Below are 56,334 nucleotides of genomic sequence, written 5' to 3'. Positions count from 1 at the left end.
CCTTCACGAACTGCTCGGGCGTGTTGCTCCTGGCGTAGTGCGCGGCAATGGCGTCGTGCAGGTCGCCGGCCTTCGGCTTGCCGGGCAGCAGGTCGAGGTGCAGCGGCAGCTGCACGAGCATGCCCTGTTTGAAGTTGCCCACCGAAGGAATGAAGACGGGCCGGCGGGTGAGGCCGGTGTATTTCATGATTTCAGGAATGTGCTTGTGCTTGAGGCCGAGCGCATAGGTTTCGAAAAGCGGCGCCTTGTCGCCCTCGTATTCTTCGATCATGGCCCGTCCGCCACCCGAATAGCCGCTGACCGAGGGCAGCGAAACCGGGAAGTCGGCCGGCAGCAGGCCCGCATCGACCAGCGGGCGCACGATGGCGATGGCGCCCGTGGCATAGCAGCCCGGGTTGCCGACGCGGTCGGCCGCGGCCACGGCCTGCCAGTGGCCTTCCACCAGTTCAGGAAAACCGAACACCCAGCCCGGCGCCACGCGGTGCGCGGTGGAGGCGTCGATGATCTTGGGCTTCTTGCCCGGCAGCTGGTCGATCAGCGCGACCGATTCGCGAGCCGCGTCGTCGTGCAGGCATAGCACCACCAGGTCGACGCCGGCCATCAGCTCGCGCTTGGCGTTCACGTCTTTTCGCAGCTCGGGCGCAATGCTCACGAGTTCGATTTGCGGCATCGTCTGGAGCCGCTCGCGAATTTGCAAGCCGGTGGTACCGGCTTCGCCGTCGATGAAAACCTTGGCCATATCGGAGTATCCGTGGGGTCGCTAGAAGAAAGTACGTATTGACCGCAAGGTCACGTCGAGTATTGGTGCGCCGCACCATGATACAGTCCGCGGTTGTTCGCCGCCCCCAGCCGTCAGGTTGCCGTCGCCCGCGAACAACAGAGCCAAAGACGCCTCAGACCCCAGATCTCCCGTTCTCAACTTCCTCCTTCCGAGAGACAACCCTCATGAAGATTCACGAGTACCAAGGCAAGGAAATTCTTGCCAAGTTCGGCGTGCCGGTGCCGCGCGGCATTCCGGCCTACACGGTTCAGGAGGCGGTCGAGGCCGCCCAGAAACTTGGAGGCCCGGTCTGGGTCGTCAAGGCCCAGATTCACGCGGGTGGCCGCGGCAAGGGCGGCGGCGTCAAGGTCGCCAAGTCCATCGAAGACGTCAAGAAGCTCGCCGGCGAAATCCTCGGCATGCAGCTCAAGACCCACCAGACCGGCCCCGAAGGCCAGAAGGTGCGCCGCCTCTACATCGAAGATGGCGCCGACATCAACAAGGAATACTACGTTTCGGCCGTGACCGACCGCGCCACGCAGAAGATCGCGTTCATCGCGTCGAGCGAAGGCGGCATGGACATCGAGGAAGTGGCCCACTCCACGCCCGAGAAGATCATCACGGTCTACGCCGACCCCAAGGAAGGCCTGACCGACGCGCAAGCCAAGGAAATTGCCGACGGCATCGGCATGCCGGCCGACTCGACCGCGCAAACGGTCGACATCCTGAAGAAGCTCTACACCTGCTACATGGAAACGGACGCCTCGCTGGTCGAGATCAACCCGCTCAACCGTGACAGCAAGGGCAACGTCATGGCGCTGGACGCCAAGTTCAACTTCGACAGCAACGCGCTGTTCCGCCACCCCGAAATCGTGGCCCTGCGCGACCTCGACGAAGAAGACGCGGCCGAAGTCGAAGCCTCCAAGTTCGACCTGGCTTACATCTCGCTGGACGGCAACATCGGCTGCCTGGTGAACGGTGCCGGCCTGGCCATGGCCACCATGGACACCATCAAGCTGTTCGGCGGCGAGCCGGCCAACTTCCTGGACGTGGGCGGCGGCGCCACCCCCGAGAAGGTCACCGAAGCCTTCAAGATCATGCTGAAGAACAAGAATGTCGAGGCCATCCTCGTCAACATCTTCGGCGGCATCATGAAGTGCGACACCATCGCCACCGGCGTGATCGCAGCCTGCAAGGCCGTGAACCTGCAAGTGCCGCTGGTCGTGCGCATGAAGGGCACCAACGAAGTCGAAGGCAAGAAGCTGCTGGCCGAATCGGGCCTGCCGATCATCAGCGCCGACACCATGGCGGAAGCGGCCCAGAAGGTCGTGGCAGCAGTAGCGAAGTGACTTTGCGGGACAGACCGCAGGCCGCGCAGCGGACCAGCTCTGTCCCCAACTGATTAGGAAACACCATGTCGATCTACATCAACAAAGACACCAGAGTCATCACGCAAGGCATTACCGGCAAGACCGGTCAGTTCCACACCGAGAAGTGCCAGGAATACGCGAACGGCAAGAACGCCTTCGTGGCGGGCGTGAACCCCAAGAAGGCCGGCGAGTCGATCTTCAACATCCCGATCTTCGGTTCGGTGAAGGAAGCCGCTTCGCAAACCGGCGCCACCGTGTCGGTGATCTACGTGCCGCCGGCAGGCGCGGCCGCCGCCATCTGGGAAGCCGTCGAGGCCGATCTGGACCTGGCGATCTGCATCACCGAAGGCATCCCGGTTCGCGACATGCTCGAAGTGCGCAACAAGATGAAGGCCAAGGAAGCGGCCGGCGGCAAGAAGACCTTGCTGCTGGGCCCGAACTGCCCCGGCTTGATCACGCCCGACGAAATCAAGATCGGCATCATGCCCGGCCACATTCACCGCAAGGGCCGCATCGGCGTGGTCTCGCGCTCGGGCACGCTCACGTATGAAGCCGTGGCGCAACTGACCGAAATCGGCCTCGGCCAGTCATCGGCAGTGGGCATCGGCGGCGACCCGATCAACGGCCTGAAGCACATCGACGTAATGAAGGCTTTCAACGACGATCCGGACACCGACGCGGTCATCATGATCGGCGAAATCGGCGGCCCCGACGAAGCCGACGCGGCCCGCTGGTGCAAGGAGCACATGAAGAAGCCGGTGGTCGGCTTCATCGCCGGTGTTACCGCTCCTCCCGGCAAGCGCATGGGCCACGCCGGCGCGCTGATCTCGGGCGGTGCCGACACGGCCGATGCCAAGCTCGCCATCATGGAAGAGTGCGGCTTCACCGTGACGCGCAACTTCTCGGAGCTGGCAAAGCTGCTCAAGGCACAGCTCTAAACCGCAGCAGACCTTCTCTCTGCGCACCACGCAAAAAGAAAAAAGCGCCCGCAAACCCTGCGGGCGCTTTTTTCACTACAACACAGTGGAAAAGAGACATGGAACTCCTTCAAAGCACCGATTTCTGGATCGGCCTGGTCAAGATTGTCTGGATCAACATCATTCTTTCGGGTGACAACGCCGTGGTGATTGCCATGGCTGCCCGTTCTCTGCCGCCCGCGCAGCAGCAAAAGGCCGTGCTGTTCGGCTCGGGCGCGGCCGTGGTGCTGCGCATCGTGCTGACCATCGTCGCGGCCAGGCTGCTGGCGCTGCCGTACCTGCAGATCGTCGGCGGCCTGCTGCTGCTGTGGATCGGCCTGCAGCTCCTGGGCGAAGAAGAAGAGGATGACGGCGAGGCCAAGGAATACGGCAGCATGCTGGCGGCCGTACGCACCATCCTGCTGGCCGACCTGGTCATGAGCCTGGACAACGTCATTGCCGTGGCGGCTGCCGCGCAAGGCAGCATGGTGCTGCTGGTGCTCGGCCTCGCAATCAGCATTCCGCTGGTGATTTTTGGCAGTACGCTCATGATCAAGCTCATGGAACGTTTTCCGATCATCGTCATGCTGGGTGCCGCCCTGATCGGCTGGGTCGGCGGTGAAACCATTGCAAGCGACGTTTCGCTGCATGGCGTGCTCGCGGCCAACCCCTGGCAGCACTATGCGGCAGCGGCCGCCGGTGCGTTCTTTGTCGTGGCCGCCGGCCGCTTTCTGCAGCAGCGCGCCCGCGCCGAGGCCGGGCACTGAATGCCGCGCGCCCACGCTTGTACACAATGGTGAGCGTCGGCGCGTCCTTCTTTTCCAATCGGCCCCCCCTGTCCTGGGAGTTTGCCGTGCTCACCGACGTGGGGCGCGCGCGTGCCCACAACGAAGACGACCTCCATGTCGATCCGGCGCTCGGCCTTGCCGTGCTGGCCGACGGCATGGGCGGCTACAAGGGCGGCGAAGTGGCCAGCGCCATGGCGGTATCTCTGGTGCACGCCAGCTTTGCCCGCTGGTCCGCGCAAGCCGGGCCCCAGGCGCCCGCGCGGGTGATCCGGCGCGCCTTGCAGGCCGCCACCGACGAAGCCAATTCGGCCATTCTCGAAGCCGGCATTGCCAACGAGGAGCTGCAGGGCATGGGAACGACCCTGGTGCTGGCGGCTTTCCGGCCCCAGCGCGTGCTGGTGGGCCACATCGGCGATTCGCGCTGCTACAGGCTGCGCAACAACAAGCTCGAACAGCTCACGCGCGACCATTCGCTGCGCCAGCAGCAGCTCGACGCGGGCGCGATCACCGCCGAGGAGGCGCTGCATTCGCCTCACCGAAACCTGGTGACGCGAGCGGTCGGCGTCGAGGCACAAGTCGTGCTTGAAATGCACGAACACACCGCAAGGCCCGACGACCTGTATATGCTGTGCTCCGACGGACTCAGTGAAATGATCTCGGATGCGCAGCTTTTCACGCTTTTGAACCACGATGTCGAGCTCCAGCAGAAAGCAGCACTTTTGGTTGCAGTTGCAAACGACAATGGCGGACGGGATAACATTTCCGTTGTCCTGGCAAAAGCGCGCGTCGGCGATGCGCCTGCTGCCGCCTAGTCCCAGGCCCGAGCGATCGCCCGTCGTTGCGCCTGCCACCAACCAATTCTGTAGATCGGGGAGTCGGCAATGCCGAAAATGATCATTTCGATCGATGGCGTTGTCATCGAACAAGTGGCGCTCGCCAAGGACCGCACCACGCTGGGACGGCGCGCCTACAACGACATCGTCATCGACAACCTGGCGGTCAGCGGCGAGCATGCTGTGCTGCACATGCGCGGCGGCGAGGTCGAAATTGAAGATCTCAACAGCACCAACGGCACCTACGTCAATGCGCTCGTCGTCCAGAAGCAGGTGCTCAAGGACAGCGACGTCATCGAGCTCGGCGGCTGCCGCATTCACTTTCGCGCCCGCAACAACCTGGAGTCCGGCGCGGGCGCGGCGCACAACGCTTCGGACGATTTTTCGTCCCCCATTCCCCTTTCGTCCGCACCGACCGAAGCCGGTGCGCTGGTCGAACTGGGTGTTCCGGTGCTGCGCGAACTCTCGGACACCGGCGGCGGCCAGGATCTGCCGCTGCAGAAGGTTGTCACCACCATCGGCAAGCCCGGCGTTGCCGTGGCGGTTGTCACTCGTCGGCGCCAAGGCTATGTGGCGGCCAGCGTCATGGGCGAGGTCAAGCTCAACGGCAATCCCCTCGGTACCGACGCCGTCGGATTGCAGGAACGCGACGTGCTGGAACTCGGCGGCGCCACGCGCATGCAGTTCGTGCGGGTCTGAGCTCAAAGCCCGCGTAGCGCCGACGCCATGAATGCGCTCCGGCGGCATTGGCCACGCATCGTCATTACCCTGCTGCCGGTTCTGCTGGCCCTGGCGCATGCCACCGGCGCCTGGCGCCTGAGCGTGCTCGACCACCTCGACCACCTGATATACGACACCCGCCTGCGCGTCACCATGCCGGGCACGCTCGACCCCCGTATCGTGATCGTGGACGTGGACGACGCCAGCCTGGCGCGGCAGGGGCAATGGCCCTGGGCGCGCGACAAGCTGGCCCGGCTGACAAGGGAACTCACAGGGCGCCAGCAAGTGGCGGTACTGGGCTTCGACGTGATGTTCGTCGAGCCGGACCGAAGCTCCGGCCTCGACAAGCTGCGGCAGTTGGCACGCGGGCCCTTGCGCGAGATGCCGGGCCTTGCCGGCGAAATCGAACGCCTGGCGCCATCGCTCGACAATGACGCCATCTTTGCCAAGGCCATGGAAGGCCAGCCCATAGCGCTCGGCTACTACTTCACGAGAACCGAAAAGCCCGGCGCCAAGGGCCAGTTGCCGGCGGCTGCGCTGTTGCCGCCCGAGGCCTTTCCGGCGGGCCATGGCTACACCACGGAGTGGAACGGCTTCGGCGCCAACCTGCCTGTGCTGGCAGCTGCCGCGCCCGCATCGGGTTTTCTCAACACGCTGGTCACGTCGAGCGACGATGGCGTGATTCGCACCGTGCCGCTCATCGCCCGCTATGAAGGCGACAAGGGCCAGCCCGGGTATTACGAATCGCTCGGGCTCGCCGTCTACAGGCTCGCCAACGGCTCGCCGCCGGTTCTGCCGGCCTTTGCGCCAGGTGGCGCCATGCCGCGCCTTCAATCGCTGATCGTGGGCGGCCTGCGCCTGCCGGTCGATCCAACCGCCAGCATGCAGGTTCCGTTTCGCGGCCCGGGCGGCGCGGACGGTGGCTCGTTCCGCTACGTGCGAGCCGGCGACGTGCTCGAGGGCCGGCTCGCGCCCGGCGAGCTAAAGGACCGCATCGTGCTCGTGGGCGCCACCGCGCCCGGCCTGCAAGACCTGCGCGCCACCCCCGTGGGCGCTGCGTTTCCCGGTGTCGAGGTGCATGCCAACGTGGTGTCGGCCATGCTCGACCGCCGCCTGCTTGCGGTGCCCGACTACGCGCCCGGCTACGAAGTGCTGAACGTGCTGGCCGTGGGCCTCGTGCTGGCGCTGGGCCTCACGCTCCTGCCGGCGCCGCGCGCCGTCGTGCTGGGCATCGTCACCGTTGCCGTGCTGATCGCCGTGAACGCGTGGCTCTACCAGAACCACAGCCTCGTGCTTCCGCTGGCGTCTGCGCTGGCCATGGCGGCGCTGGCCTTCGTCTTCAACATGGGCTGGGGCTACTTCATCGAGGCCCGCGCGCGCCGCGGCCTGGCGCGGCTTTTCGGCACCTACGTGCCGCCCGAACTCGTCGATGAAATGCTCGTGACCCCCGACCGCTACAGCATGCGCGCCGAGAGCAAGAACATGACCGTCATGTTCTGCGACATGCGCGAGTTCACCCGCCTTTCGGAGCAGATGACTCCGGCCGAGCTGCAGGCCTTTCTCAACACCCTGTTCAACCGGCTCACCAGCGTGATCAGCGCGCACCGCGGCACCGTCGACAAATACATGGGCGACTGCGTCATGGCCTTCTGGGGCGCGCCCATCGACACCCCTGACCACGCCACCCTTGCCGTGCGCGCCGCGCTCGAAATGGCCGAAGCCGTGTGCGACATCAACAAGCTTCACGTTGCCGAGGGGCGCCCCCAGATCAGCGTGGGCATCGGCATCAACAGCGGCGTGATGAGCGTCGGCGACATGGGTTCGGCGGCGCGACGCAGCTACACCGTCGTGGGCGATGCGGTCAACCTCGCTGCCCGGCTCGAAGGGCTGAGCGCGCACTACGGCGTGGAGATCGTCGCCAGCGGCGCCACCCGCGAGCTCGCGCCCGGCTTTCTCTGGCAAGAGCTCGACAGCGTGCTCGTCAAAGGCAAGGCCCAGGCCATTACCGTGTTCACTCCGCTCGCACCCGACGCAGCGCCCCAAACCGCCGCCGCGCAACAGCAAGCCGAGCAACTGCACCGCTGGGCCGGCGTTCTGGACGCCTACCGCCGCCAGGACTGGGCCGCCGGCCGAAACTTGCTGGACCCACTGCTCGCCGCGGATGCCAAAAAAGTCCTTTACCAGCTCTACGCCCAGCGATTAGCCTCCATGGCATTGCGGCCTTACGACCCTGAATGGGACGGCGCAACCCGGTTCGAAACCAAATGACGACAGGCACAAGCAGGGGGTCTTTCACAATGCAGGTTCGCGTGCTGGGTTGCTCGGGCGGCATTGCCAGGGACTGCCGCACCACGTCGTTCCTGGTCGATACCGACCTGCTCGTCGATGCGGGCACCGGCGTGGGCGACCTCACGCTCGACGAAATGGCCGCCATCGACGACGTAGTGCTTACGCACTGCCACCTCGATCACGTTGCCGCGCTCCCCCTCATGCTCGACGCCGTCGGTGCCCGCCGCAGCCGCCCCGTGCGCGTGCACGCCTTGCGCTCCACCATCGAGGCGCTGCGCGCCCATGTGTTCAACAACGTCATCTGGCCCGACTTCGAGACCATTCCGAGCCCGCAGGCGCCGTTTGTGAGCTTCCATGACATCACGGTCGGCCAAGTCCTGCATCTTGGCAGCGCAAGCCCCAAGCGCATCGAGGTTCTCCCCGCCGTTCACACCGTGCCCGCCTGCGGCTTTGCCATTTGCCGCGCCGAGGGCGGTGCCAACTGGGTTTTTACCGGCGACACCGAACGCAACGCTCCCTTCTGGGACCGCGTCAACGCGTTGGACGTGGCCATGCTCGTCATCGAAACCGCCTTCAGCAACCGCGAGCAGGCACTGGCCGAACGCAGCCTGCACTTGTCGCCGCATGTGCTGGCCGACGAGCTGGCGCACATCGATCCGGGCAAGCAGTACCCGATCTACATCACCCACACCAAGCCGGCGGAAACTGAAGAAATCATGAGCCAGATTCAGCTGCTGGCCGGGCAGGTGGCAGGGTTGGCGCAGCGGGATATCCGGTGGTTGAAGGCGAATGGGGTGCTGACTTTTTGAGCCGCCGGAGGGGTTGGCATGACAAATTTGTCACGCTTCTCAGCCTTTACAAACGATTTGTGTCACTCGATGTAACTTGTGTACGGCTGAAGTGACGGGTTTCGTCGGCGGAAGGCCCGAAACGGGGTGGCACGGATGCTGCGGTAGGTACTCCGCTCCGGGCTTGGTTCCCGGGCTGTACAAACCAACCTGGAGTTTTTTAAATGAACCGTCGTTCTATCGCACGCAACGTGCAAAAGGGTTTCACCCTTATCGAACTGATGATCGTTGTGGCGATCATTGGTATCTTGGCTGCTATCGCAATTCCCCAGTACCAGACGTACGTGGCGAAGTCGCAAGTGTCTCGTATCGTTTCGGAAACAGGCTCGCAGAAAACCGCCGTCGAAGACTGCCTCAACAACGGCCAAACGACGCCTGGCGCCGCCACTGACGCCACGCATTGCGGTGGCACTGCAACGGCTTCCAACTTGCTGAGCAACACCGGCAACACCATGAACGGCACGAAGCCCGCGACGGCTACCGACGGCGGCGTGCCCCTCCTGACCATCGACACCACCAGCGCCACTGCGGTTGCAGTTCTGCAGTCGACGATCGGCACCTCGGCATCGGCCGCGATCCAAACCAAGACGGTTACCTGGACCCGCGACAACGCTGGTAGCTGGAAGTGCGTCACGACCGCTGATGCCAAGTACGCCCCTGCCGGCTGCCCTGGCGCCTAATCAGACGGTTCACAAACAGAAGCCGCCTTCGGGCGGCTTTTTTACGTCTATTGGCAAGGCCCAACGGAGAGTTAGGTTTGCTGCCTAGCTTCTGAGGAGCCGGCTGATGGGCGGCAGCCCATGTCATATGGGCAATGCAACTCACGTTCTCCACTATCCAAGTGGGAAGTTAGATTTCGCAGTTAGACGGAACTGCCATAGATCCAGGTTGGATAATTCAGTATGTTGATGCAACTACGCGATCCTGCGCGAAGATTTCCACGAAAGTTTGCATGCGGTGTTTGGTGGCACGCGAACTGCAATTGATTCTCCTAACCAAGGAGAAAGCATGAAGAAGGCTCAAGAAAAAGATCAAGGCTTCACGTTGATCGAATTGATGATCGTGGTAGCCGTGATCGGTGTGCTGGCAAGTATCGCGTTGCCCCAATATCAGACCTATATCTCCCGCGCTCAAGTAACTCGTGTCATGTCGGAGGTTGGCGCATTGAGAACAGCTGTCGAGACTTGCGTCGTGGAAGGGCGTACAAGCGTGGGAGCAGGCAATTTGCAATGCGACCCAGGGGCCACTGGCTCCTCGCTCATGACCATGCCTGCAGCTAACGGCGCCGCTCCTACATTAGGAGAACTTCCGGCGGGTACTGGCGTGCCAGCTGTGACTTTTCCCGCCGTCGGCGATCAGACCGCCGTCATGACGGCCACCTTTGGCAATGCGGCTGCAGCCGTGCTTGCAGGCCAGACACTAACTTGGCAGCGCAGCGCAACGGGAAATTGGACGTGTTCCAGCAGCGTGCCTGCGACGTTCAAATCGTCGCAGTGCTCATAGCATCGAAACTGATCGCGCAAGCAGTTGATGGATGCTCTCAAATGAGCATTCAGTTGGGTTGACGAACTCTTCGATGCTGCGCCATTTGCCATCGCATGGGTAGCAAATCTGATTGAAAGCGCGCGGTGCGCCTCGCTGGTAGGAATGGCAGTCCAATACAGTTCGGATTGCTCAAAGCCGCGATTGGATAGCAGGCTGCGTGCCGCCTATCACCCGGTATACGTGAACGGGGTCACCGTTTTCCGGTCCATCCTTGCTTTTCGTATACGGATGGGAAGCCTTCATCAGTTCGGGCACCAAGCCTCATAAAAAAGCGCCGCGCAGATGTACTCTGGCAGCGCTTTCAGAAGCAGGTCTGGCACCGGCGTGGGTGCCTCGCCGATTCACTCAATCAATCCGCCGTAGGCACTTCCCGCCAGTTCACCAGCCGCAGCCCGCTACCGGCCGGAGGGTTGAACCCGATCTTGTCCAGGTTGCCGCGCACATCTCCCGAGATCAGCCGCACCTTGCCATCCACGCCCACAAACTTGAGGTCGGTAATCGCGGTGGTTGACTGCACGAATGCAGCGCCGCTGGCCAGGGCCGTGCGGCCGCTGTTGTAGTCGATGGCGTAGATCCGGCTCTGGCCCGACGGGCTGCAGGCATCGCCGCTGGTCAGCAGCGACGAGAACGCCACGATGCCGTTGAAGGCGACCGGGCTCGCCACCATGCGCAGGCCGATGCTGCCTTCCGTGCCCAGGTCGAGGTACCAGCCGCGCGAATCGGCGGGAACGACGGTGCCGCTCACGAGATTGGTGACAGCGGTGAGTTCGCTGCGCGTCACCGGCATGGTGCTGTCGGCCGGCTTGAAGGCGGTATCGGTTCCGTCGATCACGGCATAGAAGCTCTGCGTTGCGGCGGAGTTGATGTCGCTCGCATCGAGCAACTGGCCGGTGCCAACCATCACGTAGCGCTTGCGCGTGGTGGGGTGAATCTGCACCAGGGGACGCGAGGTGATGGGCTGGGCCACCGGGGTGGTTGCGCCATCGGTGAAGAGCGCGATCTTGGCCGGTGCCGGGTAGGCCGTGGTCGTGCCCGCGGGCGCGGTCACGTCGAAGCGCCACAGTTGTCCGTTGAGGTCGCCGACGTAAATTGCGTCAGCCGTGCCGTCTGTCAGGTCAGTGATGAAGGCGGTGGCATGGGTCAAGCCGTTGGCCGTGGCACCGGTGCTTACCTTCTGCAGCAGTGCACCGGTTTCCGGATGCACGAAGTAGAGGTAACCGTTGCGATTGGTGTTGTCGTTGTGATAGCCGGAGGTCAGCACCACCACCCAGCCGTAGCGCTTGGTCTTGAGAACCAACGGTGCGCCGTAGCTGAAGCCCATGTCCGTATCGGTGAACTCCCACAGCACCTTGCTTGCCAGGACGGTTTCGTCGGTGATCGCCGCGGGATCGGTCACGTCAAGGGCGTAGAAGCTCTTGCCGCCCTTGCCAAGGCCGCCGACCAGCAGCGAGCGCCAGTCGGAGCCGGTGGCCGCGAAGGTGCCGCCGGCGCGGTCGAAGTCCACGTCGACCACCTCGGGCGTCGCATCGACGTAGTACTTGTGCAGGTAGTTCGGATTGCCGAGTTGGGCCAGGCCGTCCGCAGCAGGCGTGGCCGGCGTGCTCGGGCCGTTGAAGAGCGCGCTCGGCACGTAGGCGAACTGCTCGCGGCCGGCATCGGTGCCGGTGAGTTCACCGCGGAAGGCATGCAGCATGCCGTCGTTCGCGGCGGCGTAGACCATGGTCGGGCGCGTGGCCTTGGCCGTCTTGAAGGCAGCGTAGCCGCGGTTCACCGCGTCGGAGTAGGCCGAGGCGGGCGGGCCCACCGGCTTCACCTTCGAGTTGACGATGTCTCCCAGCAGCTTGCTGCGAAGCCGGTAGGGCTTGGTTCCGTCGCTTGCCGTCTTCTCCTGGCTGCGGTCGCCGCGCAGGTAGTTCAGGTAGTTGGCGCTGTCGTCGCCGGTTACGTAGGGCGTGTCGAGCGCAGTGGCCTGGCTGCCGGTTCCGGTGGTGAGATTGCCGATTCGGAAGGCCACGCCCGTCGTGCCATTCCAGGTGGCAATGCGCCGGTCGGTGTTCCAGCCGGTGCCCCCGAACTGCGTCGCGAGCGTGCTGGTGCTGTTCCATGCCGCCGTGAGCGAAGGCGTACCGTCGGTGGCAAAGCTGATGCTGCTTGCGCTCACCACGCCGGTCCAGTCCTGCGCGTCGTACTGCGAGGCATATGAAGCCGAACCGGTGGCCGAGACCTCCAGGGCCGAGAGCGAGAACGAGGTGGTGTACGCCTGAATGGCGTTCACGATGCGCTCGAAGGCTTGCGTCAGGCCTCTCACCAGTGTGTCGGGCTGGCCCGCGGCAAAGTAGTTGTCGGGCCGCGGCTGTGTCAGGTTGGCGGCACGCGCGTCGGTCAGCGTTTCGCCGCTGGTCGACCACCAGTCCAGCGGAATGGTGCCGGCGAAGGTGTAGGGGTCGAAGTCGGCGGGCAGCTTCTTGGTGTCCAGCCCGCCGAATTTGGCAGCAAGATAGAACTGGTTGTTGAACTGGAAGGGCTGCTCCAGCACGTCGACCCAGTAGGTGCTGACCGTCTGCTTGCCGATGGTGTTGGCCCGCCCAGCCACATCAGGACGGATGTCCTTGGTGTTGGAGTCGAACGCAAGACCGGCAATATAGGCGGAGTTGTTTCGGCCGCTGTAATCATTGGAATTGCCGAGGTTGCCCAAGCCCTGCAGTGCGCCGACGCGGTTGGTGGCCGTGACCGCGTTGACGGTGTTGTCGTTCGCCACCTCGGTCTGCATGGTGGGCTCGCGGGTGCGGTAGGTGGTGTTGCCGGCCACGTTCTTGTCGACGTGGGTGTAGATGTCGCCAATGCCCAGCACGAAGTTGCGCTGGCAGGAGTACTGGATCGGGTCGCCCCAGTTGGTGATCACGGGGAAGCCGTCGACCCAACTGGTCTTCGTCGCGGCGTTGGCAGCGCCCATCGAGCTCCAGGCTTCGACGTTGCCGAGGTTCTTGTAATACCGGATGACCGCGTAGTACAGCTCGCTCACCGGGTCGTAGTTCTTGTAGTCGCCCGGAAGGATCTGGCCGAACTTGTTCAGGTAGTTCATCACACCGCTGTCCGCGATGCTCACGCCGGTCGCCGTCGCGGTCGCGGTCGCGTCCTCCGCATCGGGGTTGCGGATGAAGGTGCCGTCGGTCTCGCTCCACTCCTTGTTCGCGTTGGCTGCGGGCGCCTGGCCGGGGGTCGGAGCCGTCGGCCCGACGAACTTCTGCCGGGCGCGCAGCACGCCGCCGTCGCGCTGGTCGCTGCTGTCGTTCAGATAGCCGAAGGCGCTGAAACGCATCTTGTCGGCGTACTTCTGGATCAACCCTTCGGGCTTGTAATTGGCGCCGTAGGCCTTGCAGTTGGCTTCGAGTCCGCCGGCCGCCGTCGAGGGGTCGCACACCTTCACGCGCATGGTGTAGTCATGGTCCACCCGCCCCGCGTTCGAGAACGGGACGAAGGTGTTGTTCGAGGAGGGCGTGCGCCAGTGAAACTGCATCACCGCGCCGCCGCCCTTTTCGTAGTAATCGATCCGCACGCTGAACGTCTGGCCGGCGGTGAGCCTGATGGTTTCGGAGTCGTCGGTGGTCGCGCCGTGGTCGGTCCAGTTGTTGATCCGCCGATTGCTGTTGGTGAAGTTTTGACCGCCGTCGCCGCTGGTATTGACCCAGAGCCGCACGCCGTCGTCGCTGATGGTGCGGAAGACGTAGTCGCCGGTCTCGGGTGCGGTGTAGGTGCCGAGGAACCGCGCCGAGAAGTTGTCGACGTTCACGCCATTCACGGGAGCGGCGTTGACCCAGTCGTGGTTGGCGGTGTCCTCGGTGACGGTGGCGATTGCCGCGCCGTCGAGAGTGATGTTGTTGAAATACCGCGCCGTCATCGTGCGGCCACCCGTGCCGCCGGTGGTGGTCACGCGCATCTTGAAGCCGCGGTTGGTGATGCTCGTTGCCAGCGCAGTGGCACTATTGAACGGCGTGGCGCCTGCGATGGCGGCGGCCGGAAGCGTGCGATCCGGGAAGAGGCCGCGGTCGCCGTGCCAGGCTTTCTCCAGGATGGTGGAGGTGGCGGTGTCGACCACGCGCCGCCCCCCAGTCATGGCCCAGCGGAAGGGGTCGATGGCGGCGGTGGAGGCCCAGTTCAGGAAGTTCCCGCTCCACTTGTCGTTGTTGTCACCAGTGCAGGTGCGGTTGGTAGCGGCGCCCGCCGGATAGAAGTAGCTGGAATCACCCTTGTCTGTGGTGCTGACGCCGTTTGCCGTGGCGTCGACCTGGTACAGGTAGCACTTGGCCGGATCGAAGTAGCCCAGGTAGTTGGTGTCGCTGGAGTAATTGCCGACGTGGGCCGTGCGCGATGCCGTGGGCCATTCCACCGAAAGCGCCAACGCCAGGTTGCCAGGAACCTCAGATGTGGAGAACACAGGCTGGTTGGCCAGCGGAATCGCGGAAGCGACCATCGGGCTGCCGAGCGCCAGGCCGAGGCCGGTGGCGATGGTCGCGCGGCACGCCGCGTGAACGGACGAACGAATTCTTTTTTTCATGATTCGCCTGTGCCCTATTCGGGCTTGGTGAAGGAGGCTTGCAGAAACACCTGCGTGTCGCGCGGACCGTCGACGCGAACCGACACGCGGTAGATGGGCGGGCTGGGAACGGACGGGCCGGGCGTGGCCAGCTGGCTCTGGTCGCCACCCGGCGTTTCGGTTTTCGACGGCGTGTACACGCAGCCGCTTTTGCCTATGCTCGCGAAAGTGCCCGTGGCATTGCACATGCGGTCAATCACGTAGCGCACGGTGGAACCGCCGCTGCCCGAGATTGGGGTGCCGGTTGGCCTGAAGGTGTTACCCAGCACATCGGGACCGTTCAGGTCGGTCTTCTTGAGCAGCACCTCCGGAATGCCCTGGGCATTGGTAGCGAGCTGGACCGCGCTGTAGTTCGCCGCGGCCACGTTGTTCGAAGTCGCCCCCGTCGCGGCGAGCGCCCCGCTGGCATTGAACTCCCGCATCGCCTTGGCGATCGCGAGTTCGCCCTGATTCACCAAGTCGCGCTTGAACGCGAGGTTGCCGGCCCCGGCCAGCGATGTGTCCATCGAGCGCATGACCGCTACGCCGCCCGCGAGCAGCACCACCAGGATGATCAGGCAGAAAAGCAGAACCACGCCGCGCTCTCGCGCCGGGCCGTGCATCTTGGAAAGTGTCTTCATGAGGTAGGCAGCAACAGCAAGTTGCGAAGCGGGATGGTTGTGTCGATGACGCGGTGGCGGTACCTCCGGTCCTCGGTCGCGATGGTCAGCGTGCGATGGCGATCCGTCGGGAGGTCGCTGAAGATGGCCAGGTCGCCCGTCATGACGGGTTCCTTCTCCAGCAGGCTGCTTTTCATGACCAGCACCACACGAGCTGCCACGATGTGGCGTATGACCTCGGGTTCATCCATGAGGGTGCCGATGGCGTAGTCGCCTGAGCCAGGGTCGATCCATGCATCGGCGGTGCCGTTTTTATCTGTATCGACGCCATACACCGCGTACAGCGCGACAACGCCGTCGGCCAGCGCCGTCATGGCCGATGCATCGGTGCCCTCGTCGGCACCCGAGCCGGCTGCCCGGAGCAGGTCGTAGGCAACGAGCGTGCGATTGGCGTTCACGCCGACCAGCTGGAACTGCAGGTTGTTGGCGGCCACATTCCCGAGCGGCGTGAAGAGCGAAGTGCCGTCCGCCGCGAGCGTGGCAAGCGAGGTGGTGGCGCCGCTTGAGGTGAAGTAGCGCCCACCCAGCCCCAGCACTTCATTGCCGGCCGTGGCCAGTTCCGCGTTCGTGGAGCTGACCTGCTCGAGCAGGCAGTCCTCGACGCCCTCTTTGCTCACGATGCCGATGTCGCCGTTGCGCAGGCCGATGGTGTTGTCCAGCCGCAGGTTGCTGTTGTCGGGAAAGCCGGAGCGGATGCGACGCGGCACGTCTCCCGCCGCCGCGTTGCCGCCCATGACCACGAGGGTGTCCGAGGCGCCGGCGGCGCCCTTGGCAATCAGGAACGGTGCGAGCCGCAGGTTGCCCGCGGCGGCCGCCCCGGAGCCGCCGAGCAGCGTATCGAACGGCGCCGGAAACGCGGACGTGGTGCGCGGCAGGATCGTGGTGGCCGTGCCGCCGATAAGGCGCGAGGCGCTCAACTTGCAGCCGAACAGCCCGCGCGTGCCGGTCTGTGCAAAGCCGGAGCCCGCGCTTCGCAGCAGGCGGTCGATCATGTAGGCGGCATACGAGCCGCTCTGGTTCATGTCGTTGGTCGACGTGGTGCTGCGCTTGTGCGCCTCGCCAACGGTGACGGCGCTGGTCACGGCAAGCACCACGACCAGGCCGATGACCATGGCCACCAGCAGTTCGATCAGCGTCAGGCCGTGCTGCGCGGCGCGGACGATGGGATTGGAGCGGGTGTTCATGGCGAGGGCGGTAGCGTGACGCGCGTGGTGAGGCGGCTGGGCTCATCGGTTGCGCGTTGAGGGGGGCGCCAGGTAATAACAATGTCGGCGGTATTGGTCGTGGCATCCGAAGTGATCGCGACGTTGGCATCGGGCAGGCCACCGGCCTGTGGATTTCTGGCGCGGGCGGTCCAGGTCGCAGCGTTGAGGGACACCGTTCGGGTGGTCCACATGGTGGCCGCAATGTCATTGGCGATCAGGGCAGCGCGGTTGCGGTCCTCCGCATCGATCGACAGGTTGATCGCGCGCGCCTGAAGACCGATCAGGCCAAGCACGCCCAGCGAGAAGAGCAGCACGGAAATAAGGACTTCGAGCAGTGCAACGCCGGCATGGCCGCGTCGGGAAGAGTTGGCGGGGCGTTTCATGGCGCGGCGGCGGGGCAGCCGTCCGGTTGGCTGTCTGAAAGGGTTCTGGCGGGGTCGCACAGGCGGACTTGCCCACCCAGGGCGACGGTCACTCGCAGAGGGCGATCGCCTTCGACAACATCACTCATTTGAATGTCGTACGAATAGCCGGCCGCCGACGGCGGGTCACAAACAGCGCCGGTCACGCCCGGCGAGGGATTTGGGACAAGGCGCCCGAGCGAGTTGAAGCAGATTGACTTTGGTCCGGAGATCGTGACATTGGAGCCGACGTCTCGAAGGATGCCGGCCTCCACGAATGCGCTGGTTTCAGCGGTCATCAACGTCACGGTGTTGACGGCCCAGTTGCTGCCATTGGCCACGGCCGTATAGGTGCTACTCGTGGGCTTGTCGTTGGTCAGCGAGAAGACAACCTGCCGGCTGCGGCGCGTGGCTTCCGTTTGCGCGAGGCGCAGGCCGTTCTGCAGCGAATCGGTGACAGTACGGATCTTGTTGTTCCGGACCCACCCGATCATCGAAGGCGTGGCGAGGGCGGCAAGGATCGCCATGATCGCGACGGTGACGATCAGCTCGACCAGGGTGAAACCTCGCTGGCCCCGCTGCATCAGCACGCCTGCCCCTTTTTCACGATCCAGGAGGACGTGCAGTCGTTAAGCCAGCCCGACCATGCATCAGGCATCTCGAGCGTCGCACGCACGTTTGATTCGGTGATGGTGTAGATGGCGCCATTGGCGGGGCCACTTCCGGTTGCTCTGAGCGTGTAGGTCGTGCCAGTGGGCGCGCCGGGGGCGGCACACGTCACAACAAAATTGCCGAACGTACGCTTGCCGGCCGAAACACCGGCGTCGCACGGCGCTAGCACCGTCGACGACATGTTTTCGTAGGTCCGGTTATCCTGGAAATAGCGCTCCATATCGGCACGCACGGTCGCCAGGCCATTGGTGCCGTCCACCACATAGCCGCGCCGCACGTAGTCCTGGTAGCTGGGGATGGCAATGGCCGCCAGCACACCGATGATGACCACGGTGATCATGATTTCGATCAGCGTGAAGCCGCGTGAACCGCGTCGATCTCTCAGGGGTTGACGCGGAACCGAATGTTGTTTCATTGACACCTTTCGCGCTCGGCCACACCTTCTGTAAGGCGCTGAGCAACAGTTGCAGACAGTTGTCAAAGAATGTCTCTAATTGTGTTTTTTTGCAAAACCGCTCGTCTCCCGTTCGCTGCCATTCGTCGGCCCGGGCGGTCGGCACAATCGGCGGAATGACTTCCCACGTAGCGCCCGTCGAGGCCGCCGCCCTTCCGTCGAAAGCAGTGGGCACCTTGAAGGCCGGTCTGGTCGCATTCCCATTTCTCTGCCCCCTCGTGGCCGGTCCTTCGGTCCAGGCTTGGCAGCTGTTTGCAACTTGGGCCTGCCTCGCAGCGCTGCTTCTTGCAATGCCTCCCAGCGCACCGGCACGGGGCATCTGGGCTTGGCCGGCGACCGGAATGGCGGCTGTCGTGCTTTCCTCTCACGGCTCGCCTGCCCTGTGGCTGCCCGTGGTCGTGGTGCTGGGAGCGATTGCTGCTGCAGCCTGCGTGGGCGCCGGCATAGCCCGGGGCAGCCCCTCCTCCCCAGCGGTGTTGGCCACCGGCATCCTAGCGGCCGGCCTCGTCAGTGCCGTGCTCGGCCTGCTCCAGTACTACGGCCTGGCCGAGCCGCTGGTGCCCTGGACCACAACGCCAGCGCTGGGCCAGGCGTACGGCAACCTGCGCCAGCGCAACCAGTTCGCCACGCTGATCAGCATGGCGCTGGTGGCGGCGCTCTGGATTCACGCTACGCAGCCGTCGGTGCAGATCAGGCGTTGGCTGGTGGCTGCTGCTTTGCTGCTGTTGGTGGCCGCGGCGGCGTCAACGTCGCGCACCGGGCTGCTCCAGCTGCTGTCGATCACCGGCGTCGCAACGCTGATCGCGTGGCGTGAACGGCGCAGCGCGCCTGAAAGCGACAGGAAGCATTTCAGCCTGCCGCCGCCGCTCGTGCTGCTTGCCATGATCCCGATCTATTTCGCCATCGCATGGGTGCTGCCCCAACTCACCGCCAGCGAGGTCGAAGGCATGATGCGCCGCCTGCAGGAAGGCGCCCCAGGCGATCACACGCGAGTGATTCTCTGGCGCAACGTGCTCACGCTGATTGCCGAGCATCCGTGGACGGGGTGGGGCTGGGGCGAGCTGGCCTTTGCGCACTACAGCACGCTGTATTCAGGGCCACGGTTCCCGGAGATCCTGGACAACGCGCACAACCTGCCGCTGCACCTGGCCGTGGAACTGGGCATACCGGCCTCGGTGCTGATCTGCGGCGGGTTCATCTGGATGGTGCTGGCGGCGCGGCCCTGGCGCGAGCGCGATCCGGCGCGGCTGATGGCGTGGGGCATGCTGGGTGCGATCGTGCTGCACAGCCTGCTGGAATATCCGCTCTGGTACGGGCCGTTCCAGCTGGTGTTCGGGCTGTGCCTGGGAATGCTGTGGCCGGCGCGAGTTGCTTCGCCACGGCAACGGCTCAAAGCCAGGTGGCTCAACGCGACGGTGTTGCCCGCCGTGGCGGCCACTGCGCTGGCGATTGTGGTCGGCTATGCCACCTGGGACTACATCCGCATCAGCCAGATCTATCTTCCGCGGGACGAGCGGCTGCCGGCCTATGAAGACGACACGCTGACCAAGGCGAAGAAGTCCTGGCTCTTCGCAAGGCAGGTGGGTTTTGCCGAACTGACGCTCACCCGGGTTACCGCTGCCAATGCGGCCGAAATGCATTCTCTGGCCTCGCGAATCCTGCATTTCTCGCCCGAGCCCCGCGTGATCGTCAAGCTGATCGAAAGTGCCGAACTGACGGGGCGGGACCAGGAGGCGTGGCAACAGGCGGAGCGCTTCCGCATCGCCTTTCCGGTGGAATACGAGCGGTGGCTCAGGGGCCATCCGGTCGACGCGCGGTCGCCCTGAGCGGGTTAGCCGGCGACGTAGCTGCCCGACTTCCCACCGTGCTTCTCCAGCACATGCACGTCGGTGATCCGCATCCCCCGGTCCACCGCCTTGCACATGTCGTAAATCGTGAGCAGCGCCACCTGCACGGCGGTCAGTGCTTCCATTTCGACGCCGGTCGGCCCCACGGTTTCGACGGTTGCGGTGCACACCACCTGCGGCGCACTGCCTTCTTCGGCCAGCGCAAACGCCAGCGCCACGCGCGTGAGCGCCAGCGGGTGGCACAGCGGAATGAGGTCGCTGGTTTTCTTGGCGGCCTGGATGCCGGCAATGCGGGCGATGCCGAGCACGTCGCCCTTCTTTGCGGTGCCCGATTCGATCAGCTTCAGCGTCGCAGGCTGCATCTCGATGCGGCCGGTGGCCACGGCCACGCGGTGGGTGGCGGGCTTGGCCGCGACGTCGACCATGTGGGCCTGGCCCTGGGCATCGAAATGGGTGAGGGAGCTCATGTGTGAACGTTCGGTGTGGAGGTGCATCATACGAGCCCGAGCCATGGACGAGGAATGCCGCGCTTGACTCCTTTTGCCAAGAAAAAAAGTTCTGCCACACCCGCTTTGCGGTCGTTGTGCGCTACCGTTTTAATAGCGTGCCAGGTTGTGCTGCCGGTGCCTGCCCGCGCGCAGCTGCAGGTGCTGCCGGGGCTGGGCGACGGCGGCGAAATGACGGCCAGCGCCGAGCGCCAGCTGGGCGACCAGATTGCGCGCGAGCTCTATCGCGACACCGACTACATCGACGACCCGGTGGTCGGCGCCTACGTGCAGGAAATCTGGCAGCGCCTCATGACGGCCGCCCGCGAGCGCGGCGAGCTCACGCCCGAGCTCGACGAGCGCTTTGCCTGGGTCGTTCTGCTGGGCCGAGACCGCAACATCAACGCCTTCGCGCTGCCGGGCGGCTACCTGGGCCTGAACATGGGCCTGATTGCCACCGTGGGCAGCCGCGACGAGTTGGCCACGGTGCTCGGGCATGAGCTCTCGCACGTCACGCAGCGCCACATCTCGCGCATCATGAGCCGGCAGGGCAAGCAGATGCCGCTCATGCTGGCGGGCTTGATCCTCGGCATGATTGCGGCCAGCAAGAGCCGCAACGCCGATGCGGGCCAGGCCGTGATCATGGGCAGCCAGGCGCTTTTCATGCAGAACCAGCTGAGCTTCTCGCGCGACATGGAGCGCGAGGCCGACCGTGTCGGTTTTGGCGTGATGACCCAGGCGGGCTTCGCGCCGCAGGGCGCGGCGACGATGTTCGAGAAGCTGCAGTACGCCGCGCGCCTCAACGACAACGGCTCGTACCCCTATCTGCGCAGCCACCCGCTCACGTCGGAGCGCATCTCCGACATGCAGGGGCGCTTCCAGTTCCGCATGGACGCGGCCCCGGCCGTGCCGCTGGTGATGGACCACGCCATGATCGCGGCGCGCGCGCGGGTGCTCACGCGCCCGGGTGTCGATGTGCTGCGGCTCTGGGTCGACGCCGCCTCGAGCGGCGAGTTCGCCAGGAGCAGCCCGGCCCAGCAGGCGGGCACGCTTTACGCGGCAGCCCTGTCGGCCAAGGAGCTGCGCGATTTCAGGTCGGCGCGTGCGCTGGCCGAGCGATTGACTGCGCGCACCGCCGAAGACGCATCCGCCGCCAAGCTGGCGCGGTGGCTCAACGCCGAAATCGAGCTCGCCGGCGGCGGCGCCCCCAAGGCCGCCACCCTGCTCGACGTGAAATCCAGGGAGCGGCCGGAGATGCTGCTCGCAGCCGAGGCCGCCGTGGCCACCCGCCAGCCCGCGCCCATGGTGCCCGTGCTGCGCGACTGGGTGGCCACGCATCCGCGGGACGCCACCGCCTGGCGCGCGCTGGCCAATCTTTACGGTGCGCAGAACGACACCCTGCGTGCCGTGCGTGCCGATGCCGAAGCCAACGTCGCCATCCTCGACTATCCGGCCTCACGCGACCGCTTCAAGGCTGCGCAGGAACTGGTGCGCAAGCCCGGTGCGCCCATCGACCACTACGAGGCGTCGATCATCGACACCCGCGCGCGGGCGGTGGAAGCGATGGTGAAACGGCAGGCTGAAGAGCCGCCGCTGCGGTGAACTGGGTCGGGTGACGCGAGCGGGAGCTCTCGCTCAGCGCTTCGAAAGAAGCCCGCCCAGCGCGGCTTCGATGACCAGCCCCAGCAGCGAATAGATCAGCGAGCCGATCAGCGCCGCCACGAAGCCGCTGACCTGAAAGCCGCCCAGCAGGCCCGATGCGGCCCAGAACAGCAGCGCATTGATTACGAACAGAAACAGCCCCAGCGTGACGATGGTGACCGGCAGCGTCAGCACCACCAGCACCGGCCGCACGATCATGTTGAGCAGGCCGATGACCGCGGCGGCAATCAGCGCCGAGCCGAAGCTGTTGACCTGGACACCGCTGTAGAGGTAGGCCACCGCCAGCAGCGCGACGGCGCTGAGCAGCCATTTGATGATGATTCGCATGCGCCGCAGGATACCCCAGCGGCCCTAAAACAACGAGCCCCGGGGCGTTGCCGCACCGGGGCTCGTCAGGGGACGTTTTGCTGCGTTGAAGCGGGGCTTATTCGGCCAGTTCGTTCGCAAGCACCAGCAGCGCGCCCATGCCCATCACGGCACCGGGAAACGCCCAGCCCGACTGGCGCGGCGGCGTCTGCTCGTGCGTGACCGGCTCCAGGTCGACACCGATCTTGGGGCGGCGCGCATCGACCACGTGCGTGGCCGCATGCTCGCGCTTGAGCTGCTGCGTCAGTTCGGTCAGCGGGCCCTTGGCAAGCACCGCCGTCACCTGCCCGCCATTGCGTTCGAGCATGGGCAGCAGCTGCGCCTGCACCTTGCTGAACCACTTGGCGCGCCAGTTCTCGCGCGCGCTGTGGCTCACCCACTTGCTGATGCGGTGCGTCATGCGCGGAGCGCAGGCCACCAGTACCCAATGGCGCGCCACGACGCTGCCGGCATCCGGTGCGAGTTCTGCGAACTGCTCGGCGGCATAGCCAGCGTCGTCGACATAGAGAATGATCTTTTCCATGAGGCGCTCCTTCAAGTAGTTAGAGTGGCAGAGACTTTTCCATAGAGGAAGAGCATTTTCTCGGTGGCTGCTGCAGGCGATCAGCTCGTCGTTGCGGCTTCTTCGGCGGCCTTCGGGCGACGCATGGCCACCATCTTGCCGATGACCAGCACCAACAGTGCACCGGCAACGCCAGCGGCGTACCTGATCGTGTCGGTCTGCGGCACCTTCGGCACCCAGGTCCAGGCTGCGGTGTTCGACAGCGCGGGATCGGACACCGCCATGGTGCCGGCAATCCAGCCCAGCAGCATGCCGCCGACCGTGATGATGATCGGGAAGCGGTCCATCAGCTTGATGACCAGCTGGCTGCCCCAGACGATGATCGGAATGCTCACGAGCAGGCCGAAGATCACGAGCGGCATCTGGTGGCCTTGGCCGGCACCCTGAGCGGCGCCGGCAATGGCGATCACGTTGTCCACGCTCATGACCAGGTCGGCCACGATCACGGTCTTGACGGCGGCCCACAGCTTGTCGCTGCCCTGGATGTTGCCGTGCGCGTCGTCATGGTCGGGCGCCAGCAGCTTGACGCCGATCCACACCAGCAGCGCGGCGCCGACCAGCTTGAGGAACGGAATGGCAAGAAGCGTGAGCGCGAAGAAGATCAGGATCACGCGCAATATGATCGCGCCGGCAGTGCCCCAGAGAATGCCCTTGGTGCGTTGCGCAGGCGGCAGCTTGCGGCAAGCCAGGGCGATGACGACGGCGTTGTCGCCACCGAGAAGAATGTCGATCATGATGATCTGACCGACCGCGACCCAGAATTCCGGGGCCATGAACTGTTCCATAGGTTCCTCTTGTCTTCGCGCGCCATTCGGCCATCCATCCTAAGAGGAATGGCGGCAGTTTGGCGCATTCGTTCGTTTCGATTCATCCCGTGCGGGCTGTTCGAAGCATGACGAAGACCGGTGGTGGAACCGGGAATTCAGGAACGCTTCGATCAAACCCGCACAGGTTCAAATCGAAGGTCTTGCTCGACAGCGCATACCGGCAGGCACGCGTTGCCCGACAGGCCGGAAGTGTTGTGCTTCGTATTGACGACCTGGCGTTTTCCGCCGTCGTGGACGGCAGTCGGGAGCTACTCCCCTTCGTGGGGGGATTAGATCATCGAGCCCCCGCCCTGGCAACCAAAAGTTTTCTGCGCGTTGGGGATGACGCCCCAAGGCGCGCGCGAACAGGGCCGCCGGCGCTTCATTTTTGGTAGCGCACATAACCTTCAGCAGCGGCGGGGCATTGCCGGACTATGATCGCCGCTCGCTGTTTTTTCTCTCCCATGGCCGCCATTCACATCACAGACATCGAGGCCGCCATCAACCATTGGCGCGAGAAGAGTCCCTCGCCCGACGGCATCACGCTGGCGCCCGAATTGCGCGCGCTCGCAGAGGTTTATGCGCTCATGGTGTTCCACCATGAAGACGAGGTCGACGAAAAAGGCTTCCCTGAAAAAGCCTGGGCTGCTTGGCTCGACTGGTACCACAGCACGCCCGACACGCCGTGCATTGCCATCTGCTCCACCAGCCAGGGTGACGACCAATGCAAGGGCTGCGGCCGCAGCTTCGACGAGGTGCAGCACTGGCCCGCCATGTCGCCGGCCGAAAAGCGCGTGACGTGGCGCCGCATCACCATGGAAGACACGGCCTGGCGCTTCAACAAATATGCCGAGCGGGCGCGCGAGGCCGAGCCGCCGCAATGGCCGGACGAAGACCCCGCCGAGCCCCTCGGGCCCGACGACACGCCCTGAAAGAGGCCACCGCATGCGCCGCCTCGCCCAAGCGCCCAACCTTGCGATTGCGACCTTGTGGGTGCATGCCTTGCGTGAGGAGGGCGTCGAGGCGACGGTCCAGCGCGAATTCCTGGGCGCCGTGATGGGACAGCTGCCGCCCGACCAGTGCCTGCCCGAAATCTGGATCAATGATGAAACCCAGTTCGAGCGCGCCCGGCAAGTGCTGCATGCGGCGCAGCACCGGCCGCAGCGCAACTGGCAGTGCGCCTGCGGCGAGCGGATTGAAGGTGGCTTCGAGCAATGCTGGCACTGCGGCGCGATGATGCCGGCGGCCTAGCGCCTCTTGAGCGCTACTTCCAGCGCAACAGTTCGACGTCGATGCTGTGGGTGCCGTCGCCCAGCGTCAGCGTGTTTTCCTGGATCGTCGCCTGCAGCTGCATGCTGCGCTGCGCGAGCGCGGCCAGCGCCTGCGAGGCCTCCGTCGGCACGCGGTAGACCGAGAGGTTCTGCGGCCGCGTGAGCTTGTTCTCGATGCCGCGCCACCAGATCTCGGCCGCGTGGTTGAAGCAATAGACGCTCACTTCGTCCGACTTGCCGCAGGCCTTGATGATGGGCTTGTCCTCAGGCTGGCCGACTTCGATCCACAGCTTGGTCTCGCCCGTGAAATCGCGCAGCCACACATCGGGCTCGTCCACGTTCGACAGACCCGCGCCGAAGGCCAGCGTGCCGTCGCCCTGGCACACGTCCTGCAGCTTGTAGGCGTTGAGCGCGAGCGCGACGAGCCGGATCATCATCCGCTCGTCGGTCTCGCTCGGGTGGCGCGCCAGGGTGAGCGCATGGTCGGCGTAATAGCCGTGGTCGATGTCGGCCACCGCGAGGGCGGCCTTGAAGATGGTGGATTTAAGGGCCATGGGTGCGCGAGTGTATGCGCCCCCATGGGGTTCGTCAGAACGCCACCGAAGCCTGCATGTACAGCGTGCGGGGCTGGCCCACGTACTTGCCGCCGTTGTTGTCGACCGAGCGGTTGTAGTAGCGGCGGTCGAACAGGTTCTTGACGCCGACGGCCAGCTTCAGGTTGCTCATCGAGGGGCCGAAGTCGTAACCCGCGCGCAGGTTCATGGTGGCGTAGCCCGGAATGTCGCCGAGCCGGCCGGTCGAATCTTCGAGCGTGATGTACCGCGCGCCGTCGTCGGGCGATCCCGGCGAGCGCTGCTTCGATTGCGCGTACACGTCGGCGTTGAAGGTCCACGGCCCGCGTTCGTAGCGGGCGCCGAGCGTCGCCACCTGGCGCGAATAGAACGGCAGGTCGCGTCCGGCAAATGCGCCCGCCTTGGAGGTGGCCTGCGTGTACGTGTAGGTCGCTGACAGCGACAGGCCCTTGAGCGAATCGCTCAGGCTGCCCATGTCGTAGCGCAGGGCCGACTCCAGGCCGCGGTGCCGCGTGGCGCCCAGGTCGGTCCATTGGCCGACATCGCCGGTGATGGAGCGCGCCAGCTGCAGTTCCTTGTCGAAATTGATGTTGAACAGCGTCAGCTCGCCGCTCCAGGCCTCGCCCTTGTAGTGCGTGCCGATTTCGTAGGTCTTGGCTTTTTCGGGATGCAGGCCGCTGGTGGACTGCGCAAGCTGGGCGTACTGCTGCGGGCCGAACGACACGCCGGCGTTCGCAAACACCGACCAGCGCTCGCTCATGCGGTAGAGCACCGACAGCGTCGGCAGCACCTCGTTCGAATCGATCTTCGGATAGATCGCGCCGGTGACCCGGTTGTTCGCCACGGTGAAGACATCGTTGTGCGAACGGATCGACTCGTAGCGCACGCCGGGCGTGATCGTCCAGTTGCCGAAGTCGATGCGGTCGTCGATATAGAACGCGTGCGCGGTCGTGCCGCCCTTGCTGGTCTGGTACGCCGGCTGCGCGCGCGTGTAGGCGTTGTAGCCGGGCGTGGGCGTGTAGTAACTGCTGCGCGTTGCCACCTCGGAGGCTTCTTCCTTCAGGTAGCGCACGCCCACGCTCACTTCCTGCACCACGCTGCCCGAATCGATCAGGCGCGAGTAGCGGGGCTCGATCGCAAAGGTCTTGTAGTCGCGCGGAGCCGTGGTGAGCCGGCGCTTGCCGGTGTTGGCGCCGGTGCCTTCCTGCTCGAGGTAGCTGCTGCGGTACGAGTCCGTGTAGTAGGTCAGCATCTCGAACTTGTTCACGCCGTCGTTGTGCGTGTACTTGATCGAGCCGTCGGTGCGGCGCCCGGAAAACTCGTCGAACGGGCGGTCCGACTGGAACGGGTTGACGGCAAATTGCGCCGTTGTCAGGCCGCCGGGCATGCGGCCCTTGCCTTCGAAATGGTGCAGCGACACGGCAATGTCGTCGGTCTTCGAGATGCGGTACTCGCCCTTCAGCATCAGGTCGTCGATGCTGGTGTGGTCGTTGCTCTGGCGAAAGCCGTCGCCATGCGTGCCCGAATACAGCAGCGCCAGGCCCAGGCCGTTCTCGTTGGTGCCGCCCACGAACAGCGTGGGCGTGGTCTTGACGCCTCCGCCATGGCTGGCGCTTTCAACGCCGACACCGATTTCGCCCGCAAACTGCTTCGGAATCGCCCGCGTCACGAAGTTGATGATGCCGCCCACGTTCTGGGGGCCGTAGCGCACCGAGCCCGCGCCGCGCACCACGTCGACCGCCTCCAGGCTGCCGAGCGACAGGGGTGCCAGCGACAGCTGCGGCTGGCCGTAGGGCGCATAGGCCAGCGGCACGCCGTCCAGCAGAATGGTCGAGCGCGGCGACAGCCGCGAGGTGAGCCCGCGCACGCCCACGTTGAGCGAGATGTCGCTGCCGCCCGTGCCGTTGCTCTCCTGCACCTGCACGCCGGGCACCTGGCGCAGCACGTCGCGCACGCTGCTCGAGCCGCTTTCCTGGATCTGCTTGCGCTCGATGATGCTGCGTGCGCCCGGATGCTCGAGCACCTTCGTCTCGCTGGGCGTGCCCAGCCAGTCGCCGGTGACGGTCACCGCCTCCAGCGATTTCGCGCCGGATGCGGCGTCAGCAGGCTCCGCGTCGGCCGCGAAGCTCTGGAAGCTGATGGGAAACAGCGCCATCACCAGCGCGGCGCACTTTTTTTGCTTGAACAAGGTTTCTCCTCGGGTATCTCAATAAATCGAAAGCTGCTGCGGCGCCCCGCTCAGGACGTGGTGCGGGTGCTGCCGGAAAGTGCCCGGTCGCGAGCCGCCGCCGCGGCCACCGCGCGGCGCCGCCACCAGAGCCAGACGCCGCTCACGCCCAGGCCGCAAAGGGCAAGGCCGAGCAGCACGGTGACCGCCTGGTGCACCAGCCCGCCCAGCTCGCCCGTGTGCAGCGGATAAATCACCACCACCGCGCCGTTGCCCACGTCCAGGTCCTGCCAGCGGCGCACCGCCAGCACCTCGCCGGTCAGCGGATGCAGCCACGCCGAGCCGATGCCGTTCGGATGCGGGTCGTCGGGCAGCCGGAAGCGCACGCGCAGCGGCCGGTCGGGTTTGGCCGGCACCTGCACGTAGCCGATCGGCTGGCCCGGAAACACCTGCTGGGCGCGGGCGACGAGCTCGTCGAGCGAAAGCCGGGGGCCTGACGCAGCGCCCTTGGGCACCACGGGCGGTTTGACCTGCTGCTGCCCGACCGCGGCTGAAATGAAGTTGCCGAGCGGGCGCCAGGCCATGTAGGCACCGGTGAAGATCGACACCGCAATCAGCAGCCCGAGCACCGCGCCGCCGGTGCGATGCAAGTCGAACAAGCCGCGCAAGAGGCCGCGGTTCAGCACGATGCGCAGCGAAGGCGGCCAGCGCGTGGGCCACCAGAGCACCACGCCGGTGACCAGCAGGAAGAGGTAGGCCAGCGCCACGAAAGCCAGGATGCCCTTGCCCGTGTCTTCCAGCAGCAGGCTGCTGTGCAACTCGAACAGCAGGTTGTAGGCGCCTTCGTGCGAGCCGCGCCGGCCTTGCTCGGCGCCAGTTGCCGGGTCGAGGTAAAGCGTGCCTTCCCACGGCCCGCGCACGTACACCCAGAGCGTTTCGTGGGGCTTGCGGGGCGGCCGCAGCGTGAAGTTGGTGGTGGGGCCGAACTCGGCCAGGATGCGCTGGCGCAACGGCTCGAGCGGAAGCGCGGCCCGGGCCGTTGCTGTTCCCGCATCGGCCGCGCTTCGCGCGACGAAGAAGGCGGGATGCGCATAGCGGTCGATCGGCAAGGCCACCACCAGCACGGCGCCGGCCAGCGCCACGAGGGCGAGTACGGGGCCGAGCGAAAGGCCGACCCAACGGTGAATCTTGAGCCAGAGGCGTCTCAGGGGGGCGCGCAGCATGAACAACGGGGACTTCGCAGAGTCCCGTCAGGGTTGTTGGCTTGCACGCCGCTCACGGCGCGCTGGCTGGAAATCTTCCGGGGAAGTGCGAAGCAAACAGCCGCCCTCGGGCGGCTGGTGCATCGAATGCGGAAGGCCTCAGATTCTACTGGCGAGCTCCGCGGCCTTGCCCACGTAGCTCGCCGGCGTCATGGCCAGCAGCCGCTCCTTTTCCGCTTCGGGAATCTCGAGCGAGCGGATCAGCCCATGCAGTGCCTCGGCCGTGACTGTCTTGCCGCGCGTCACTTCCTTCAACTGCTCGTAGGCGCCCTGCACGCCGTAGCGGCGCATCACGGTCTGGATGGGCTCGGCCAGCACTTCCCACGAGGCGTCGAGGTCTTCGGCCAGCGCTTCTTCGTTGAGCTCCAGCTTGCCCAGGCCGGTGGCCAGGCTCGCATAGGCCAGCGTGGCATAGCCGAAGGCCACACCGATGTTGCGCAGCACCGTGCTATCGGTCAGGTCGCGCTGCCAGCGGCTGATCGGCAGCTTCTCGCTCAGGTGGCGCAGCACGGCATTGGCCAGGCCCAGGTTGCCCTCGGCGTTTTCGAAGTCGATCGGGTTGACCTTGTGCGGCATCGTCGAAGAGCCGATTTCGCCCTTCTTGAGACGCTGCTTGAAGTAGCCCAGGCTCACGTAGCCCCAGATGTCGCGCGAGAAGTCGATCAGGATGGTGTTGGCCCGCGCCACCGCGTCGAACAGCTCGGCCATGTAGTCGTGCGGCTCGATCTGGATGCTGTACGGCTGGAAGCTCAGGCCCAGGCCCAGCGGCGCGGGCGTTTCGATGACCTTGCGGCTGAACGCCTCCCAGTCGAACTCGGGCCAGGCCGCGAGATGGGCGTTGTAGTTGCCCACCGCGCCGTTCATCTTGCCAAGCAGCTGCACCGCGGCAATCTGCGCGCGGGCCTTCGACAGGCGCACCGCCACGTTCGCAATTTCCTTGCCCACGGTGGTGGGGCTCGCGGTCTGGCCGTGCGTGCGCGACAGCATCGACACGCCGGCGAACTGGTGCGCCATTTCGCGCAGCTTGGCAATCAGCCCGTCGATGGCCGGCAGCACCACTTTCTCGCGGGCGGCCTGGATCTGCAGCGCATGGCTGGTGTTGTTGATGTCTTCGCTGGTGCAGGCAAAGTGCACGAACTCGGCGGCGGCCAGCAGTTCCGGCCGGGCTTCGAACTTGGACTTGATCCAGTACTCGACCGCCTTCACGTCGTGGTTGGTGGTTTTTTCGATTTCCTTGATGGCCAGTGCGTCGGCCTCCGAGAAGTGGGCGACCAGGCCCAGCAGGTACTTGCGGGCGCCGCCCGTGAGTGGCTTGAATTCAGCGAAGCCGCAGTCGGACAGCGCAATGAACCACGCCACCTCGACCTGCACGCGCCGGTGCATGTAGCCCTGTTCGCTCATCAGTGGGCGCAATGCCGCGAGTTTGGCCGCATAGCGGCCATCCAGTGGGGAGAGGGCGGAAACGGTGGAGAAGCTCATGCCCGAATTTTAGGCGGGCCGCGCCGACGCCCGTTCGCGACAGTTCGAAGCTGCCTTTTTCAGCGTTCCCCTAAAATAGCCACGAACAATCGTTATCAAAGCAAAGGGAGAGAGCCTTCATGAAACTGATCGGATCGGCCGCCAGCCCTTATGTGCGCAAGGTGCGCGTGGTGCTGGCCGAGAAACGGCTCGACTACCAGTTCGTGATCGAAGATGTCTGGTCCGCCGACACCACCATCGCCCACTCCAACCCTCTCGGCAAGGTGCCTTGCCTCATCATGGAAGGCGGCGAGGCGATGTTCGACTCGCGCGTGATCGTCGAATACCTGGACACGCTGTCCCCCGTGGGCAAGCTCATTCCGCAGCAGGGCCGCGAACGTGCGGAGGTCAAGACCTGGGAAGCGCTGGCCGATGGCGTCATGGACGCCGGTGTGCTCTGGCGCCTGGAAGCCACTTGGAGCGGCCGCGGCGACGGCGAGCGCAGCGCCACCTGGATCGAGCGCCAGCGCGCCAAGGTCGAGGGCGGCATTGCCGCCATGGCCAAGGGCCTGGGCGACAAGCCCTTCTGCAGCGGCATTCACCTCAGCCTGTCGGACATCGCGGTCGGCTGCGCGCTGGGCTGGGTGGGGTTTCGCTTTCCCGAAATCGACTGGCGCGGCGAGCACCCGAACCTCGGAAAGCTGTACGACAAGCTGATGCTGCGGCCGAGCTTCATCGACACGCAACCATGAATTGAAAAAGGCGCCCCAGGCGCCTTTTTCAATTCCGGAGCACCGTGTGCGGCGCCCCCTCTCGTGGGGAATACAAAAATGCTGCGAGGCGCCCCGACGCGAAGGAGGGAGGGAGGGAGGAGGAGAAGAATCACCTCGGGATTTCGACCAGACGAGAAACGCCCGGAAGACCTCGCAACATGAAAACCGGAGGACATTTGCTGCCCACGTCTTTTATGAGGACAGTGTGCCAGCGCGGTTCCCGATCCAGTGGTAAACGTTTGTGACGATCAGTTCACGCGTACTACAAGACTCCGATGCGAGAAAGAGCCGGTCGGGGCTTCCGATCAGTTGGCAGCAAGCTGGCTCTCCACCACCTTCACGAAAGCGGCTTCGTCGGGCGCCGTCATGCTCGACCACGCCTGAACCACCTTGCCGTCGCGCCCGATCAGGTACTTGTAGAAGTTCCACTTCGGCGTGGTGCCGGAGGCCAGCGCCAGTTGCTTGAACAGCGGGTTGGCGTTGGGGCCGCGGACCGAAGACTTGGCAAACATTGGAAACTTCACGCCGAAGGTGCTTTCACAAAAATCGGCAATTTCCTTGTTGGAGCCCGACTCCTGGGAGAAATCGTTCGACGGAAAGCCCAGCACCACCAGCCCGCGCGAGCGATATTTGTTGTCCAGCGCCTCCAGCCCCTTGTATTGCGGGGTAAAGCCGCAGAAGCTCGCGGTGTTGACCACCAGCACCACTTTGCCGGAGTACTGGCACAAAGATTGGGGTTTTTCGTCCTGCAGCCGCGGGAAGGTGTGTTGCAGTGTGGCCGGGCAGGCTGCGTCGGCGGGGGCGGCAGCGGGGCTGGTGGCCGGGGTCGTGGATGGGCCGGCAGAGGGGGCCTGGGCACCCGCCGTACCGGCGGCAAGCAGGCAAACCGCGAGCGCGGCGGCCTGTGCAAGGCGCATCGGCACGGGCGATCGGGTGGGGGTTGGCATAGGGGCTCCTGGTACAAAAATGGGGGTATGTATCCGTGCCGTCAGGGGGCGCATGGCCGCATCATCGCGCGTCTGTCACGAGCGCGCCAAGCAGGCCGACTAAAATCGGCGGCCTTAGAAAGATTTTGATGCTTTATCCGGAACTCTTCAGACAACTCGAATCTGTCCGCTGGGACATGGACAAGGACATTCCCTGGCAGTCGTTCGATGCTTCGCTGCTGTCCGAAGAACAGGCGCAAACCATCAAGATGAACGCCATTACCGAGTGGGCGGCGCTGCCGGCCACCGAAATGTTCTTGCGCGACAACCGCCACGATAGCGACTTTTCGGCTTTCATGTCGATCTGGTTCTTCGAGGAGCAGAAGCACTCGCTGGTGCTCATGGAGTACCTCAAGCGCTTCAGCCCCCAGCATGCGCCTACCGAGCAGGAGCTGCACGAAGTGCGCTTCGACTTCGACCCGGCGCCCCCGCTCGAAACCCTCATGCTGCACTTCTGCGGCGAGATCCGCCTCAACCACTGGTACCGCCGCGCGGCCCAGTGGCACACCGAGCCGGTCATCAAGCACATCTACACCACCCTGAGCCAGGACGAAGCCCGCCACGGCGGCGCCTACCTGCGCTACATGAAGCGCGCCATGGAAAAGTTCGGCGACGAGGCCCGTGCCGCATTCGCCAAGGTGGGCGTGCTCATGGCCAGTGCGCGCCGAACCGCCCAGGCGCTGCACCCGACCAACCTGCACGTCAATAAGGCGCTGTTCCCCAACGACACCATCCAGAGCCGCATGCCCGACCCCGACTGGCTCGAGCACTGGCTGGACAAGCAGATCAAGTTCGATGCCGTCTGGGAGGGCAAGGTCGGCGAGCGCATCCTGCACAACCTGAGCCTGCTCATGAACCGCAGCTTCAAGACCGTGCAGGAACTCAACCGCTACCGCAAGGAAGTCTCCGCCAACCTCGGACCGAAGGCCGAGTACCAGGGCGCTTGAAGGGATAAAGGGGCGCGTCCCGCGAAATGGCCTGTCACAAACCAGGCCGCTCGCCCGTCTTGTGACCATGGACGACGCCACCCTTACTTTCGACAGCCACCGCCGCCGCCTTCAGGGCATTGCCTACCGCATGCTCGGCACCGTTGCCGAGGCCGAAGAGGTGGTGCAAGACGCCTGGCTGCGCTGGCACGAGGCCGACAAGGCCGGTTTTGACAGCGCCGAAGCCTGGCTGGTCACCGTCGTCACCCGTCTTTCCATCGACCGGCTGCGCGCCGCTAAGGTCCAGCGGGAGCACTACATCGGGGCTTGGATGCCCGAGCCGACGCTCACCGACGCCCCCGCCACGCCCGAGCAGCTGCTCGAGCGCGCCGACAACGTGTCGGTCGCTTTCCTTGCCGTGCTGGAGCGCCTCGCGCCCGAGGCGCGCGCCGCCTTCCTGCTGCGCGAGGTGTTCGACGCCGACTACGAAGAAGTGGCGCGCACCCTCGGCAAGAGCGAAGCCGCCTGCCGCCAGCTGGTGCACCGCGCCAAGGCGCAGGTGCAGGAGGCACGCCCGCGCTTCCAGGTCTCGCGCGAAACCCACCAGCGCCTGCTGCGCGCCTTTGCCGATGCGGCCGCGCGCGGCAGCCTGCAGGACCTGAAGGCGCTGATGGCGGAAGACGTCGAACTCATCGGCGACGGCGGTGGCAAGGTGCAGTCTTTCAGCAAGGTCCTGCGCGGCAGCCAGCGGCTGGCGCAGCTTTACTTTGCGCTCTGGCGCCGCATGGGCCCTGCGGTGCGCATGGAACTGGTGGACATCAACGGCGAGCCGGGGCTGCTGCGCTTCTTCGATGGGCAGCTTGAATCGGCGCAGACGTTCGAGATCGAGGGCGAGCGCATCGTGCGCATCCGCGCCCAGCGCAACCCCGACAAGCTGGCGCGCATCGCCCGGCTTTTTTCTTCGCAGTAGTTCGCGCAGCGTGTCACAGGGCCGGGTGCCGGCCCGTCTTCAGTGGGTAGGAAGCAGATCTTTCAAACCCAAACCACTGGAGCATCTTCATGAACACGACCCCGCGCCTGAACTGGTTCAAGACCATCCCCCGGACCTTCGAAGCCATCCTGGCCGTCAGCGCCAGCATCGATTCGAGCACCGTCGGCAAGACGGTGCTCGATCTGGTGTTCGCGCGCGTCTCGCAGATCAATGGCTGCGCCTACTGCCTCGACATGCACGTGCGCGACCTGCGCAAGCAGGGCGAGGGATGGCAGCGCATCAACAGCCTGGCGACCTGGCGCGAAGTAAGCTTTTTCAACGAGCGCGAACGCGCCGCGCTGGCGTGGGCCGAATCGCTCACGCGGCTGGCCGACCATCACGACGAGCGCGAAGCCGAGTTCGCAGCCCTGAAGGCGCAGTTCAGCGATGTCGAAATTGCCGAGCTCACCGTGGCTGTCGCGCAGATCAACACCTGGAACCGGCTCAACGTCGGCATGCGCATGCCCGTCGCCGCCAAGGCGCTGGACTGAGCTTCTTTCCTTCAGCGGCGCTCGACGACCATCGGCGCGATGCGCAGGCTGTCGCGCAGCTGCGTCACGGCCTCGCCGGCTTCATTGCGCGAGGCAAAGGGTCCGGCCTGCAGCCGGTGCGTGCCGGCTTCGCTGAAAACGCGCAGCTGCGGCGCCAGTGAAGGCAGGCCGCGCGCCGCCTGGTTGCGCAGGCTTTCCGCGCCATCGCGCTCGCGGAAGGCACCGAGCTGTACCCAGAAGCCCGCCACTGCGGCGGAAGATGGCGCGGCTGCCGACGGGGCCGCTGCCGGCGCCGTCGGCGCGGACAGCGGCGCCATGGGCGCAAGGTCGGTGACCACCATGGGCTGGCGCGGCGGCGGCGCGGTATCGGCCTCGAGCGTTGCCGGCGCCGCTTGCGCGACCTCTTCTGTCTGCGCCATCGGCGCCGTCGGAGCCATTGGCGTTTGCGGCACGACCGGCATCGTCGAGGCCTCCGGCGCATTCATCGCCACCGGCGCCACCCAGGCTGAAGGCACGGCCACCGATGCAGCCGCCGCACGCCGGGGCGGCGATGGTGCCGGCGGCGCCGCGGCATACGCGGTTCCCGAGTCCCGCCGCCAAGCGCCGGTGCGGATGTCCTCGTTCGTGATGCGCTCGATCTCCACCGGCGCCACGCCGCGCAGCAGGTCGAGCTTGAGCGCCGCGGTGTAGCTCAGGTCGATGATCCGGCCGTCGACGAAAGGGCCGCGGTCGTTCACCCGCACGATCACCTCGCGCCCGTTGGCCGGGTTGCGCACCCGCACGTAGCTCGGCAACGGCAGGGTCTTGTGCGCGGCCGTCATGGCGTACATGTCGTAGGGCTCGCCGCTCGCGGTCGACGCGCTGTGGAACTTGCGGCCGTACCACGAGGCGATGCCCGATTCCCGGAATGGCCGGTCGTCGGTGATCGGCTGGTACGCCCGGCCCAGCACCGTGTAGGGCTTGCTGGTGCCGCCGCTGCTGCGAATGGCTTCGATGCGGGGCTCGGCATCGGGCACCCGGTCGAGGTCTGACGGAATGTTCGTGCCCGGGCCGTCGCGGCCGCTCAGCGCACCGCCGCCGCTGCGGGTGCCGCTTGCGCAGCCCGCAAGAAGGACGGCGACGGCCACCGCGCACGCAGCCAGCGCGGCGGGGGCTTGGGTGCCGGCTCGCTCAGCCAAATACAGCCTTCCACAAGGCCAGCATGGCATCGCGCTCGGCGGCCAATGCAGGCGGGGTGACCTGGGTCGGTTCTTCATTGAGGCGGGCGCGATGCTGCACGCGCCGCAGTTCGCGGTACGCCGCCGCAGCCTTGCGGCCGACACCGGCGGGTAGCAGGCCGGCTTCTTCGGCGCGCATCAGCAGCGCGATGTTGCCCACATTGGGAATCAGCTCCGGGTGCTCGCCCGAGTCCGACAGCACCAGAAACTGCACCGCGAACTCGGCATCCACCATGCCGCCCGGGCTGTGCTTCACGTCGAAGCGGTCGGCCTTCACCGGCCGTGCGCCGCGAAGCTTGTTACGCATGGCGATGATCTCGGCCTTCAGCGCCTCGCGGTCGCGTCGAGCAACCAGAACGGCGTTGCGCACCTGGTCGAAGCGCGCGCCGAGCTCGATGCTGCCGAGCACAAAGCGTGCGCGCGTCATGGCCTGGTGTTCCCACGTCCATGCCGTGTTGCTGCCGCGGCCAAGCTGGTACTTCTCATAGGCTTCGAAGCTGGTGGTCAGCAGGCCCGAATTGCCGTTCGGCCGAAGCGCGGTGTCGATCTCGAACAGGTCGCCCTCGCGCGTCTTCACCGTGAGCCAGTTGATGAGCTTGCGCACGTAGGCCGCGTACACCTCGCCGGCGCGCTCGTCGTCATCGTCGTAGACGAACACGATGTCCAGGTCGCTGCCGTAGCCCAGTTCTTTGCCGCCCAGCTTGCCGTATCCGATGATGGCAAACTGCGGCGCTTCGCGGTGGCGGTTGCGCACGTGCGGCCAGCACCAGCGGGCCGTCACGCGCAGCGTGGTGTCCGCCAGCGCGCTCAGGTCGTCGGCCACCTGCTCCACGGTAATGCGGCCGTCCACGTCGCGTGCCAGCGTGCGGAACACCTCGGCGTGGTGGGCATGGCGCAGCAGGTTCAACAGCCGCTCTTCATCGGCTTCGCCGGTGCGGCTGAGCGAGGCGTGGCGTGCTTCGAGCTCGCGTTCGAACTCGGCCGCCACGAAGCGGCCCGAGAGCATTTCGTCGCTCGCGAGTTCGTCGATCACGCCCGGGTGCTGCATGAGGTAGCGCGCCGGCCACTTCGCGGCGCCCAGCAGCCGCAGCAGCCGCTCCTGCACCGCGGGGCGCTCGACCAGCAGCGCCAGGTAGCTCTCGCGCCGCAGCAGCGGCTCGATCCAGTCGGCCCAACGCAATGCGGCGTCCGCATGGCGCGGCGTCTGCCCCGGGCCGTCGCCGTCGGGCTCTTTCAGCCACTGTCCGGTGCGCTGCACCAGCTGGCGCAGCCGGGCCCGGGTTTCTTCACGCAGGGCAAGCACGCGGGGCTGCTCGCACCAGTTGCGAATGCGATCCGCAAACGCCGGCGGCAAGTCGTCGAGCAGATCGGCCAGGTCGGCGGGCGCAGAGGCCTTCTTGCCGCTGCACTTGCCGTTGCAGGGCTTCTCGCCGCCGAGCAGCTTGTCGAACTCCTGCGCCACCAGTTCGCGGTGCGTATCAAGCTGCTCGAGAAAGGGGCAACAGTTGGCATAGCCCATGGTCTGGGCAATCCAGCGCAGGTCGTCGTCGCCCACCGGCAGCATGTGGGTCTGCTGGTCGTCCAGGTACTGGATGCGGTGCTCCACGCGGCGCAGGAACTCGTAGGCCGAGGCCAGTGCATCGGCGGTTTCCTGCGGCATGAGCCCGGCGCGCGCCAGGCGCTGCAACGCGTCGAGCGTCGGGCGGGTGCGCAGCTCGGGGAACTGCCCGCCGCGCACCACCTGCAGCAGCTGCACGGTGAATTCGATTTCGCGGATGCCCCCGCGCGACAGCTTGACGTCGTTCGCGCGCTCGGGCCGGCCCGCGCTGCGGCGTGCCGACTGCTCGCGAATCTGCCGGTGCAGCGTGCGCAGTGAGTCGAACACGCTGTAGTCCAGATAGCGGCGGAACACGAAGGGCAGCACCGTGGCGCGCAGGCCTTGCGCATGGCCTTCGGAAACGATGTCGCGCGGCGCCACCACCCGGCTCTTCATCCAGGCAAAGCGCTCCCACTCGCGGCCCTGCACCTGAAAATATTCTTCCAGCGCGTCGAGCGAGACCACGCTCGGCCCGGAATTGCCGTTGGGCCGCAGCGCCAGGTCGACGCGAAACACGAAGCCGTGCTCGGTGGTGTCGCCCACCAGTGCGTAGATGCGCTTCACGGCGCGCGAAAAATACTCCTGGTTCGACAGCCGGCCGCGGCCGGCGGCGTCGCCGCGGGTTTCGCCGTCCAGGTCGTACAGGTAGATCAGGTCGATGTCGCTCGACACGTTGAGCTCGCGCGCGCCGAGCTTGCCCATGCCCACCACCCAGAGCTGCGCGCGCTGGCCTTCGGGGCCGAGCGGCGCGCCATGCAGCGCGTCGAGCTCGTGGCAGGCGTCGCGGCAGGCGATGTCGAGCGCGAATTCCGCGAGCTCGGTCACGGCGGTGGTTACCACGGCGAGCGGCGCCTGGGCATCGCAATCGAGCGTTACAAGCCGTTCCATCACGAGCTGCCGCACAATGCGCAGCGCATCGCCGACGCTGTCGCCGCGTGCGCGCAATGCCTCGTAGGCCTTCGATATCGACTCGCGCAGCGGCGCGCCGGGAGGAAGCAATGCAAGTTCGGCCGCATACCTGCGGCGCAGGCGCTGCACGAAGCGCGAATAGGAAGAAAACGCGACTTCGATCGCGATAGGTGGCGTGGGCGTGGTTGGCAACTGGTTCACACTGATATTGGTTTCCGTGGAACCCCTCTGATGGCTGGCGGTCATAATTCCCGACACAGCGCGATCCTCAATGAACGACACGGCGTCTCCCCCTTCACGTCTGCTCAAGATCACCGCTGCGACGGCGCGCTGGCTGCTGGGTTTACTGATCGCTGCATGGCTTCTGCTTGCACTGTCAGTGGTTGTCCTACACGCGTGGATTGTGCCGCGAATCGGCGATTACCGTGGTGCCCTGGAGGCACAAGCCAGCAAGGCCATCGGGGTACCTGTGCGCATCGGGTCGATCACCGCCCGTTCCGATAGTCTGTTTCCCGCCTTCGAGTTGCGCGACGTGGTGCTGCATGATGCCAGCCAGCGCGAGGCCCTGCGGCTTGTACGGGTGGTGGCGAGCGTGTCGCCGCGCTCCTTGTGGCGCCTCAATTTCGAGCAGCTCTACATCGAAGGACCGCAGGTCGACGTGCGGCGCGATGCGCTGGGCAAGCTGCACGTGGCCGGCCTGCACATGTCGAACGACACCACCGGAGAGACCCGCGCCGCCGACTGGTTTTTCGCCCAGCGCGAACTGGTGGTCGAAGGCGGCACCGTCCGCTGGACCGACGAGCAGCGCCAGGCCGAGCCCCTGTTGCTGACCGACGTGCGCTTTGTGGCCCGCAACGGCGGCCGCCGCCATGGGCTGCGGCTCGACGCCACCCCGCCGGCCGGCTGGGGCGAGCGCTTCACCCTGCGCGGCCAGTTCCGCCAGCCCCTGCTGTCGGTGCGCTCGGGCCGCTGGCAGACGTGGGACGGCCAGCTCTACGCCGACCTGCCCTACATGGACGTGACCCGCCTGGGCCGCTACGTCTCCATCGACGCGCGCATCCGCGAAGGCAGCGGCGCGCTGCGCGTCTGGGCCGACGTGAAAGACGGGCAGATCGTGGGCGGCGCGGCCGACCTCGGGCTCAACCGCGTCGACGCGTCGCTGGGGCGGGGATTGCAGCCGCTGGTGCTGCGCGCGGTCACCGGCCGCCTGGCCGGCCAGCTGAACGAAGAGAACTTCGAGTTCTCGACCACCGCCCTGCAGTTCGACACCGCCGACGGCATGCGCTGGCCCGGCGGCAACCTGTGGATGCAGCACTCGCCCGCGCGCGGCCGCACGCCGGAGCACGGCGCCTTGCGCGCCGACCGGCTCGACCTGGCCGCGCTGGCCCTCATTGCCGACCGCCTGCCGCTGGGCGAGGCCACGCACCGTGTGCTCGATGCCTATGCGCCGCGTGGGCTGGTCGAGCGCATCGACCTGAACTGGCAGGGTTCTTTGGGTGCGCCCGAGCGCTACCAGGCCAAGGGGCGCGTCAGCGGCCTGCGGGTCGCGTCGCAGCCCGCCCCACCCGTGGTTGCCGCAGCTCCCAAGGCCGGCGCCTCGGCCACCCCCCACGCGCACGCCGGCTCGCCCGGCCTGAGCGGCGCCACCATCGATTTCGACGCCACCCACAACGGCGGCACCGCCGCGCTGTCCATGGCGCAGGGCACGCTCGAATTTCCGGGCGTGTTCGAGGAGCCCGTCATTCCCATCGACCGGCTGGCGGCCCAGCTTCAATGGAAGCTCGACAAGGGCCATGCGCAGTTGCAGGTCTCCAAGCTGCGCTTCGCCAACGCCGATGCGGAGGGCGAGGCCGAGGCCAGCTGGCGCACCAGCGATCCCGCCGTATCCGCCGGCCAGGCGCTCTACCCCGGCGTGCTCGACCTTCAGGGCAAGCTGACCCGCGCCGACGGCACGCGCGTGTTCCGCTACCTGCCGCTCGACATTCCCCAGCACACGCGCGACTACGTGCGCCAGGCGGTCACCAAGGGCACGGCCAGCAGCGTCGACTTCCGCGTGCGCGGCGACCTGCACGACATGCCCTTCATGGATCCGAAGCAGGGCGAGTTCCGCATCGTGGCCAAGGTGGCGGACGTCAACTACGCCTATGTGCCGCCGGCCTCCGCCACCGCGGCGTCCACCGCCTCCAGGGCCGCCGCCTCGGCCCGGCCCGGCACGCCCGCGGCGGTCTGGCCCGCCCTGACCGGCGTCTCGGGCGAGCTGGTGTTCGAGCGCGCGGGCATGCTGGTGCGCAATGCGCGCGGCCGGCTGGCGGGGGCCACCGGCATCGAGGTGACCAAGGCCGAAGCGCAGATCGCCGACATGTCGCATCACGCATCGCTGCTGCGTGTCGACGCCCAGGCCAGGGGACCGCTCGGCGAACTGCTGCGCGTGGGCGCCCCGCTGGCCGGCGAAGCCGCCGAGGCGCTGTCCCGGGCGCGCGCCACCGGCTCGGCCGACTACCGCCTGCATCTCGAACTGCCGCTCGAGGACATGGACGCGGCCAAGGTCCAGGCCAGCATCGCGCTGTCGGACAACGAGCTGCAGCTGGCGCCCGAGGCGCCGTCGTTCACGCACGCAAAGGGCGTCGTCGGCTTTACCGAAACCAACTTTTCGCTGGCCGGCGTCAATGCCAGGCTGCTGGGCGGCGACGTCCGCATCGAAGGCCGAGGCCGCTTTGCCGGCGCCAACCGCGAGGTGACACTCAAGGCGCAGGGCACCGCAACAGCCGACGGCCTTCGCAGCGCGCGCGAGGCCGAGTGGCTGGCCCGCATCGCGGCCAAGGCGACGGGCAGCACGCCGTACGCGGTCACTTTCTCGATGCGCGATGGCGCGCCCGAGTTCCTGCTGACCAGCACCTTGCAGGGCCTTGCCTTGCAGCTGCCCGCTCCGCTCGTGAAGACGGCGGACGAGCAGATGCCGCTGCGCATCGAAAAGAAGGTGCTGCAACGCGAAACCCGAGCGGGTGCCGCCGTTGCGGTGCAAGACCAGCTTTCGTTGGAGCTCGGCCGCATCGGCAGCGCGCAATATGTCCGCGACATCTCGGGCGCCGAGGCGCGGGTGCTGCGCGGAAGCATCGGCATCGGCCTGGCGCCGGGCGAAACCGCCAGCGTGCCCGACAGGGGCGTGCTCGCCAACGTGAACGTCGCCAAGCTCGACATGCCCGCGTGGAAAGCCCTGGTCGGCGACACCGCGGCCAATGCGGCTGAAGCGGGCGGCGCCGATCGAGCCGAAGACGCGGCCATGGGCTACCTCCCCACGCGCATCGCCGTGCGGGCACAGGAGCTCGGCATTGCAGGCCGCACGCTGCACAACGTGGTGCTGGGCGGCACGCGCGACGGCTCGCTCTGGCGCGCCAACATCGACGCCACCGAACTCAGCGGCTATGCCGAGTACAGCGAGTCGCAAGCCGGGCGCCTCTATGCGCGGCTCGCGCGGCTCAAGATTGCGCCGGCCGAGGCGACGCAGGTCGAGACGCTGCTCGACGAACAGCCCGGCACGTTGCCCGCGCTCGATATCGTCATCGACGATTTCGAACTGCTCGGCAAGCGGCTCGGCCGCGCCGAAATCGATGCCGTCAACCGCGGCGGCGCGGGCCGCGAATGGCTGCTCAACAAGCTGAGCTTCACCATGCCCGAGGCGAGCTTCGCGGCCAAGGGCACCTGGGCCGCCGTGCCGGGCGGCAGGGCCGGACGCGTCGAGCAGCGCCGCACCGCCATGACCTTCAGGCTCGACATTGCCGATGCCGGCGACCTGCTTGCGCGCTTCGGCATGCCCGGCGTGCTGCGGCGCGGCAGCGGGCGGCTCGAGGGCGACGTCAACTGGCGCGGCTCGCCGTTCTCGCTCGACTATCCCAGCCTGGGCGGGCAGCTGCAGGTCAACGTGGGATCGGGCCAGTTCCTCAAGGCCGACCCGGGCCTTGCCAAGCTGCTTGGCGTGCTGAGCCTGCAGGCGCTGCCGCGCCGGCTCACGCTCGACTTCCGCGATGTGTTCAGCCAGGGCTTCGCCTTCGACTTCATTCGCGGCGACGCGAAGATCACGAACGGCATCGCGAGCACCAACAACCTGCAGATGAAGGGCGTCAACGCCGCCGCGCTGATGGACGGCTCGGCGGACATCGTGCGCGAAACCCAGGACCTGCGCGTGGTGGTGGTGCCCGAAATCAATGCCGGCACGGCCGCGCTGGTGGCCACCGCCATCAACCCCGCCATCGGGCTGGGCACCTTCCTGGCCCAATGGGTGCTGAGCAAGCCGCTCGCGGCCGCCGCCACGCAGGAGTTTCACATCGAAGGCACCTGGGCCGACCCCAAGATAGCCAAGGTGCCGCGGTCCATCCTGCCCAATCCCCTGAATCTTCCCGCGCCGGCGCCCGCCGCCGAAGGCCGGAAAACGGAGACCACGCAATGAAAGTCGCAGCCATCCAGATGGTGTCGGCCATCGCCCGCGAAGCCAACCTCGCGCGCGCCCACAACCTGCTCGCGCAAGCCGCGGCGGACGGCGCCGAGCTGGCGGTGCTGCCCGAGTACTTCTGCATGATGGGTGCGCGCGACACCGACAAGCTGGGCCTGCGCGAAACCGCCGGCGCCGGCACGGTGCAGGGCTTTCTTGCCGATGCGGCGCGCGAGTTCGGGCTGTGGATCGTCGGCGGCACGCTGCCCATCGAGAGCAGCGATGCGGAGCATGTGTTCAACAGCTCGCTGTGCTACTCGCCCGGCGGCCAGTGCGTGGCGCGCTACGACAAGATCCACCTGTTCTACTTCGACAACGGCACCGAGCGCTACGACGAGCGCCGCGTCATTGCACCGGGCGCCACGCCCGTGGTGTTCGATTTGCCGTCCCGCGATGGCCACCGCTGGCGCGTGGGCATGAGGGTCTGCTACGACCTGCGCTTTCCGGAGCTGTACCGCGCGCTCGCCAAACAGGGCGCCGACCTGCTGCTGGTGCCCAGCGCCTTCACCCGCACCACCGGCGCCGCGCACTGGGAGGTGCTGCTGCGTGCGCGCGCCATCGAAAACCTCGCATGGGTGGTCGCGCCCGCGCAGGGCGGCACGCACGAGAACGGCCGCCACACCTGGGGCCAATCGATGGTGGTCGACCCGTGGGGCACCGTGGTTGCGCAGCAGGCCCTCGAAGAAGGCGTCGTGCTGTTCGACATCGATGCCGGGCAGACCGGGCGCATGCGCGCACAGTTGCCGGTGCTCTCGCACTGCGTGCTCTAGATGCAGGATGTGCTGACCGCCGCATCGCCACGGTGGGCGCTGTTGGCGTTCGCGCGTTTGCGCTCGCTGTGGAAGCGCTGGTTTCTCTGGCTCATCCTGGCCGTGCTGGTGTCCGCATTGCTCGTCACCGTGGTGTGGCTCGCGGGGCGGCATGAAGTGGAGCAGGTGCAGGCGGCGCTCGACCGCGACACGGCCGATGCGGTGTCCGACCTTCGCATCGGCTTGCAGCGCAACGCGCAGAGCCTGCGCGCCACCCAGGCTTCGGGCCTGGACCGCACGCATTGGCCCGAGGCCGCGGCCACGCTGCTGAGGGAGCATCGCGAGTGGCTTCGCCTCGAGTGGCGCGACGCCGCGCTGCGTCCGCTGGAGTCGGCCAACACGCCCTACCGCATGCGCCTCATCGACGAGGAGAGCCGCGGCGCCGACCAGACCGACGTGGCGCTGGCCTGCACGGCCGCGCGCAAGCTCGGTGCGCCCGCCTATTCGCCGAGCCACTTCGTGCCGGTGCTCGGCGGCGGCGGCGTCGAGGTGATGGAGCTCTGCGTGCCCATCGACGCAGGCGGTTTCCTGGTGGCGAGCTACTCGCTGCGCGACACACTGATCGAACTGGTCGGCCCCACGCTCACGCGCGGGCAGGAGGTGGCCTTTACCGAAACCGACGGCACGCGGCTCGTGGCGCTCGGCACGTCGCGCCGCACCGGCACGCGCGTCTTCACCTCGCAGCAGCTCATCGATCTGCCCGGTGCCGCGCTGATGCTGCGCGTCGACGGCTGGCGCGCGGCGCCCGACCTTTTTCCGAACGTGCTCACGGCGCTGGTTACCGGCATCTCGATTGCACTGGTGTCGGTGCTGGTGCTGCTGGCGCGCGACACGCGGCGCCGGCTGCGCGCCGAGCGCGACCTGGCCGATGCGCTCGCCTTTCGAAAGGCGATGGAAGACTCGGTCATTACCGGCCTGCGCGCGCGGGACCTGCAGGGCCGCATCACCTACGTCAACCCGGCGTTCTGCGAAATGGTCGGCTTCAGCCCCGAAGAGCTCATGGCCGGCAGCGGCGAATCGACCGAGGTGCCCTACTGGCCCACCGAGCTGGCGCACGAATACCAGCAGCGGCAAGCCAGGCGCCTGGCCGGGAGCATGCCGCCGCGCGAGGGCTTCGAGTCGGTCTTCATGCGCAAGGACGGCACGCGCTTTCCGGTGCTCATCTTCGAGGCCCCGCTCATCAACGCGCAGCGCGTGCAGACCGGCTGGATGAGCGCCTTCATCGACATCAGCGAGCAGCGCCGCATCGAAGAACTCTCGCGCGCGAGCCAGGAGCGCCTGCAGGCCAGCGCGCGGCTTGCCACCGTGGGCGAGATGGCATCGCTGTTGAGCCATGAACTCACCCAGCCGCTGGCCGCGATTGCCAGCTACGCCACCGGGTCGCTCAACATGCTTGGCCCCCACGCCAAGGGCGAGCAGGCCGAAGTGGCCATGGCCGTGCGGCGCATTGCCGAGCAGGCCGACCGCGCCGGCCAGGTGATTCGCAGCGTGCACGACTTCGTGCGCCGGCGCGACCGCACGCGCGAGGCAGTGGCCCCGCAGGCGCTGGTCGATGCGGTGCTGCCGCTGGTGCGGCTGCAGGCGCGCAAGCTCGGCGTGATCATCGAGGTGCTGCTGGAAGACCGCCTGCCGCAGGCCATGTGCGACCGCACGCTGGTCGAGCAGGTGCTGCTCAACCTGGCGCGCAACGCCATGCAGGCCATGGACACGCCGGACAATGCCGGAGAACGGGTGCTGCGGCTGCGCGTGGCGCGCGCCGTCGCGGTGGGCGGCACCGGTGCCGGCGCGGAGGACGTGCGGCGCTGGCTCGAGTTTTCGGTGGCCGACCTCGGCAGCGGCATCAGCGAAGAGGTGGCGAGCCGCCTCTTCACGCCTTTCTTCACCACGCGCGCCGACGGCATGGGGCTTGGCCTCAGCCTGTGCCGCACCGTGGTGGAGCAGCACGGCGGCGTGTTGATGTTCGAGCCCAACCAGCCCCGGGGCACGGTGTTCCGCTTTACCCTGCCGGCGGCATGACCCTTGCAGGTTTGCCGCGGCCACATTTTTGAAACGACTGATATGCAACCGCTGATCGACGGTCTCATCTTCATCGTGGACGACGACGTCAGCGTGCGCGAGGCATTGGCCTGGCTGCTGCGCTCGCGCCGCCTCGAGAGCGAGCATTTTGCGAGCGCCGAAGCCTTCGAGCAGCGCCTGGCCGAGGGGCCGCTGCCTCAGCAGCCGCTGTGCCTGCTGCTGGATGTACGGATGCCTGGCACCAGCGGACTGGTGCTGTTCGACCGGCTTGCCGAACGCGGACTCCTGGACGCCATGCCCGTTATTTTTCTGACCGGCCACGCGGATGTGCCCACCGCGGTCGACGCGGTGAAGCGCGGTGCGTTCGACTTTTGCGAGAAACCGTTTTCGGACAACGCGCTGGTCGACCGCATCGAGCAGGCGCTGGGTGCTTCGCTTCGGGCGCTCGAAGTGCAGCGCGTGCGCCGCAGCCTGGCCGACCGCATCGCCGAACTGACCGACCGCGAGCGTGACGTGATGCGGCTCGTGGTCGAAGGCTTGCCGAACAAGCTGATTGCCGATCAACTGGCCATCAGCGTGCGCACGGTGGAGGTCCACCGCGCGCGCGTGTTCGAAAAGATGGAAGTGAAATCAGCGGTCGAGCTGGCCAACCGCTTGAGGGATCTCTAAGAGATCAGGACTTTTCCGCGACGAAGATTTCGACGCGGCGATTCTGCGCACGGCCGGCAGCGGTGCCGTTGTCGGCCAGGGGCTCGCGCGAGCCGCGGCCGTCGGTGGTGATGGCGGTGGTCGAAACGCCGCGCGCCACCAGGTGGTTGCGCACGCTGTCGGCGCGGCTCACCGAGAGGCGCTCGTTGCCTTCTTCGCTGCCGGTGTTGTCGGTGTGGCCCACCACGCGCACGCTGGCCGCGGTGGCGCTGCGCAGGCCTTCGGCGACCTTGTCGAGCACCTGGGCGAGGTTGCGCTTCACGTTGGAGCGGCCCACGTCGAACGAGAGTTCGTTGGGAACCACAAGGTGCAGCTGGTTGTCCGCGGTTTGCTCGATCACCACGCCCGTGCCCTTGGTGGAATTTTCCAACTCGGTCTTGAGCGACGCCAGGCGCGCGGTCCAGCTGTTGGACGGCGCGGCCGACTGGGCATCCGGTGCGCTTGCAGCACCCGGCGCAGGCGATTGCGAAGCGCAGCCCGCAATGAACAATGCGGCCGCAGCCGCACCCGAAACAACAAACTTCCTCATGAGTTTTCCCTCTGGATTGACATTGAAACGATAACGACGGGCGCCGGCCGCTCCCGCCCGGCCGGCTTTTTTCTTCTTGTCTGGCTTACTTGCTTATTTTTCTGTCTTCTGGCGAGGTCAGCCTCGCGGCGCGCGCTCGCCCACAAAGATTTCGACGCGGCGGTTCTGGGCCCGGCCGGCATCGCTGTTGTTGTCGGCAATGGGCTCGCGCGAGCCGTGGCCTTCGATGCGGAAGGCCGCGGCGCTCACGCCGCGTGCCACCAGGTAGTCGCGCGTGCTGGCGGCACGGTCGACCGACAGCGGGTTGTTGATGGCGTCCGAGCCGGTGTTGTCGGTGTGGCCGATGATGCGCACCTCGGCGTTCGGGTTGTTGCGCAGGCCGCTTGCGAACTGGTCGAGCACGGGCGCGAAGTTCGACTTGATGTTGGAGCGGCCCACGTCGAACGACACATCGCTCGGAATCTGGAGCTTGAGCTCGTTGTTCTGCGTTTGGGTCACGGCGATGCCGGTGCCTTGCGTGGCGGCTTCCATCTGGCGCTTCTGGTTTTCCATGCGCTGCGACCACAGGTAGCCGCCGAGCGCGCCGGCTGCGGCACCGACCACGGCGCCGGTGCCGATGGCACCGCGGTTGCCGCCGGTGGCGGAGCCGATGGCCGCACCGCCCAAGGCGCCAATGCCGGCACCAATGCCGGTGTTGCGCTGGGTGTCGGTCATGCCGCCGGCGCATCCGGACAGGACGAGGGCGGCGGCGGAGGTGGCGAGAACGAATTTTTTCATGGCTTTCCCTTTCAAGGATGAATCAGGCGGGCCACAGCTTAGCTTCGGCAAGCATGCGATGGTACGGCCTTACCGATCCGCCGAAAACAGGAAAACCTTGTGCCGCGTTCGATGAGTGCTAGGATGGTTGCTACTAAAGTAATAGCTAATGGGTTCTTCTCCGACATGTCCCTGCGACTTGCGGCTACGCGAGAAATTCAACCCTCTGGAGGGCGGCCCTGCCTGGAGGACTCGTTGTCGTCGGCGGTCTCATCTTCTTCGTGCAGCTCACCCTTCTTTCGACCGGAAAACATGGTCCACCAGACGATCAATATGAGCACGAGCCCGGCCCCGAGGGCTTCAAGCAAAATCAATCCCATGAGAAATGGACTCCAGTGGCTGGTAGGGCTCGCGATCGTAGCAACGATGGCGGGCTGCTCGCTCAGCCCGCGCGCGCCGGAAACCCCGGCACGCCCCACCGTAACGCCCCCGCGCGACCTCGGGCCCCTGACCGGCTCGCTGGCGCATCCCAAGAGCCGATGGGTTCCTGTCGGCTGGTCGGAGCTTCCGGGCTTCAGCGACGATCCGCTGCACGAAGCCTGGATTGCATTGCTTGCCAACTGCGCGCGCCCCAACGCGGCTTTTGCGCCGCTGTGCCGAGACGTGCGCCAGCTGGCCATTGCCACGCCCGAAGAGCAGCGGCAGTGGATGACCGACCGGCTGCAGCCCTACCGGGTCGAGTCGCTCGCGGGCTCCAGCGAAGGCAAGCTCACGAGCTACTACGAGCCGGTGTACGACGCCTCGCGCGTGCCCACCGCCACCTTCAACGTTCCGATCTACCAGGCGCCGGAAGGCTTGGTGCCGCGCCGCCCCTGGTACACCCGGCAAGAAATCGAAACACTGCCCGAGGCCCAGGCGGCGCTGCGCGGCCGCGAGATCGCGTGGATGGCCGACCCGATCGACGCGCTCATGCTGCACATCCAGGGCTCGGGGCGCCTTCGCATCACCGAAGCCAACGGCGTGCAGCGCACCGTGCGCGTGGCGTTTGCGGCCACCAACGAGCAGCCTTACAAGAGCGTGCAGCAATGGCTGATGTCGCAAGGGGTGTCGAAGGTCGGCAAATGGCCTGACGACACCAAGGCCTGGGCCGCGCAGAACCCGCAGCGCGTGCCGCAATTGCTGTGGAGCAATCCGCGCTATGTGTTCTTCCGCGAAGAGACGATGAGCGAGCTGGACGCTTCGTTCGGCCCGCGCGGCGCGCAGGGCGTGCCGCTCACGGCGGGGCGCTCCATCGCGGTCGACCGCGAAAGCATTCCGTACGGCACGCCGGTGTGGCTCGCCTCGAGCGGCCCCGCCGCGCAGCTGCAGAAGCTCGTGGTCGCGCAGGACACCGGCAGCGCCATCGTCGGCGCCGTGCGCGCGGACTACTTTGCCGGAACCGGCGCCGATGCCGGCCGGCTGGCCGCCAGCATGAACCAGCCGCTGCGCCTGTGGGCGCTGTGGCCAAGGCAAATGCCGGCGCCCTGACGGGGCGCCAGCTGCCGGTCGAAGGGCAGTCAGCGCGGCTGGCCGGAGGCTGAGCGTTTCACGCGGATGTCATGCGAACTGACTACCTTCGCGGGTTGATTTCTTGTTCAACCCACGAAAGATATTGCGCATGACCGCAAACTCCCGCAGCGACGATCCTTCGATCGATCTCGACGACATCGGCACCAACCCCACTTCGAATCCCTCTTTCACCGACCTGATCGCGTCGCGCCTGAGCCGCCGCCACCTGTTCGGCCTGGGCGTCGGCACGGCCGGCACCGCGTTGCTGCAGGCATGCGGCGGTGGTGGTGGCGGTGGGGGCATCGGCTTCCCCGTGCTGCCTCCGGCACCTGCGCCGGCGCCAGCGCCGGCCCCTGTTCCCGCACCGCCGCCCGCGCCCGCCGCACCCAAGCTCGGGTTCAATGCCGTGGCCAAGAGCCTGGAGGACGTGGTGAGCGTGCCGGCCGGCTACACCGCCAGCGTGCTCTACCGCCTGGGTGACCCGATTGCGAACGGCGTAGCTGCCTACAAGAACGACGGCACGGACGATCCGGCCACCTACGACCGCCGTGCCGGCGACCACCACGACGGCATGACCTTCTTCGGCATGGACGGCTCGAACAAGTGGGACCCCGCCAATGCGGCGCGCGGCCTGCTCGTGATGAACCACGAAGCCATCACGCCGCTGTTCCTGCACCCCGCCGGCCAGACCATCACCGGCACCGGCAATGCAGCGGTTCGCACCGTGGCCGACGAAGTGCTGCGCGAGTTCTACCTGCACGGCGTGAGCGTGATCGAGGTCAACAAGAACGGCAGCGCCTGGAGCTACAAGCAAGACTCGAACTTGAACCGCCGCGTTCACACCCTCACCGAAATGACGTTCTCGGGTCCGGCCGCCAGGACCGACTACCTGAAGACCAGGTATTCGACCGACGGCAGCAAGACCCGCGGCACGCTCAACAACTGCGCCAACGGCACCACGCCGTGGGGCACGTACCTCACCTGCGAAGAGAACTGGGCCGGCTACTTCCGCCGCATTGCGGCCACCGACAACCCCAACCGCACGGCGAAGGAAATCACCTCGTTCGCACGCTACGGTGTTTCGAGCACCGGCCGCGAACTGTGGGCCACCGTCACGCCCGACACGGCCGACAACATCTACGGCCGCTGGAATACCCAGGTGACCGGCGCCACCGCCACCGACGACTTCCGCAATGGTGCCAACACCTACGGCTGGGTGGTCGAGATCGACCCCTTCACCCCGGCCAGCACGCCCAAGAAGCGCACCGCGCTCGGCCGCTTCGGCCACGAAGGCGCGTGCCTCGGCCCGGTCGTGGTCGGCAAGCCGCTGGTCTGGTACATGGGTGACGACTCGCAGAATGAGTACCTCTACAAGTTCGTCTCCACCAAGGCCTGGGATGCGGCCGACATCGGCGGCGGCATTGCGGCCGGCGACAAGTACATGGACGACGGCAAGCTGTATGTCGCTCGCTTCAACGCCGACGGCACCGGCAACTGGCTGGAGCTCTCGCTCGGCGTGAACGGCATCACCTCCGGCAACGCGACGTACCCCTTCGCCGATGCGGCCGACGTGGTGATCAACGCCCGCCTTGCCGCCGACGTTGCGGGCGCGACCAAGATGGATCGCCCCGAGTGGACCGCCGTCAATCCGAAGAACGGCGACGTGTACCTCACCCTCACCAACAACGCCGCGCGCACCATCAGCAATACCGATGCTGCCAACCCGCGCTACTACAACGACCCCAAGGGCGCGGCCCAGACGGCGCAGAAGGGCAACCCGAACGGCCACATCGTTCGCTTTGCCGACGCCGGCGGCGACCCCGCGGCCGTCACCTTCAACTGGGACGTCTACCTGTTCGGTGCGCGCTCGACGGCATCGGCCGACGTCAACCTGTCCAACCTGGTTGCCGACAACGACTTCTCCAGCCCCGACGGCATGTGGTTCAGCCACGCGACCGCCGGCCTGCTGTGGCTGCAGACCGACGACGGCAAGTACACCGACGTGACCAACTGCATGATGCTCGCGGCATTGCCGGGCCAGGTGGGAGACGGCGCGGCGAAGACGATCACCAACGTGGACGGCGCCACCAGCGCGACGCAGGCTACCTTCATCGGCAAGGCGCCCGGTACCGACGGCCTGCGCCGCTTCCTGGTCGGCCCGAAGGACTGCGAGATCACCGGCATCGCCGAATCGGGCGACGGCCGCGCGCTGTTCGTCAACATCCAGCACCCGGGTGAAACGACCGCTGCGGCAAACATCAGCGACCCGACGAAGTTCGGCAGCCACTGGCCCGAAGGCGGCACGGCCCGCCCGCGCTCGGCCACGGTCGTCATCACCAAGGACGATGGCGGCCTGATCGGCCTGTAAGCAAAGACTGGCTGTTTGTTGGTACCTGGTACCGCCCGGGTTGCGTGCAACCCGGGCGGTATTTACCTTGGCAACGGCAGCGCAGTCTTGTATCGCACCTGCTTGAGCGCAAAGCTCGAGCGGATCTTCTCGATGCCTGGAATCGGCGTGAGCTGTTCCAGGATGAATTTCTCCAGCGCCGCCATGTCCGCCACAGCGATGCGGATCAGGTAGTCGCTGTCGCCCGTCATCAGGTAGCACTCCATCACCTCGTCGTGCTCGGCAATGCGCTGCTCGAAGTCGGCGAGCGACTGCTTGCTTTGCGTGGTGAGGCTGATCGAGATGAACACGTTGAGCCCCAGGCCCAGCGCCTTTGCGTTCGCGAGCGCCACATAGCGGTCGATCACGCCGCCGGCTTCCAGCGCCTTCACGCGTGCGAGGCACGGCGAAGGCGACAGCTGAACGCGGCGCGCCAGCTCCACGTTCGACAGCCCGCCGTCGCGTTGCAGCTCGTCGAGGATGCGCAGGTCAATGGTGTCGAGTTGCACGAAATGCGGCGTTCGGTTGGTTTTCAAGAATTTTATGCTGCGTTGGCGCCGTGGGTATGCCCAAGCCGGTAGCTAATTCTTGCCGTTGCGGCCTAAAGTGCCGGCATGAACGCCCCGATTTCATCCGACCAGATGCGCGCGCTGCTGCTCGACACGCCGCTCTCGCACGACCCCGACCCTGCTGAGACCGCCGAATGGCGCGATGCCTTCCTGGCGCTGGCGCAAACGCATGGCCCCCAGCGCGCGCGGCAGATGCTGGTGGAGCTTGCCCGCCTCGCGCGGCAGCAACGCATCGGTTGGCAGCCCGAGCTCGCAACGCCTTACGTCAACACCATTGCGGTGGAAGACCAGCCGCCGTTCCCGGGCGACCTGGCCGTCGAGGAGCGCCTGGCTTCGCTGATGCGATGGAACGCCCTCGCGATGGTGGCCAAGGCCAACCAGGCGTATGGCGAACTCGGTGGCCACATCGCCAGCTACGCCAGCGCGGCAGACTTGTTCGAGACCGGCTTCAATCACTTCTTTCATGCGCGCAAGGACTCGGGCGAAGATGCGCATCGCGGTGACCTCGTGTTCTTCCAGCCGCACAGCGCGCCCGGCGTCTATGCGCGTGCGTACCTCGAAGGCCGCCTCAGCGAAGAAGACCTGAAGCACTACCGCCAGGAGCTGACTGCGCCCGCCTTCACCCAAGGCAGCGGCGCGCGCGGCTTGAGCAGCTATCCGCATCCCTACCTGATGCCGGATTTCTGGCAGTTCCCGACCGGCTCGATGGGCATCGGCCCGATCAGCTCGATTTACCACGCGCGCTTCATGCGCTACCTCACGCACCGCAACCTGCTCGATTGCGAGGAAGGCCGCAAAGAGGATGGAACGCCCGTCGACAAGCGACGGGTGTGGGGCGTGTTCGGCGACGGCGAAATGGACGAGCCCGAATCGATGAGCGCGCTGACGCTTGCCGCGCGCGAGAAGCTCGACAACCTCGTGTGGGTCGTCAACTGCAACCTGCAGCGCCTCGACGGCCCGGTGCGCGGCAACGGCCGCATCATCGACGAGCTCGAAAAACTCTTTGCCGGCGCGGGCTGGAACGTCGTCAAGCTCGTGTGGGGCAGCGACTGGGACGGCCTCTTCGCGCAGGACATGAGCGGCGCGCTCGCGCGCGTGTTCGCCAACACCGTGGACGGCCAGATGCAGACCTTTGCGGCCAAGGACGGCCGCTTCAACCGCGACAACTTCTTCGGCCAGAACCCCGAGCTTGCGCGCCTGGCCGAAGGCATGACCGACGAGCAGATCGACCGGCTGAAACGCGGCGGCCACGACCTCGTGAAGATATACGCCGCCTATGCCGCCGCGGCCGCGCACAAGGGCCAACCGACCGTGATCCTCGCCCACACCAAGAAGGGCTACGGCATGGGCAGCGCCGCGCAGGGCAAGATGACCACGCACTCGCACAAGAAGATGGGCGACGTCGATCTCATCGAGTTTCGCGACCGCTTCAACCTGCCGCTCACCGACGCGCAGGCCATAGCGATGGACTTCTACCGCCCGCCCGAAGACAGCGCCGAGATGCAGTACCTGCGCAGCCACCGCGCCGCGCTCGGCGGCGCCATGCCCCGCCGCGAGACCGCGTGCGACGTCGTGCCCAAGCCAGACATTGCCAGCTACGCGCAATTCGCGACAGCGGCAGCAGGCAAGGAAATGAGCACCACCATGGCCTTCGTGCGCATGCTCGGCAACCTGCTGAAAGACAAGGCCCTGGGCCCGCGCATCGTGCCCATCGTGGCCGACGAGGCGCGCACCTTCGGCATGGCCAACCTGTTCAAGCAGGTCGGCATCTATTCGAGCGTGGGCCAGCGCTATGCGCCCGAAGACATCGGCTCCGTGCTGAGTTACCGCGAAGCCACCGACGGCCAGATTCTTGAAGAAGGCATCAGCGAAGCCGGCGCCATTGCCAGCTGGACGGCAGCCGCCACCAGCTACAGCGTGCACGGCCTCGCGATGCTGCCCTTCTACATCTACTACTCGATGTTCGGCTTTCAGCGCGTGGGCGACGCCATCTGGGCCGCGGCCGACCAGCGTGCGCGCGGCTTTTTGCTGGGCGCCACATCGGGCCGCACCACCTTGGGCGGCGAAGGCCTGCAGCACCAGGACGGCAGCAGCCACCTCGTGGCCGCGACCATTCCCAACTGCAAGGCCTACGACCCCGCCTATGCCGGGGAGATGGCCGTCATCGTCGATGCGGGCATCCGCGAAATGATGGTCGAGCAGAAGGACGTGTTCTATTACGTCACGCTCATGAACGAGAACTACGCGCAACCCGATGTGCCCGAGGGTGCAGAGGCGGACATCCTGCGCGGCTGCTATCGCTTCGGCGTGTATGCGCCCGCTTCAGGCAAGGCGAAAACGAAGAAGGCCGTCACGCTCATGGGCTCGGGCGCCATCCTCACCGAAGTCGTCAAGGCCGCGCAGCTGCTGGCCGACGAAGGCATCGAGGCCGAGGTGTTCAGCGTGACGAGTTGGAGCGAACTTGCGCGTGACGGATTGGCTTGCGAGCAGCGCGCGATTGCGGGCGAGAAGGAAGCCGGCGTACCGTTCATCGCGCGGCAGCTCGGCTCGGGAGGCAAAGGTCCGATCGTCGCCGCCACCGACTACGTGCGCGCCGTACCCGAGAGTTTGCGCGCCTTCCTGCCCGAAGGCCGCCGCTATCTCACGCTGGGAACGGATGGGTTCGGCCGCAGCGATACGCGCGCGGCGCTGCGGGAGTTCTTTGGGGTGGATGCGGAGAGCATTGCGCGGGCGGCGCGGTATGCGTTGAAGTGAACGGAACCTCTTTCGGACGAGTGATCAAAAAGGAGGTGCCGGAGGACGCTTCTTGCTCGCCTCCTCTGGTGTGATGAAGCGACTACAAGCAGGCGTCCAGTCGACCCGGAGCATTTCTGCCTTCACCGGCGTCTGCTGGTTCTCGGTACCCTCCTTCACAACGATCACTCCGCACTTCTCAGCTGGGATCTTTTTGCCGAAGAACGTGTCGCCCTTAGGGTCGATGAAGCGATCGCCAAGGAGTCTGTAGCGTTCGCCGGCTTCTGGTCGAAAGGAGAAGTGAAACCGACACATGTTGCCGTGCCTCGGCGATACGTATTCCATGATGGCATCCTGGTCCGTGCGCAACAGGTGTAGCACCGATGGATCGGATTGCGAGGAGCCTATGCCAAAGAAGGACGGCCCTTCCGCGAGTACCTTGTAGTGAGCAATGCACCCTTTCTCGTTGAGCGAGAGGATGCGAAGGTAATCCTTCGTGTCGACTCTCAACTGCGCATGCGGCTCGTCTGCTGTCGGCGTTCGATAGCCCGCAAAAACACAACCACTCAGCAACGTCGCGGCCAGCAAAAACTGAGTGACGAGCCAAGGAGTTCCCAATTTAATTTTCATGTTGATCACTGCTTTTTTGCTGGGGCACTGGTCATGACCAGGTACTTGCCGCCCGGCTCATCCGCCTCACGGATGCGCGGATACAGCAAGACGCCGCCGGCCTTTACCACCAGGGCACAGTTGGGGTTGATCGAGAACACGTAGGTCTTGCCACCTTGGAAGTCGAAAACCTCTTCGCCGCTGCGCAGACCCGGACCGTAATTGCGCGTGTAGGTGCTCCAACCAGCCTGCCATACGGGCATGACGGTTCCGGCCGATGGGAAGCGCTCGCTGTCGTTGCCACCCGGCCCGTCTGGATGGCAAAGGCGCTGCGCGCGAACTGCGTACTTCCCAGGTTTGATCTTGGCAACCGCGTATTGCCCCGGAACGGTTTCCAGCGGTGCCGTTGCTCCCTCGATGGCGAGAGCGGTTGTGAAGATGACGCCTCGATCCCATTTATTCGAAGCGGTCTCCGGCTTGTTGACGACGTAGACGACGGTCTCGTTCGCGTCCAACGGCATGACCGGCAACCGGAAACTTGCTACAGCTGATTGCTTGTCGGTGGGGACTTGAACGACTTCGGAAATGCTCATGCAACCTGTGAGGGCGAGCAATGTCACCGCGGTCGCAATCGTGTTTCTCTTGATTTTTTTCATTCTCATTTCCTCTCTGGTTAGAAACTCGCGTTGAGATTGAACCCAAAG

The 56,334-nt window shown here is 66.0% G+C and carries 48 protein-coding genes (1 of these 48 only partly in view); 24 read left to right on the top strand and 24 right to left on the bottom strand.

Translation table 11 applies throughout. The annotated features are described in order from the left end of the window. On the bottom strand, positions 1–739 hold the 5' portion of the coding sequence (argC, locus tag EJI00_RS22010; RefSeq protein WP_126749608.1) for an N-acetyl-gamma-glutamyl-phosphate reductase. It extends 185 nt beyond the left edge of the window; 739 of the gene's 924 nt are visible here — the first part of the coding sequence; its start codon is at positions 737–739; its stop codon lies beyond the left edge, outside the window. 206 nt (positions 740–945) lie between these two features. Between argC and sucC the strand changes: the two genes are divergently transcribed. The 9 genes from sucC to EJI00_RS21965 all read left to right on the top strand — a co-directional run bounded on the left by sucC (position 946) and on the right by EJI00_RS21965 (position 10,067). Then, the gene (gene sucC / locus EJI00_RS22005) at positions 946–2,109 is read left to right on the top strand and encodes an ADP-forming succinate--CoA ligase subunit beta (protein ID WP_126749607.1); all 1,164 of its coding nucleotides are present in this window, start codon (positions 946–948) and stop codon (positions 2,107–2,109) included. 65 nt (positions 2,110–2,174) lie between these two features. Next, positions 2,175–3,068 carry a succinate--CoA ligase subunit alpha gene (gene sucD / locus EJI00_RS22000; protein WP_126749606.1) on the top strand — a complete coding sequence of 298 codons (894 nt, stop codon included), beginning with the start codon at positions 2,175–2,177 and terminating at the stop codon, positions 3,066–3,068. Between the two features lie 98 nt (positions 3,069–3,166). Beyond that, on the top strand, positions 3,167–3,853 hold the full coding sequence (locus tag EJI00_RS21995) for a TerC family protein (RefSeq protein ID WP_126749605.1): 687 nt from the start codon (positions 3,167–3,169) through the stop codon (positions 3,851–3,853). A gap of 26 nt (positions 3,854–3,879) precedes the next feature. Then, entirely contained in the window at positions 3,880–4,686 is an 807-nt protein-coding gene (locus EJI00_RS21990; protein ID WP_126749604.1) for a Stp1/IreP family PP2C-type Ser/Thr phosphatase, read from the top strand. 69 nt (positions 4,687–4,755) lie between these two features. Continuing rightward, positions 4,756–5,406, top strand: coding sequence for an FHA domain-containing protein (locus tag EJI00_RS21985; RefSeq protein WP_126749603.1), 651 nt, complete (start codon positions 4,756–4,758; stop codon positions 5,404–5,406). A 27-nt stretch (positions 5,407–5,433) separates the two neighbouring features. Next, complete coding sequence (locus EJI00_RS21980) at positions 5,434–7,695, top strand: CHASE2 domain-containing protein (RefSeq protein ID WP_126749602.1); 2,262 nt, start codon at positions 5,434–5,436, stop codon at positions 7,693–7,695. Positions 7,696–7,724: 29 nt separating this feature from the next. Then, positions 7,725–8,525: a 3',5'-cyclic-nucleotide phosphodiesterase gene (locus tag EJI00_RS21975; protein WP_126749601.1), complete on the top strand. Its 801-nt coding sequence runs from the start codon at positions 7,725–7,727 to the stop codon at positions 8,523–8,525. Positions 8,526–8,728: 203 nt separating this feature from the next. Further along, positions 8,729–9,244 (top strand): pilin, encoded by a 516-nt coding sequence (locus tag EJI00_RS21970; protein WP_126749600.1) that lies wholly within the window; start codon positions 8,729–8,731, stop codon positions 9,242–9,244. 328 nt (positions 9,245–9,572) lie between these two features. Continuing rightward, the gene (locus tag EJI00_RS21965) at positions 9,573–10,067 is read left to right on the top strand and encodes a pilin (RefSeq protein WP_126749599.1); all 495 of its coding nucleotides are present in this window, start codon (positions 9,573–9,575) and stop codon (positions 10,065–10,067) included. A gap of 391 nt (positions 10,068–10,458) precedes the next feature. On the opposite strand, the gene EJI00_RS21960 is transcribed toward EJI00_RS21965, so the two are convergent. From EJI00_RS21960 to EJI00_RS21935, 6 genes are read right to left on the bottom strand one after another with little or no spacing between them, the layout of a single operon-like run. Next, on the bottom strand, positions 10,459–14,664 hold the full coding sequence (locus tag EJI00_RS21960; protein ID WP_126749598.1) for a PilC/PilY family type IV pilus protein: 4,206 nt from the start codon (positions 14,662–14,664) through the stop codon (positions 10,459–10,461). Between the two features lie 14 nt (positions 14,665–14,678). Next, complete coding sequence (locus tag EJI00_RS21955; protein WP_126749597.1) at positions 14,679–15,323, bottom strand: hypothetical protein; 645 nt, start codon at positions 15,321–15,323, stop codon at positions 14,679–14,681. After that, the gene (locus EJI00_RS21950) at positions 15,320–16,546 is read right to left on the bottom strand and encodes a PilW family protein (protein WP_126749630.1); all 1,227 of its coding nucleotides are present in this window, start codon (positions 16,544–16,546) and stop codon (positions 15,320–15,322) included. Before EJI00_RS21950 ends, EJI00_RS21955 begins: the two co-directional genes overlap by 4 nt. Beyond that, positions 16,543–16,950: a fimbrial assembly protein gene (locus tag EJI00_RS21945; protein WP_126749596.1), complete on the bottom strand. Its 408-nt coding sequence runs from the start codon at positions 16,948–16,950 to the stop codon at positions 16,543–16,545. The genes EJI00_RS21950 and EJI00_RS21945 overlap by 4 nt, the downstream gene beginning before the upstream one ends. Beyond that, positions 16,947–17,552 (bottom strand): Tfp pilus assembly protein FimT/FimU, encoded by a 606-nt coding sequence (locus EJI00_RS21940; RefSeq protein ID WP_126749629.1) that lies wholly within the window; start codon positions 17,550–17,552, stop codon positions 16,947–16,949. Before EJI00_RS21940 ends, EJI00_RS21945 begins: the two co-directional genes overlap by 4 nt. Further along, the gene (locus EJI00_RS21935) at positions 17,552–18,055 is read right to left on the bottom strand and encodes a type IV pilin protein (protein ID WP_126749595.1); all 504 of its coding nucleotides are present in this window, start codon (positions 18,053–18,055) and stop codon (positions 17,552–17,554) included. Before EJI00_RS21935 ends, EJI00_RS21940 begins: the two co-directional genes overlap by 1 nt. Before the next feature lie 392 nt (positions 18,056–18,447). Here EJI00_RS21935 and EJI00_RS21930 point away from each other — a divergent pair, with 392 nt between their 5' ends. Next, on the top strand, positions 18,448–19,920 hold the full coding sequence (locus tag EJI00_RS21930) for a PglL family O-oligosaccharyltransferase (RefSeq protein ID WP_260590814.1): 1,473 nt from the start codon (positions 18,448–18,450) through the stop codon (positions 19,918–19,920). Between the two features lie 5 nt (positions 19,921–19,925). Here EJI00_RS21930 and moaC read toward each other — a convergent pair whose 3' ends face one another. Beyond that, entirely contained in the window at positions 19,926–20,408 is a 483-nt protein-coding gene (gene moaC / locus EJI00_RS21925) for a cyclic pyranopterin monophosphate synthase MoaC (RefSeq protein ID WP_126749593.1), read from the bottom strand. A gap of 54 nt (positions 20,409–20,462) precedes the next feature. On the opposite strand from moaC, the gene EJI00_RS21920 reads away from it, so the two are divergent. Then, complete coding sequence (locus EJI00_RS21920; protein WP_126749592.1) at positions 20,463–22,028, top strand: M48 family metalloprotease; 1,566 nt, start codon at positions 20,463–20,465, stop codon at positions 22,026–22,028. Between the two features lie 33 nt (positions 22,029–22,061). Here EJI00_RS21920 and EJI00_RS21915 read toward each other — a convergent pair whose 3' ends face one another. From EJI00_RS21915 to EJI00_RS21905, 3 genes are all read right to left on the bottom strand, one after another. After that, a complete protein-coding gene (locus EJI00_RS21915; protein ID WP_126749591.1) occupies positions 22,062–22,415 on the bottom strand; it encodes a phage holin family protein in 354 nt (117 codons plus the stop codon). 97 nt (positions 22,416–22,512) lie between these two features. Then, a complete protein-coding gene (locus EJI00_RS21910) occupies positions 22,513–22,977 on the bottom strand; it encodes a hypothetical protein (RefSeq protein WP_126749590.1) in 465 nt (154 codons plus the stop codon). 80 nt (positions 22,978–23,057) lie between these two features. Further along, positions 23,058–23,801, bottom strand: coding sequence for a TerC family protein (locus EJI00_RS21905; protein ID WP_126749589.1), 744 nt, complete (start codon positions 23,799–23,801; stop codon positions 23,058–23,060). Positions 23,802–24,286: 485 nt separating this feature from the next. Between EJI00_RS21905 and EJI00_RS21900 the strand changes: the two genes are divergently transcribed. Both EJI00_RS21900 and EJI00_RS21895 read left to right on the top strand, forming a co-directional pair. Next, a complete protein-coding gene (locus tag EJI00_RS21900) occupies positions 24,287–24,754 on the top strand; it encodes a DUF3717 domain-containing protein (RefSeq protein ID WP_126749588.1) in 468 nt (155 codons plus the stop codon). 13 nt (positions 24,755–24,767) lie between these two features. Beyond that, positions 24,768–25,073, top strand: coding sequence for a putative signal transducing protein (locus EJI00_RS21895; protein WP_126749587.1), 306 nt, complete (start codon positions 24,768–24,770; stop codon positions 25,071–25,073). 13 nt (positions 25,074–25,086) lie between these two features. Here the strand turns inward: EJI00_RS21895 and EJI00_RS21890 are convergent, their stop codons facing one another. The 4 genes from EJI00_RS21890 to purB all read right to left on the bottom strand — a co-directional run bounded on the left by EJI00_RS21890 (position 25,087) and on the right by purB (position 30,573). Continuing rightward, positions 25,087–25,647, bottom strand: a complete 561-nt coding sequence (locus tag EJI00_RS21890; RefSeq protein WP_126749586.1) for a YaeQ family protein — start codon at positions 25,645–25,647, stop codon at positions 25,087–25,089. 34 nt (positions 25,648–25,681) lie between these two features. Continuing rightward, positions 25,682–27,820, bottom strand: a complete 2,139-nt coding sequence (locus EJI00_RS21885; protein ID WP_409514040.1) for a TonB-dependent receptor family protein — start codon at positions 27,818–27,820, stop codon at positions 25,682–25,684. Positions 27,821–27,903: 83 nt separating this feature from the next. Continuing rightward, positions 27,904–29,055 (bottom strand): PepSY-associated TM helix domain-containing protein, encoded by a 1,152-nt coding sequence (locus EJI00_RS21880; protein ID WP_126749584.1) that lies wholly within the window; start codon positions 29,053–29,055, stop codon positions 27,904–27,906. Between the two features lie 138 nt (positions 29,056–29,193). Beyond that, on the bottom strand, positions 29,194–30,573 hold the full coding sequence (purB, locus tag EJI00_RS21875) for an adenylosuccinate lyase (RefSeq protein ID WP_126749583.1): 1,380 nt from the start codon (positions 30,571–30,573) through the stop codon (positions 29,194–29,196). A 119-nt stretch (positions 30,574–30,692) separates the two neighbouring features. Here purB and EJI00_RS21870 point away from each other — a divergent pair, with 119 nt between their 5' ends. Then, positions 30,693–31,304, top strand: coding sequence for a glutathione S-transferase N-terminal domain-containing protein (locus tag EJI00_RS21870; protein ID WP_126749582.1), 612 nt, complete (start codon positions 30,693–30,695; stop codon positions 31,302–31,304). 326 nt (positions 31,305–31,630) lie between these two features. On the opposite strand, the gene EJI00_RS21865 is transcribed toward EJI00_RS21870, so the two are convergent. Beyond that, the gene (locus EJI00_RS21865) at positions 31,631–32,242 is read right to left on the bottom strand and encodes a glutathione peroxidase (protein ID WP_126749628.1); all 612 of its coding nucleotides are present in this window, start codon (positions 32,240–32,242) and stop codon (positions 31,631–31,633) included. Positions 32,243–32,400: 158 nt separating this feature from the next. Here EJI00_RS21865 and EJI00_RS21860 point away from each other — a divergent pair, with 158 nt between their 5' ends. From EJI00_RS21860 to EJI00_RS21850, 3 genes are all read left to right on the top strand, one after another. Continuing rightward, positions 32,401–33,258, top strand: coding sequence for a ferritin-like domain-containing protein (locus EJI00_RS21860; RefSeq protein WP_126749581.1), 858 nt, complete (start codon positions 32,401–32,403; stop codon positions 33,256–33,258). Between the two features lie 67 nt (positions 33,259–33,325). Then, positions 33,326–34,207 carry an RNA polymerase sigma-70 factor gene (locus EJI00_RS21855; protein WP_126749580.1) on the top strand — a complete coding sequence of 294 codons (882 nt, stop codon included), beginning with the start codon at positions 33,326–33,328 and terminating at the stop codon, positions 34,205–34,207. An 89-nt stretch (positions 34,208–34,296) separates the two neighbouring features. Continuing rightward, the gene (locus tag EJI00_RS21850) at positions 34,297–34,758 is read left to right on the top strand and encodes a carboxymuconolactone decarboxylase family protein (RefSeq protein ID WP_126749579.1); all 462 of its coding nucleotides are present in this window, start codon (positions 34,297–34,299) and stop codon (positions 34,756–34,758) included. An 11-nt stretch (positions 34,759–34,769) separates the two neighbouring features. Here EJI00_RS21850 and EJI00_RS21845 read toward each other — a convergent pair whose 3' ends face one another. After that, positions 34,770–35,936 carry a septal ring lytic transglycosylase RlpA family protein gene (locus EJI00_RS21845; RefSeq protein ID WP_126749578.1) on the bottom strand — a complete coding sequence of 389 codons (1,167 nt, stop codon included), beginning with the start codon at positions 35,934–35,936 and terminating at the stop codon, positions 34,770–34,772. Continuing rightward, positions 35,929–38,727 (bottom strand): bifunctional [glutamate--ammonia ligase]-adenylyl-L-tyrosine phosphorylase/[glutamate--ammonia-ligase] adenylyltransferase, encoded by a 2,799-nt coding sequence (gene glnE / locus EJI00_RS21840; protein WP_126749577.1) that lies wholly within the window; start codon positions 38,725–38,727, stop codon positions 35,929–35,931. The genes EJI00_RS21845 and glnE overlap by 8 nt, the downstream gene beginning before the upstream one ends. Before the next feature lie 25 nt (positions 38,728–38,752). Here glnE and EJI00_RS21835 point away from each other — a divergent pair, with 25 nt between their 5' ends. From EJI00_RS21835 to EJI00_RS21820, 4 genes are read left to right on the top strand one after another with little or no spacing between them, the layout of a single operon-like run. Then, positions 38,753–42,925, top strand: a complete 4,173-nt coding sequence (locus tag EJI00_RS21835) for a YhdP family protein (protein ID WP_126749576.1) — start codon at positions 38,753–38,755, stop codon at positions 42,923–42,925. Further along, entirely contained in the window at positions 42,922–43,737 is an 816-nt protein-coding gene (locus tag EJI00_RS21830; protein WP_126749575.1) for a carbon-nitrogen hydrolase family protein, read from the top strand. Before EJI00_RS21835 ends, EJI00_RS21830 begins: the two co-directional genes overlap by 4 nt. Next, positions 43,738–45,792 (top strand): two-component system sensor histidine kinase NtrB, encoded by a 2,055-nt coding sequence (locus EJI00_RS21825; RefSeq protein ID WP_126749574.1) that lies wholly within the window; start codon positions 43,738–43,740, stop codon positions 45,790–45,792. It abuts the gene before it with no gap. A 42-nt stretch (positions 45,793–45,834) separates the two neighbouring features. Further along, on the top strand, positions 45,835–46,461 hold the full coding sequence (locus tag EJI00_RS21820; protein ID WP_126749573.1) for a response regulator transcription factor: 627 nt from the start codon (positions 45,835–45,837) through the stop codon (positions 46,459–46,461). A gap of 4 nt (positions 46,462–46,465) precedes the next feature. Here EJI00_RS21820 and EJI00_RS21815 read toward each other — a convergent pair whose 3' ends face one another. The 3 genes from EJI00_RS21815 to EJI00_RS25145 form a co-directional block, all read right to left on the bottom strand. Then, complete coding sequence (locus EJI00_RS21815) at positions 46,466–47,029, bottom strand: OmpA family protein (protein ID WP_126749572.1); 564 nt, start codon at positions 47,027–47,029, stop codon at positions 46,466–46,468. A 117-nt stretch (positions 47,030–47,146) separates the two neighbouring features. Further along, positions 47,147–47,806 carry an OmpA family protein gene (locus EJI00_RS21810; protein WP_126749571.1) on the bottom strand — a complete coding sequence of 220 codons (660 nt, stop codon included), beginning with the start codon at positions 47,804–47,806 and terminating at the stop codon, positions 47,147–47,149. A gap of 197 nt (positions 47,807–48,003) precedes the next feature. Beyond that, the gene (locus EJI00_RS25145; protein ID WP_185868186.1) at positions 48,004–48,165 is read right to left on the bottom strand and encodes a hypothetical protein; all 162 of its coding nucleotides are present in this window, start codon (positions 48,163–48,165) and stop codon (positions 48,004–48,006) included. Here EJI00_RS25145 and EJI00_RS21805 point away from each other — a divergent pair. Next, positions 48,164–49,312 (top strand): murein transglycosylase A, encoded by a 1,149-nt coding sequence (locus EJI00_RS21805; protein WP_126749570.1) that lies wholly within the window; start codon positions 48,164–48,166, stop codon positions 49,310–49,312. The genes EJI00_RS25145 and EJI00_RS21805 overlap by 2 nt on opposite strands. Before the next feature lie 130 nt (positions 49,313–49,442). Beyond that, a complete protein-coding gene (locus EJI00_RS21800; protein WP_126749569.1) occupies positions 49,443–51,701 on the top strand; it encodes a PhoX family protein in 2,259 nt (752 codons plus the stop codon). Between the two features lie 62 nt (positions 51,702–51,763). Here EJI00_RS21800 and EJI00_RS21795 read toward each other — a convergent pair whose 3' ends face one another. Beyond that, the gene (locus EJI00_RS21795; RefSeq protein ID WP_126749627.1) at positions 51,764–52,228 is read right to left on the bottom strand and encodes an Lrp/AsnC family transcriptional regulator; all 465 of its coding nucleotides are present in this window, start codon (positions 52,226–52,228) and stop codon (positions 51,764–51,766) included. Between the two features lie 105 nt (positions 52,229–52,333). On the opposite strand from EJI00_RS21795, the gene mdeB reads away from it, so the two are divergent. Further along, on the top strand, positions 52,334–55,042 hold the full coding sequence (gene mdeB / locus EJI00_RS21790) for an alpha-ketoglutarate dehydrogenase (RefSeq protein ID WP_126749568.1): 2,709 nt from the start codon (positions 52,334–52,336) through the stop codon (positions 55,040–55,042). 24 nt (positions 55,043–55,066) lie between these two features. On the opposite strand, the gene EJI00_RS21785 is transcribed toward mdeB, so the two are convergent. Then, positions 55,067–55,651 carry a hypothetical protein gene (locus EJI00_RS21785; RefSeq protein ID WP_126749567.1) on the bottom strand — a complete coding sequence of 195 codons (585 nt, stop codon included), beginning with the start codon at positions 55,649–55,651 and terminating at the stop codon, positions 55,067–55,069. Positions 55,652–55,656: 5 nt separating this feature from the next. Further along, positions 55,657–56,286, bottom strand: coding sequence for a hypothetical protein (locus EJI00_RS21780; RefSeq protein WP_126749566.1), 630 nt, complete (start codon positions 56,284–56,286; stop codon positions 55,657–55,659). Positions 56,287–56,334 lie beyond the last annotated feature (48 nt).

Source organism: Variovorax sp. DXTD-1 (genome assembly GCF_003984625.1).
In the GTDB taxonomy this organism is placed as follows: Bacteria; Pseudomonadota; Gammaproteobacteria; order Burkholderiales; family Burkholderiaceae_C; genus Variovorax.
This window is presented reverse-complemented; position numbering and strand designations above follow the sequence as displayed.

Bases quoted from the DNA above. Each gene is read 5' to 3' on its own strand.
- EJI00_RS21870 (WP_126749582.1), top strand. From the start codon at position 30,693: ATGAAACTGATCGGATCGGCCGCCAGCCCTTATGTGCGCAAGGTGCGC.
- moaC (WP_126749593.1), bottom strand. From the start codon at position 20,408: ATGAGCTCCCTCACCCATTTCGATGCCCAGGGCCAGGCCCACATGGTC.
- EJI00_RS21785 (WP_126749567.1), bottom strand. From the start codon at position 55,651: ATGAAAATTAAATTGGGAACTCCTTGGCTCGTCACTCAGTTTTTGCTG.
- EJI00_RS21815 (WP_126749572.1), bottom strand. From the start codon at position 47,029: ATGAGGAAGTTTGTTGTTTCGGGTGCGGCTGCGGCCGCATTGTTCATT.
- sucD (WP_126749606.1), top strand. From the start codon at position 2,175: ATGTCGATCTACATCAACAAAGACACCAGAGTCATCACGCAAGGCATT.
- EJI00_RS21885 (WP_409514040.1), bottom strand. From the start codon at position 27,820: ATGGCGCTGTTTCCCATCAGCTTCCAGAGCTTCGCGGCCGACGCGGAG.
- EJI00_RS21850 (WP_126749579.1), top strand. From the start codon at position 34,297: ATGAACACGACCCCGCGCCTGAACTGGTTCAAGACCATCCCCCGGACC.
- EJI00_RS21835 (WP_126749576.1), top strand. From the start codon at position 38,753: ATGAACGACACGGCGTCTCCCCCTTCACGTCTGCTCAAGATCACCGCT.
- EJI00_RS25145 (WP_185868186.1), bottom strand. From the start codon at position 48,165: ATGGGATTGATTTTGCTTGAAGCCCTCGGGGCCGGGCTCGTGCTCATA.
- EJI00_RS21945 (WP_126749596.1), bottom strand. From the start codon at position 16,950: ATGAAACGCCCCGCCAACTCTTCCCGACGCGGCCATGCCGGCGTTGCA.
- EJI00_RS21975 (WP_126749601.1), top strand. From the start codon at position 7,725: ATGCAGGTTCGCGTGCTGGGTTGCTCGGGCGGCATTGCCAGGGACTGC.
- EJI00_RS21820 (WP_126749573.1), top strand. From the start codon at position 45,835: ATGCAACCGCTGATCGACGGTCTCATCTTCATCGTGGACGACGACGTC.
- EJI00_RS21940 (WP_126749629.1), bottom strand. From the start codon at position 17,552: ATGCAGCGGGGCCAGCGAGGTTTCACCCTGGTCGAGCTGATCGTCACC.
- EJI00_RS21825 (WP_126749574.1), top strand. From the start codon at position 43,738: ATGCAGGATGTGCTGACCGCCGCATCGCCACGGTGGGCGCTGTTGGCG.
- EJI00_RS21900 (WP_126749588.1), top strand. From the start codon at position 24,287: ATGGCCGCCATTCACATCACAGACATCGAGGCCGCCATCAACCATTGG.
- mdeB (WP_126749568.1), top strand. From the start codon at position 52,334: ATGAACGCCCCGATTTCATCCGACCAGATGCGCGCGCTGCTGCTCGAC.
- glnE (WP_126749577.1), bottom strand. From the start codon at position 38,727: ATGACCGCCAGCCATCAGAGGGGTTCCACGGAAACCAATATCAGTGTG.
- EJI00_RS21905 (WP_126749589.1), bottom strand. From the start codon at position 23,801: ATGGAACAGTTCATGGCCCCGGAATTCTGGGTCGCGGTCGGTCAGATC.
- EJI00_RS21980 (WP_126749602.1), top strand. From the start codon at position 5,434: ATGAATGCGCTCCGGCGGCATTGGCCACGCATCGTCATTACCCTGCTG.
- EJI00_RS21950 (WP_126749630.1), bottom strand. From the start codon at position 16,546: ATGAACACCCGCTCCAATCCCATCGTCCGCGCCGCGCAGCACGGCCTG.
- EJI00_RS21810 (WP_126749571.1), bottom strand. From the start codon at position 47,806: ATGAAAAAATTCGTTCTCGCCACCTCCGCCGCCGCCCTCGTCCTGTCC.
- sucC (WP_126749607.1), top strand. From the start codon at position 946: ATGAAGATTCACGAGTACCAAGGCAAGGAAATTCTTGCCAAGTTCGGC.
- EJI00_RS21830 (WP_126749575.1), top strand. From the start codon at position 42,922: ATGAAAGTCGCAGCCATCCAGATGGTGTCGGCCATCGCCCGCGAAGCC.
- EJI00_RS21935 (WP_126749595.1), bottom strand. From the start codon at position 18,055: ATGAAACAACATTCGGTTCCGCGTCAACCCCTGAGAGATCGACGCGGT.
- EJI00_RS21915 (WP_126749591.1), bottom strand. From the start codon at position 22,415: ATGCGAATCATCATCAAATGGCTGCTCAGCGCCGTCGCGCTGCTGGCG.
- EJI00_RS21855 (WP_126749580.1), top strand. From the start codon at position 33,326: ATGGACGACGCCACCCTTACTTTCGACAGCCACCGCCGCCGCCTTCAG.
- purB (WP_126749583.1), bottom strand. From the start codon at position 30,573: ATGAGCTTCTCCACCGTTTCCGCCCTCTCCCCACTGGATGGCCGCTAT.
- EJI00_RS21960 (WP_126749598.1), bottom strand. From the start codon at position 14,664: ATGAAAAAAAGAATTCGTTCGTCCGTTCACGCGGCGTGCCGCGCGACC.
- EJI00_RS21955 (WP_126749597.1), bottom strand. From the start codon at position 15,323: ATGAAGACACTTTCCAAGATGCACGGCCCGGCGCGAGAGCGCGGCGTG.
- EJI00_RS21865 (WP_126749628.1), bottom strand. From the start codon at position 32,242: ATGCGCCTTGCACAGGCCGCCGCGCTCGCGGTTTGCCTGCTTGCCGCC.
- EJI00_RS21895 (WP_126749587.1), top strand. From the start codon at position 24,768: ATGCGCCGCCTCGCCCAAGCGCCCAACCTTGCGATTGCGACCTTGTGG.
- EJI00_RS21805 (WP_126749570.1), top strand. From the start codon at position 48,164: ATGAGAAATGGACTCCAGTGGCTGGTAGGGCTCGCGATCGTAGCAACG.
- EJI00_RS21965 (WP_126749599.1), top strand. From the start codon at position 9,573: ATGAAGAAGGCTCAAGAAAAAGATCAAGGCTTCACGTTGATCGAATTG.
- EJI00_RS21860 (WP_126749581.1), top strand. From the start codon at position 32,401: ATGCTTTATCCGGAACTCTTCAGACAACTCGAATCTGTCCGCTGGGAC.
- EJI00_RS21985 (WP_126749603.1), top strand. From the start codon at position 4,756: ATGCCGAAAATGATCATTTCGATCGATGGCGTTGTCATCGAACAAGTG.
- EJI00_RS21970 (WP_126749600.1), top strand. From the start codon at position 8,729: ATGAACCGTCGTTCTATCGCACGCAACGTGCAAAAGGGTTTCACCCTT.
- EJI00_RS21995 (WP_126749605.1), top strand. From the start codon at position 3,167: ATGGAACTCCTTCAAAGCACCGATTTCTGGATCGGCCTGGTCAAGATT.
- EJI00_RS21910 (WP_126749590.1), bottom strand. From the start codon at position 22,977: ATGGAAAAGATCATTCTCTATGTCGACGACGCTGGCTATGCCGCCGAG.
- EJI00_RS21880 (WP_126749584.1), bottom strand. From the start codon at position 29,055: ATGCTGCGCGCCCCCCTGAGACGCCTCTGGCTCAAGATTCACCGTTGG.
- EJI00_RS21990 (WP_126749604.1), top strand. From the start codon at position 3,880: ATGGTGAGCGTCGGCGCGTCCTTCTTTTCCAATCGGCCCCCCCTGTCC.
- EJI00_RS21800 (WP_126749569.1), top strand. From the start codon at position 49,443: ATGACCGCAAACTCCCGCAGCGACGATCCTTCGATCGATCTCGACGAC.
- EJI00_RS21920 (WP_126749592.1), top strand. From the start codon at position 20,463: ATGCCGCGCTTGACTCCTTTTGCCAAGAAAAAAAGTTCTGCCACACCC.
- EJI00_RS21780 (WP_126749566.1), bottom strand. From the start codon at position 56,286: ATGAAAAAAATCAAGAGAAACACGATTGCGACCGCGGTGACATTGCTC.
- EJI00_RS21890 (WP_126749586.1), bottom strand. From the start codon at position 25,647: ATGGCCCTTAAATCCACCATCTTCAAGGCCGCCCTCGCGGTGGCCGAC.